Below are 56669 nucleotides of genomic sequence, written 5' to 3'. Positions count from 1 at the left end.
CGCCGGTGAGGTCACGCTCGACGCGGCCACCGCGGCGGGAGTCGTGCGGGCGCGGCACGTGCAGGGCGACGCCGGGACCGACGAGGGGCTCGTCGACCGCCAGCAGCGGGTGCTGGCGTCGGCGCTCGACGGCGCGCTGTCGACGCCGGCGCTGCTGAACCCGTTCGGCAGCACCGCGTTCGGGCAGGTGCTGGGCCGGTCGGTGGTGGCCGACGGGATGGACGTCGACCAGCTGCTGGCGGCGGCGTCGACGGTGCGGGGCACCGGCCCGCAGGCTCCGTTCGTCACGGTGCCGACTACGGGGGAGATCAACACCCGCGGCAACGCGGTGCTGCGTGACCGGGACGCGTCGGCGCTGTTCACGGCGCTGCGGACGGGCGCGCCACTTCCCGAGGTCACGCCGAGCACGGTCGACGTGCCGGCGCCGTCCGCGATCTCGGTGGACGTGCTGAACGCGTCGCAGCGCACCGGTCTGGCCCAGGACGTCGCGTCGCGGCTGCGGGCGGTGACGTTCGGGATCGGGTCGGTGGCCAACGCGTCGCGGCCCGCGGCCGACACGGTGATCCGGTTCTCCCCGGACCGGTCGGCGGAGGCGCAGGTGGTGGCGTCGGCGGTGCCGTCGGCACGGTCGGTTCCCGACGCGACGGCGAGCGGTGTCCTTCAGCTGGTCCTGGGCGACTCGTTCGACGGGACGATCCGGGCGGTCTCCACGACGCCCGCGGGTGCGCCCGCGGCGGCGGGGCCGGTCGCCGACACGTGCTCCTGAGGCCCCGCGGGCCCTCTGAGCAGGCGGAAGACCGCGATCGTTCACCGTCGGTTCACTCACGGGAGCGGACTCGGCGGACCCTTCGCCGTAGGCTTTCCGGCATGCGTGACCACTACCAGGAACAACTCGACGAGCTCGCCAACCGGCTGGCGGACATGTGCGACAGGGTGGCGGCCGCACTGGGGAAGGCGACGCACGCCCTCCTGAACGCCGACCTCCAGCTGGCGGAGGAGGTCATCTCCGAGGACGTCGGCATCGACGGTGTCAGGGACCGGGCCGAGGAGCAGGCGTTCGCGCTGCTGGCGCTGCAGGCGCCAGTGGCGACGGACCTGCGGATCGTCGTGTCGGCCATCCACGGCGCCGGCGACATCGAGCGCATGGGCGACCTGGCGCTGCACGTGGCGCAGGCGGCCCGCCGCCGGCACCCGCAGCCCGTGCTGCCCGACGAGATCGCCCCGTACTTCTCCGAGATGGGCCGCGTCGGCGTGGAGCTGGCCACGAAGGCCGCCGCCGTCATCCGCAGCCGTGACCTCGCGGCGGCGGCGGAGCTCGAGACCGACGACGACGCGATGGACGACCTGCACCGGCACATGTTCACCGTGCTGATGGACCGCGACTGGGACCACGGCGTCGCCGCGGCCGTCGACGTCACGCTGCTCGCCCGGTTCTACGAGCGCTACGCCGACCACGCGGTCGCCGTGGCCCGCCGGATCGTCTACGTGGTCACCGGACAGATGCCGGGACCGCTCACCGTCTGACCTACCCCGCCCCGGGGCCGGTCCCGCCGTTTGGCGCGGGGCTCGTTCGGGGACACATCGGTCATGTCGAGCAACGTGTATCGCGTGACCGAGATCGTCGGGACCTCCACCACGAGCGTGGACGAGGCGATCACCAACGGGGTGGCGCGCGCGTCGGAGACGTTGCGCAACCTGGACTGGTTCGAGGTCACCGAGATCCGGGGGCACCTCGCCGAGGGCGGCGTCGACTACTACCAGGTCGGGCTCAAGGTCGGCTTCCGGTTGGACGACTCGTCGTCGCAGAACCCGTGACTCCCGCAGTTCATCCCGCGTTCACCCCGAACACCGCGTCCGGCGATGTCCGTTTCCTAGATTGACGCGGTGCGTGATGCGCTGCAGGTACAGCTGACCGATCTGACGGACCGGCTGGCCGTCATGGCCCACGACGTCGCCCAGGCGATGCGCGACGCGACCACCGCATGTCTCGAGGGCAGGGTGCGGCTCGCCGAACGCGTGATCTCCGGCGACGCGGCGATCGACGCGCGTCGCGACGAGATCGAGGAGCAGGCCGTCACGATCCTGGCGTTGCAGCAGCCCGTGGCGACGGACCTGCGGCGGGCGCTGGCGGTCATCCACGTGGCCGACGACATCGAGCGGATGGGCGACCTGGCCCGGCACGTGGCGAAGGCGGTCCGCCGCCGGCACCCGGCGTCACCCGTGCCCGGCGAGGTGCACCCGTTGCTCGAACGGATGGCGGACACGGCGATCACGATGGCGCTCAAGGCGTCCGAGGTGCTGCGGACGGGCAACGTGCTGCTCGCCGCGGAGCTCGACGGTGACGACGACGAGATGGACCACCTGCACCGGGAGGTGTTCGCGGTCCTGATGGACCAGAGCTGGCCGCACGAGGTGACGGCGGCCGTGGACCTGACGTTGCTGGCCCGGTTCTACGAGCGTTACGCCGACCACGCCGTGGCGGTGGCGAAGCGCACCATCTACGCCGTGGTCGGCGGCGGGCCCGACCCCCTCCCGATCTGACCCGCCGCCTGTCGCGGTCCCCGGACGGCTCAGCCGAAGCGGCCGGAGATGTAGTCCTCGGTGGCCTGCTCGGTGGGGTTGGAGAACATCTTCGGCGTGTCGTCGATCTCGACGAGGCGGCCGGGCTCCCCCGTCGCGCGCAGGTTGAAGAAGGCCGTCTGGTCGCTGACGCGGGCGGCCTGCTGCATGTTGTGCGTGACGATGACGATCGTGTAGTCGGCCTTCAGCTCGGAGATCAGGTCCTCGATGGCGAGGGTCGAGATCGGGTCGAGCGCCGAGCACGGCTCGTCCATGAGCAGGACGTCGGGCTGCACCGCGATCGCGCGGGCGATGCAGAGACGCTGCTGCTGACCGCCGGAGAGGCCGCCGCCCGGCTTGGCGAGCCGGTCCTTGACCTCGTTCCACAGGTTCGCGCCGCGCAGGGCGCGCTCGGCGACCTCGTCGAGCTCCTTCTTACCCTTGCGGCCCTGCAGCTTCAGTCCGGCCACCACGTTGTCGCGGATCGACATCGTCGGGAACGGGTTGGGCCGCTGGAACACCATGCCGATCGTGCGGCGCACGCTCACCGGGTCGACCGACGGGCCGTAGATGTTCTCTCCGTCGAGCAGGATCTCCCCGTCGACGCGCGCGCCGGGGATGACCTCGTGCATGCGGTTCAGGGTGCGCAGCACGGTCGACTTGCCGCAGCCGGACGGGCCGATGAAGGCCGTCACGCTGCGCGGGGGGACCGCGAGGCTGACGCTGTCGACGGCGTGGAACTTGCCGTAGTAGATGTCGACGTCCTTCAGGTCCAGGCGCTTGGCCACCGGAGGCCCTCTCTCACTTGGTCTTGGGGGCGGTGACCTTGGACAGGAAGGCCGCCAGGAGCTGGAAGATCGTGATGATCAGGATCAGGGTGATGGCCGCGCCCCAGAGCCGGTCGGCGCCGGCGTCGGTGGGGTTGCTCCGCTCGACCGTCATCATCAGGGGCAGCGACGCCATGTTGCCGCCGAAGATGTCGAAGTTGATGTACGGGGCGTAGGCCACGAGGATCAGCACGGGCGCGGTCTCGCCCATGACGCGGGCGAGCGCGAGCACGATGCCGGTGAGCATCCCCGACAGCGCCGTGGGGATGACGACCTTCACGATCGTCTTCCACTTGGGCACGCCGAGCGCGTACGACGCCTCGCGCAGGTCGTCGGGGACGATGCGCAGCATCTCCTCCGTCGACCGGACGACGACGGGCAGCATCAGCAGCACGAGTGCGAGCGACACCGCGAAGGCGCTGCGGGGCAGGCCGAAGATCGAGATCCAGACCGCGTAGACGAACAGCGCGGCGACGATCGAGGGGACACCGGTGAGGATGTCGACCATGAACGTCGTGGCCCGGGCGAGCCGGGTGCCCGCGCCGTACTCGACGAGGTAGATCGCGACCATGATGCCGATCGGCGTCGCGATGATCGCGCAGACGAGGCCTTGGAGCAGGGTGCCGACGATCGCGTGGTAGGCGCCGCCGCCCTCCTGCCGGGCGAGCAGGCCGTTGAGCGACTGCGACCACCAGGTGGAGCTGACGATCGCGGCGATGCCCTGGCTGACGACGGTCCAGATGACCCACACCAGCGGCACGAGCGCGACGAGGAACGCGAGTGTCATCAGGACGGTCGCGAGGCTGTTGCGCGCCTTGCGGCCCGCGCTGATGCCGGTGAAGGTCGGCGCGGTCGCCGCCTTGTCCAGGTCGATGGTGGTGCTCATGCCTTGGCTCCCGAGCGCGCGATGACCCAGCGGGCGGCCGCGTTGACGAGGAACGTCAGCACGAACAGGACGAGACCGGCCGCGATGAACGCGCCCGCCGACAGGTTGTTGTTGAGCTCGGCGAACGACAGGGCGATCTTCGAGGCGAACGTGGCGCCGCCGTCGAAGAGGCTGCCCGTGAAGATCGCGGGCGTCGCCGCAAGGATGATCATCAGCGCGATCGTCTCGCCGAGCGCGCGGCCGAGGCCGAGCATCGAGGCGCTGACGTAGCCGGCGCGGCCGAAGGGCCACACCGTCATCCGGACGACCTCCCACTTGGTCGCGCCGAGGGCGAGCGCCGCCTCGATGTGGGCGCGCGGCGTGCGCGCGAACACCTCGCGGCTGATGGCGGTGATGATCGGGAGGATCATGACCGCGAGCACGATGCCGGCGGTGAAGACCGTCGCACCGGCGATCTGCACGTTGCCCGGGGAGAACAGGAAGAACCAGCCCAGGTTGTCCTGCAGCCACAGGGCGAACGGCTGGATCACCGGCGCCAGGACGAACAGGCCCCAGAGGCCGAAGATGATCGACGGCACGGCGGCGAGCAGGTCGACCAGGTAGCCGAAGGGCCGCGCGACCCGGGCCGGCGCGTACTGGGTGAGGAACAGGGCGATGCCCAGCCCGATCGGCATGGCCAGCACCAGCGCGAACAGCGACACCTCGACGGTGACGAGCAGCAGGTCGAGGATGCCGAAGTGCAGATTGTTCGGGTCGCCGGCCTCGAACTGCCTGCTGGTCAGGAAGTCGGCGTTGTTCTGCAGCAGCGGCGGGACGGCCTGGATCAGCAGGAACAGGCCGATGGCGCCGATGAGTGCGACGACGAAGGCACCCGAGCCCGTGGCGAGGAACCGGAAGATCCGGTCGCCGCGCTGGACGAAGGTCGCGCCGGACGTGCCCTCGTCGGGGGGCCGCGGTTCGGTGGGGATACCGGCCTCCGGAACCGGAGCGGAGACGGAACCGCCCCACCGGTCACCGGGTTCACCGGTGCCGGCGGGGCCGTCCGTCACGGATTGGTCGCTCAACGCACGCCCTCGCCGGAGCTCGGGCGGCGCTGCGCGCACGCGCTGTACAGATCGATCGCTCGCTCGCGCTCGCTCATGGCGTCTCGGTCTCCGTGATCGTGCCCGAAGGCAGATGTCAGGCGATGGCCTGGATTGCGGTCAGCAGCTTCTGCTGGAACTCGGCCGGCAGCGGCGCGTAGCCGGCGGCGGAGAGGTTGGCCTGGCCATCGGTGGCGGCAACCGTCAGGAAGGACTTGACGGCGGTCGCGGTGGCGGCGTCGTAACCCTTCGAGCAGACGATCTCGTAGGTCGCCAGGAACAGCGGGTACGAACCGGCCGGGGGCTCGGCGTAGGTCTTGGTCAGGTCGAGGACCAGGTCGTTGCCCTGGCCGGTGACCGTGACGCCGGCGATCGCCTTGCCGACGTTGGCGTCGGTCAGCTCGACCGCGCCCGCGCCACTGTCGATCTTGGCTATGCCCAGCTCGTTGTCCTGCGCGAACGACAGCTCGACGTAGCCGATGGAGCCCTCGGTCGCGGCGATGGCCTGCGCGACACCCGCGGAGCCCTGCGCGCCGGAGCCGACGCCACCGGTGAACTTCTTGCCGGCGTCCTGGGTCCAGGCGCCCTTCGAGGAGGCCTTCAGGTACTTCTGGAAGTTGTCGGTGGTGCCCGAGTCGTCGGAACGGAAGACGACGTTGATGGGCGCGGCCGGCAGGGTGACGCCGCTGTTCAGCGCAGCGATTGCCGGGTCGTTCCAGGTCGTGATCCGGCCGTTGAAGATCTTGGCGGCGGTCTCGCCGTCGAGGGTGAGCGAGTCGGCGCCGGCGACCTTGTAGGCGATCGCGACGGGGCCGAACACCAGCGGCAGGTTCCACGCCGGGTTGTTCTGGCAGCGGGTCGCGGCCGGGCCGCTCTCGGCCGAACCGAGGGCCGAGTCGGAGCCGCCGAAGTCGACGAGGCCGGCGGTGAACTGCTTGACACCCGCGCCGGAGCCCGTCGGGTTGTAGGCGATCTTGCTGTTCGCGCACTTGGCCTGGTAGGCCTGCGCGAACACGTCCATCGCGTTCTTCTGGGCCGACGAGCCCTCGGCCGTCAGACCGGCCTTGCCGTTGCAGTCGACGGCCGGCGAGTTCGCCGACGACGTCGCGCCGGCACCCGAGCCGCCGGCGTTGGGGTCGCTGCCACATGCGGCCAGCAGGATCGCGCCCGCCGCCGCCAGTGCGACCACGAGCCCGTGGCGCTGGAGCTTCACTGAATTTCCTCCGCTTGGATCACATTCGTACGGCTCGGGGCGGCCGTTCGCGGAGGACGCTAGGCAGGCCGGGTGGCCGGCCGACCCTGATCAGATGAACGAGGAATGAACACCTCACGGGGCGTGCCCGGGATCACTACCCGATCGTGGTCATGACGACGCGTCGACCTGCGTCGACACCCCCGGATCGGGGTTGCGTCACGGTGAACGACGATCAGGCCCGATACATCGAGTGGATGCGCCACGGGGTGAAACCGAGGCGGCGGTAGACGGCCACGGCGGCGTCGTTGTCGGACTCCACGTAGAGCATCACGTCGTCGAGACCCTGCGCCCGCAGGTGCTCGAGCCCGGCGATCGTCAGCGCCCCGCCGAGGCGCCTGCCCTGCGCCGCCGGGTCCACCCCCAGGACGTAGACCTCCCCGATCGCGGGGCCCTCCGGGCCGGCCGGGTGGACCTTCGTCCAGTGATAGCCCAGCAGCCGGTCCCCCTCGACGGCGAGCAGGAACCCGGCCGGGTCGAACCACGGCTCCGCCTCCCGCTGGGCGACCTGCTCGTGCGTCCAGCCGCCCTGCTCGGGATGCCAGTCGAACGCCGCATTGTTGACGCGCAGGAACTCCGCCTCGTCGCGGCCGGGCTCGTACGCGCGCAGCAGCACCCCGTCGGGGAACTCCGCGGCGGGCAGCGGCTCGCTCAGCTCGCGGCGCATCTGCCACAGCTCCCGGACCTTCGTCATGTCGTGCGTGGCGGCCAGCCGGGCCGCGCCCGGGTGCTCGCCGTGCGCCCACACCTCGACCGGGCCGCCCGCCCGGGCGACGACCTGGTCGACCAGCGCCCGGCCGATCCCCTGCCTGCGAAACCGCGGGTCGACGACGAGCTCCGCCGACGCCGCGTCCGCGCCCGACGTGTCGAGCTGCGCGTAGCCGGCGACCGCCCCCTCGGCCCGGGCCACGACGTGCACGATCCCGGTGCCGCCGTGCCGCAGGTTGATCAGGATCTGCTCCGACAGCGGGGCGATCCCGTCGCCCTCCGCGGCCGCGTCGGCGAGGGCCCGGACCGCCACGGCGTCCTCGTCGCCGATGCGGTCCGACGTGGACGGTGACGCAGCTCCGGTCATGCCCCGAACCCTACGCGGGCGTCACGACGGTCAACCGTGGTGAGACACCGGCTCGGGGGCCCGGTGGCCCTCCTCGTCGTCGTCGGCCTGCTCCTCGAGGCCACCCACCGCCACACCCATCGCACCGCGCGCGGGCCGCACGAACTTGTAGCCGACGTTGCGGACCGTGCCGATCATCTGCTCGTGCTCGGTGCCGAGCTTCGCGCGCAACCGCCGCACGTGCACGTCGACGGTGCGGGTGCCGCCGAAGAAGTCGTAGCCCCACACCTCCTGCAACAGCTGGGCGCGGGTGAACACCCGGCCCGCGTGCTGCGCGAGGTACTTCAACAGCTCGAACTCCTTGTACGTGAGCTCGAGCAGGCGACCGCGCAGCCGCGCCGAGTACGTCGCCTCGTCGATCACCAGCTCGCCCAGGACGAGGGCGCCACCCGTGGTCGTGGCGTCGCCACCGGGACGGGCCCGCAGCAGCCGCAGCCGGGCGTCGACCTCCGCCGGGCCCGCGCCGGGCAGCAGGATCTCGTCGACGGCCCACTCCGAGGACACGGCGACCAACCCGCCCTCGGTGAGGATCGCGACGACGGGGACATCGGTCCCCGTGCTGCCCAGCAACCGGCACAGGCTGCGCGCGGCGACGAGATCGGTGCGGGCATCGACCAGCACAGCGTCGTGGGGACCCGCGTCGAGCAGGGCGGCCACCTCGGGGGCGGCCGTGCGCACCCCGTGGGGCAACAGCGTCAACGCGGGCAGGACAGACCCCGGATCAGGGTCCGCAGTGAGCAGCAGGAGTTCCACCGCCGGCTCCTCTCCGCCGGGGGCGCGACCAGGCCGACCGGCATGTCACGCACGGCGCTCGACCCGCGGCGACAGGAGCCGGTCCGCCCGGTGCCCGCCTCCGCGCGACCCGGTCGGGCCCCACGCGGAACGCTCGGACCATATCGGTTCAGTTGCGCGGTGTCCGAGGATCGCGGCGCACCTCACGGGCCTCCCCCACCCTCCGGACGGGGTCGGCAGGGGCCGTGTCGGGCACGCCCACTACCGTCGACGGGTTGGTTCGCCCGTGTCGGAGGTCGGAGTGAAACGCCTGCTCGTCGCGCTGGTCGTGCTGGTCGGCGTGCTGCTCGCCCTCGACTACGGCACGGCCGCCCTCGCCGAGTCCGCGGTCTCGCGGCAGATGCGCACGCAGCTCGCCCTCACCGACGACCCCGACGTCCGCATCAACGGGTTTCCGTTCCTCACCCAGGCGATCTCGGGCGAATACCGCAGCATCGACGTCACCGCGACGCACCTGTCGGTCGGCCCGCTGCGCGAGGTCGAGGTCCGCGCCCAGCTGCGCGACGTCGGCGCCCCGCTGTCGATGCTGCTCGGCTCGGGCCCGAAGACGTTCACGGTGGCCGAGGCCGACGGGACCGTCCGAATCGACGCCGACGACCTGCAGCGGCTCATGCCCGGCGTCACCAGGATGCGCATCGACAACATCGACCGCACCACCCTCACCGACCTGGTCGACGAGGGCGCGCCGTCGTCGCTGCTCGGGGTCGACCTCGACTCGTCGGCCCGGGTCGTCGGCACCATCGACGTCCCGGTCCTCGGCGAGAAGGAGGTCTCGGTCATCGCGTCGTTCCTGCTCGACGGGCGCGACATCCTGATCGTGCCGCACGACTTCCGCATCGACGACGGCCACGGCGACCGTGTCCCGCTGCCCGCCGCGCTCGTCGCGTCGCTGAACGAGCGCTTCACCATGCGTATCAGCCCCGGCACGCTGCCGTTCGAGGTGACCCCCCGGCTGCTGCGCCCCCGCGACGGCACGATCGAGATCAGCGGCACGATCGAGAACATGACGATCGGCGGAGCGTCCCCGCTCGCGCAGTGAGCGCGGCGCGAGCCACGGCGGAATGCCTGCCGCGTCACCGATGTTGGGGCCGCACGTGAACACCACCGGGTTGTGGGTGGTCGTCGGCGTGCTCGTCGTCGCGACCGTGGCCGGGCTCGTGATGCGGGCCCGTTCCGGACGTGTCCGGACATCCGCGGCCCCGACAGCCGCCGCAGGATGGTCGCTGTCCGGCCACGACCCCGCCGCCGACGACCGCGTCCTGCTGCTCCAGGTGTCGTCCCCGGTGTGCGCCCCGTGCCGCCGGACGGCCGCGCTCCTCGACGAGCTGAGCGCCACCACACCCGGCCTCGTGCACATCGAGGTCGACGTCTCCGACCGGCCCGAGGTGGCCGCCGAGCTGGGCATCATGCGCACACCGACGACCGTCGCGTTCGACCGGTCCGGCACCGAGCTGCTGCGGGTGTCCGGGGTGCCGCGCCGACCCGATCTCGTCGACGCGATCACCCCGTCCCTGGGAACGTGACGCACACCATGGATCCCGGCCCTCGGGCCTGGGATTCCCGCTTTGCGGGATCCTCGGCTACCCTCGGCACCGTGAACTGGCCGCTGACCAAACGCCGCGCAGTCGATCTGTGCCGCGTCGGCAGCTGCCTGTGTCGCGCCTCCTGACGCCGGCCCACCACCGTCCACCCGTCCGACACACGGGCACGCGTGCGCGCCGGGCACGAACCTCGATCCGTTCGTATCCAGGAGAAGCCATGTCCACACCGGATGGTTCCGCCGCGCCCCCGGCGGAACCCGGTCCCGCCCCGGGCGAACCCACGCTCGACCCGCGGGGCGTCCGCTTCGCTGCGGCCCTCACTACGGTCGTGCTCGTGGTCGTGCTGCTCACGGGCAGCGGCTGGACGGCCGGGGCGCAGGCTGTCGTGTTCGCCCTCGGGGCGTTCGCCGGCATGCGCTACGCGCCCTACTCACTGCTCTACCGGGCGCTGCTCGCACGTCGCCTCGGCCCACCCACCGAACGGGAGGACGCCGCACCCGTGCGGTTCTCCCAGCTCGTGGGCTTCCTGTTCGCCACCGTCGCCGCGATCGGCTACCTCACGGGCGCGACGACCCTCGGGATCGTCGCCACCGCGTTCGCGCTCGCGGCGGCATTCCTCAACGCGGCCTTCGGCTTCTGCCTCGGCTGCGAGATGTACACCCTGATCTCCCGCACCCGGGCCCGGCTTCGGACCCGCAACCCGCACACCGCAGAAGGAGCGACCGCATGAGCCGCGAGGACGTCCTGGTCACGACGGACTGGGCCGAGAAGAACCTCGGCGCCGAGGGCGTCGTCTTCGTCGAGGTCGACGAGGACACCACGGCCTACGACGGGGGCCACATCCCCGGCGCCGTCAAGTTCAGCTGGACCACCGAGCTGACCGACCCCGTGCGCCGCGACGTCCTGAGCAAGGAGGACTTCGCGGCCGTGCTGTCGGCCAAGGGCATCTCCAACGACGACACCGTCGTCCTCTACGGCGGCAACAACAACTGGTTCGCCGCCTACGCGTACTGGGAGTTCAAGCTCTACGGCCACCAGAACGTCAAGCTCATCGACGGCGGCCGCAAGAAGTGGGAGCTCGACGGCCGCACCCTCACCACCGAGGTCGCCGAGCGTCCGGCCACCACCTACACCGCCAAGGACGCCGACCTGTCGATCCGCGCGTTCCGCGACGAGGTCGTCGCCTCCATCGGCGTGAAGAACCTCGTCGACGTGCGCTCGCCCGACGAGTACTCCGGCAAGATCTTCGCCCCCGCGCACCTCCCGCAGGAGGTGTCGCAGCGCCGCGGCCACGTCAAGGGCGCCATCAACGTGCCGTGGAGCAAGGCGGCCAACGAGGACGGCACCTTCAAGTCCGACGAGGAGCTCACCGCCCTCTACGGCGAGGCCGGCCTCGACGGCGGCAAGGCCGTCATCGCCTACTGCCGCATCGGCGAGCGCAGCTCCCACACCTGGTTCGTGCTGCGCGAGCTGCTCGGGCACTCCGACGTCAAGAACTACGACGGCAGCTGGGTCGAGTACGGCTCGCTCGTCGGTGTGCCGATCGAGCTCGGGGCGGGCAACTGATGTGCGGCGCACCTGACCAGGCCGTCGCGCTGCCCCCGGGTACCGACCTGGAGAAGCAGACCGTCCTCGCCGGCCGTGTCGTCGCCGAGGGTTCGCCCGTCGGTGGCGCGTTCGTCCGGCTGCTCGACGGCACCGGCGAGTTCACCGCCGAGGTCGTGTCCTCGGCGTCGGGCGACTTCCGGTTCTTCGCCGCGCCCGGCACCTGGACCGTCCGCGCGCTGTCGCGCTCCGGCAACGGCGAGGCGGTCCTGACCGCCGACGGGCCCGGCCTGCACCAGACGCAGGTCGCGGTCGCCTGACACGCACCACGCAGTACCCCGAACGCCGCTCCGGACCTCGCGTCCGGGGCGGCGTTCGGCGTAGCGGGCTGCGCACGCGACTATGCTCCGCGGCCGTGCACTGGATGTTCACCGGACTGTTGATCGCGGTCAGCGTGGGGATCGCCGGTTACACCGGCCTCCTGCTGCGCAGGCTGTTCACCACCACCCCCCACCACGACGAGGCACAGTGAGCTCCCCCTCCGACCCCCCCTCGGAATCCGCCGAGCCCGAGCTGAGCACGACGATCCAGGGCCCCGCCCACGCCGCGCCCGACTCGCCGCAGCGCAACCGGCCGCGCTGGGAGGACCTGCCGGTCCCCGACGACACCGCCAACCTCCGCGAGGGTCCCGACCTCAACGAGGCCTGCCTCGGCCTGCTCCCGCTCATCGGGGTGTGGCGCGGCACCGGCGAGGTCGTCTACCCGACGATCGACGGCCCGTACCACTACGGCCAGCAGCTCGTCTTCGCCCACGACGGCCGGCCCTTCGTCAGCTACGAGGCCCGCGCCTGGCTCCTCGACGAGGACGGCAAGGTCATCCGGCAGGCCGCCCGCGAGACCGGTTTCTGGCGCCCCCAGCCCGACGGCACCCTCGAGGTGCTGATCGCGCACGCCACCGGGGTCCTCGAGATCTTCTACGGCAAGGCCCGCACGCTGACGTCGTGGGAGATCGAGACCGACGCCGTCGCCCGCACCGCGACGGCCAAGGAGGTCACCGGCTCCCACCGGCTCTACGGCCTCGTCGAGGGCGGCGACCTCGCCTACGTCGACGAACGCGCCATGATGGGCCAGCCCATGCAGCCGCACCTCTCGGCACTGCTGCACCGCATCGCGGGCTAGCTCCTGTGAGTGGCGATAGTCGCCATGGCGACTATCGCCACTCACGACCCCCGGGTGGGCTTCAGCTCTCCGCGGCCCGCAGCGTCGCCACCTCGCCCACCGGGATACCGGCCAGGCGGGCGATCTGCGCGTCGTCGAGACCTGCCGACGCCAACCTCTCGACCAGCCCCGCCAGCGCATCCTGCTCGTGCCGGACCGCCTCGACAAGCCGGTCGAGCTGACCGCGCACCCGGTCCAGCTCGACCGTGGCCCCGACAGCGCGGTCCGGGTCCTCGAGCAGGACCGCGAGGAGCCGGTCGCGGGCGACACCGTCGGGCGCGGCCCTGTCGGGACCAGCCCTGTCAGGACCGGCACTGTCGGGACCGGCATCGGCAGGCGTCCCGCCCCCCGGCTGCGGGCGGCGCGTCCGGTCGGCCGCCGCCCGGTTCGCCAGCGCGTTCGCGACGGCGTCGGCCAGCGTGCGCCCGGCACCGGCAGGCTCGTCAGCGGCGTCGGGGGCCGGCGACGGAACCGCGCGCAACACGGCGCCCGCCGTGCTCTCCGGCTGCGCCGCAACAGGTCGGGGCTCGCCCTGACGCCCGTGGGGCCCGGCGCCGGGGGCACCGGCGCCGGGCCCGTCCCCGGCGGACACCGTCGCGTCCCCGGTGGTCGACCGTCCGGCCTCGGGGCCGGCGGCGGCGTCGTCGGCGAGCGTCAGGTCGACGCGCAGCCACGGCGCCGCGACGTTCGTGTCGTCGGCAGGCTCCTCCGCGGCAGCCGTCGCCGCCACGCCGCGGTCGGGCACCCGGACCCCCACCGACGTCGATGCCCGCCGAGCCGACGCCCGCTGCAACAGGATGTCGGAGCTGACGGGCAGCGGCGTCGTATCGGGGTCACGCCCCTCGCTCCTCACGACGACCGGCCGGCCCCCACGCAACGCCGCGAGATCACCGACCGTCGTCACCGACGGCGCCACCGAGACGTTCCCGGAGACCATCGCAGGCTCTTCCGGCGTCGCGGCCTCCTCCGGCGCAGCCCCGGCCTCGGAGCCGGCGGTCACAGGCTCACCGAGCGTGCGCGCCGGCTCCCCGGGGACGACCGGTTCGCCCGGCACCGGCTCCTCGGCGGGCGCGGTCAGCGCAGCGGTGGTCCCCTCCGCGATCCGCCGGCGCCGCCGACGCAGCACCACCACGACGCACACGACCGCGACGACGAGCACAACACCCGCGACCACCAGCCAGCCGATGGGCACACCCAGTGGCGCAAGAGCTTCGGCCGAGAACGGCGACACCATGGGCGCGCACGGTACGCGAGGTCACATCACCGAGCGCAACCGTTGTCACCCGGAGCGTGACCCCGACGTCGAGCGGTCCGACCGGCTGCCCTTCGCGTCCTTCGCCTCGTCCGACGACGCACCGCCACCCTTGCCGTCGCGGCCACCCTCGGAGCCGCGTCCGGCCGACGACGGCCCCTGTGACGTGCGGTTGTCCGCGTCCTTCGTCCCGTTCGTCGACGACGACGCAGACTTCCCGGCGCCGTTCCCCGCCGGTTTTCCGGAGCTCACGGACCCGCTGCCGTTCGTGCCGGACGACGACGCGGCGCCCCCGGCGACCTTCCGGGATTCAGCCGATCCGGTGGTGCCGGCGCCCTTGTCCCGAGTGGTGTCGGCGGCCTTCGGCGCGGACTGCGCGGCGCCTGTGGGCGTCCGGGTGGTCGGCGCGGCCGGGCGAGCGACCTTCTCCGACGCGGGCCGGAAGAGGTCGCCCGGCTGGCCTGTGTCGCCGTTGGGGCGCATCGACACCGTGGCGCCGTCCCCGGCGCTCTGCCGTCCCTGACCGACCCGCGCGGCCGGCATGTCGGCGGGCGACGGATGGGCGCTCTTCTGCGGTCCGGCGCCCTCCTGCGAGCCCTTCGGTGCGCCGGCCTGCGACGACTTCTGACCTTGCGCCGGCTTCTGGGCCCGCGACAGCGGCTCCTGGGCCGGGGGTTTCTGGGCGGGCGGTTTCTGGGCGGGGGGTTTCTGGGACGGCGCCTTCTGCTGCACCGTCGGGGCCGAGCCGGACGCGACCGCCGGGGGCTTCGGGCCGCCCGGGGTCCGCGCGGCGGGCGGGGGCGAGTAGCCCCACGACCCGGGGGCGGCCGGTCCCGACGACACCGGACGCGACCCAGCCGGCTTCTGCTCGGGCGGCTGCGGCGGCCCGGCAGGCTTCGCCGCAGGCGGCTTCGCGGGTGGCCCGGCCGCCCCGGCCGCCGGGGGCTTCTGGCCACCGGCCGCCGCCAGGGGCGTCTGCGCCGAGGGGTTCTGCGTCGCAGGCTTCTGGGCCGGGGGCTTCCGCATCGCAGGCTTCTGGGCCGAGGGGTTCTGCGCCGAGGGGTTCTGCGCCGAGGGGTTCTGCGCCGAGGGGTTCTGCGCCGAGGGGTTCTGCATCGCAGGCTTCTGCATCGCAGGCTTCTGCATCGCATCCGCTGCAGACGTCGGGCCGGACGGAGCTGCGGGCTTCGGAGCGCCCGCGAGCGCAGCCCCGGGCTGCGACGACCCGGGCTGCGACGACCCGCCGCGGGCCGCCCCGGGCTGGGCCGGGCCGGGGGCTGTAGGACGTCCCCCGGCCGCCGCGGGACGTTGCGGCGTGCCAGGAGGCGTGGGCGCACCACCCGCCGCCGGCGGCTTCGCAGGTGCCGGACCCGGGGCGGCCGTGGGACCTGCGGGAACGGGTGGGGCGGAGACGATCGTCGGCATGGACCCGGCAGGCTGGGACGCGGCGGGCTGGGCTGCGGCGGGCTGGGCTGCGGCGGGAGCGGCGCCCGGGCGGCCCGCGTCGAGCTCGCTGCGCATCCGGGCCACGTCGCGGGCCAGTGCGTCGCGCCGGCGCGTGAGCTCGTCGACCTCGCGACGGGCGCGGCCGCGGATCTCCTCGGCCTCCTGCTCGGCGTGGGCGAGGATGGACTGCATCCGGTCGGACATGCCGTCGATGGGGTCGACCGGGCGCGGCGCCGGCGAGGGCCCGGGCCGCGGCGGGGGGGCGTTCACGGGGCGGGTGGCGTGGGCGGCGTCGAGGTCCGCGCGCATCCGGGCCAGGACCCGGTGCAGCCGCTGGATGTGGTCGTCGACCTGGCGGCGCGAGTAGCCGCGGAAGACGACGTCGAAGTGCGTGGCACCGGGGGACCGGTCGCCGGCGTCGGCCGACATCGCGTTACCTCCTGACCCGGGCGTCCAGACCGCCGAGCCTACCGTCAGCGAGGCACCACGTTCACCCTGTCGGAGCAGAGATCAGCCGGTCGGTGTGATCCCGGCCGCCGTCGTGGCGTCGTGCGTGGGCGGTTTCGGGCACGGGCAGGGCGGGGTGTGGTTCGCCTACGATCTGGTCGTGGACACCTCGCTGCGGCAGACGCTGCACCGGCGTGGCCTGCGCATGACACCTCAGCGTCAGCTCGTCGTCGACGCGGTCCGCGAGCTGGGCCACGCGACGCCGGAGCAGATCTGCACGCGTGTCCAGCAGACCGCGCCGGCCGTCAACATCACGACGATCTACCGCACGCTGGAGCTGTTGGAGCGCATCGGGCTCGTCCGCCACACACATCTGGGGCACGGCGCCCCGACCTATTCCGAGGAGGACCACCAGCACGTCCATCTGGTGTGTCATCTGTGCGGGACGGTCGCGGAGGCGCCGACGGACCTGATGGACGCGCTGGCGGAACGGTTGCGCGAGGAGTCCGGGTTCACGTTGGACGCGACGCACGTCGCCCTGTCGGGCCGGTGCGCCGACTGCACGGAGGACGCGGACGCCTCGCCGGAGGCCGGTGAGGCCGCGGCGAGCCACCAGCACCACACGCACGACCACACCGAGGGGAGCGCGCGGTGACGGAGCCGCAGACGGACGTCGACACCACCGGGCAGGGGGCACCGGCCGATCCCGACGAGGCGGTCCCGGCCCACCGCGGCGACCCGTTGGCCGAGCAGCGGGCGATGGCCCGGGGCGCGGCCGTCGTCGACCGGGGGCATCGCGAGGTGATCGCGGTGCCGGGCGAGGACCGGCTGAGCTGGCTGCACCTGCTGCTCACCCAGCACGTGAGCGAGCTGCCGGAGGGCACGGCCACCGAGGCGCTCGTCCTGGACCTCAACGGCCGGGTGCTGCACCACATGAACGTCGCGCACGTCGACGACGTGGTGTGGCTCGACACGGACCCGGGCGACTCCGCCGAGCTGCTCGACTACCTGACGAAGATGGTCTTCTGGTCGAAGGTCGAGCCGCGGGACGCGACGGCGGAGCTCGCCGTGCTGAGCGTGGTCGGGCCCGACACGGCCGCCGTGCTGGCCGCGGCCGGCGTCCCGGTCCCCGGCGTTCCGTCGGGTGCGGCGGCGCTGCCCGGTGGCGGGTTCGTGCGGCGCATGCCGTGGCCGGGCAAGGACGCAGCCGATGTCGTCGTGCCGCGCGCCGAGCGTGAGGCCTGGTTCGCGCGGCTGACCGCGGCGGGTGCCCGCGCGGCGGGGGCGATGGCGTTCGAGGCGTTGCGGGTGGAGGCGTTGCGGCCGCGGCTGCGCGTCGACACCGACGAGCGGACGATCCCGCACGAGGTGGGCTGGATCGGCGCTGCCGTGCACCTGACCAAGGGCTGCTACCGGGGTCAGGAGACGGTGGCGCGCGTCGCGAACATGGGCAGGCCGCCGCGCAAGCTGGTGCTGCTGCACCTCGACGCGGGCGACGAGGAGCTGCCGCGGCCCGGTGACGCGGTGTTCAAGGACGGGCGCGCGGTCGGCCGTGTCGGCACGGTGACGTTGCACCACGAGCTGGGCGCGGTGGCGCTGGCGTTGGTGAAGCGGTCGGTCCCGGTCGACGCGGAGCTGGTCGCGGGTGTCGACGAGCGTGCCGCGCCTGCGCGGATCGACCCGGACTCGATGCCGCCGGAGGAGTCCACGCCGCCGCCGGGGCGGGCGGCCCAGTCGGGTCTGCGGGGCTGAGCGGGCTCGGGCGTCAGCCGTTGCCGCGGTGTGCGGCGACGGCGCCCCAGAAGTCGCGCAGCTCCTCGTAGCAGGCCTGCGCGACGTCTGCGTCGCCGTCCTGGAGGGCTTGCAGGGCGTCCTGGACGAGCTCGGCGGAGGTGTCGGCGCGCAGGGCGTCGTCGTCGACGAACGTGACGAGGCCGCCGTAGTCGAGCTCGACGACCGACGTGCGGTCGAAGCGGGCCAGCCAGCTCGCGGTTTCGGCGAGGACCTCGGCGGGACCGTCGTCGCCGATGCCGGAGTGGACGATCTTCTCGGCGCGTTCTGCCCGGGCGAGCGCGGTGCCGATGGGGACCTGCCAGTGCACGCGCCGGGTGCCGTGGAGGGTCAGCCGGCGCGCGTCGGGGTCGACGAGGGAGAACCAGGGCAGCGGGACGGTCCAGGCGGACGAGACGACGTGGGCGGCGCCGGCGCCGATCTCGGCGAGCGCGGCCTCGGCGTCGCGACGGGCGACGGACTCGGGGCCGCCCAGGACGGCGGCGCGCAGCACGGGCGGTTCCTCGGTGAGGAAGGCGAGCAGCGCCGCGGCGGCCCGGGGGCGGGTGTCGAGCGGGCAGACGAGCGTGTCGCCCGTCTCCGATGTCGTGACGAGGACGTCGACGGCGTCGGTGGGCAGCTGCCCGGAGCCGAGTCCCACGCGGAGGCAGCGGTCGCGGTCGCGGGTACCGGCGTCACCGGCGGCGAGGGGGCCGCGGCGGAGGGCGTCGCGGACCGGCGCGCCGGTGGGGCCGTCGAACGCCCGGAGGGGTTCGTAGACCCGCAGGTACGACAGGAACGGCTCCGGCATGGACGGGATGATTCCAGGCGCGGGGCGGTTCCGGGTCACACCATCGATGCCACGTCGCACGGTGGCGGGTCAGCAATGTACGGTGGACCCCAGGATATTGATGACATGAATGGGGCCGCCGAGACATCCGGCCGCCCCTTCCCTGTTGTAAGGGGGACCAGCCATGGGGCGCGGACGAGCCAAGGCCAAGCAGACGAAGGTGGCCCGCGAGCTCAAGTACAGCTCCCCCACGATGGATCTCGATGCGCTGCAACGCGAGATCGGTAGTGGGACGGCTCCTTCTGACGACGAGGAGTACGACGAGTACGACTCGTACTACTCCTCCTACGCCTCCAAGGACGACGAGGCGGACGAGGACGCACCCCGCCGCTAGGGGCGTCTGACGACTCCGGCCGTAGCACGGTGGGCCCGAGTTGTTCGGTGCGCTCCTGGGGCTGGTTCGTCCCGTCGTCGTGAACCGGGCGCTTCGGCGCCCGGTTCGGCGTGTCCACGTGGTGCCGACGTTCGGCTGGGGTGGTCACCTTCCCCTCTGCTTGTTATAGTTGCGCTATAACAAGCAGAGGGGTGATGCGACGATGGGACGGACGGCCAGAGCCCTCCTCACGGGGGCCCCGCACCTGGTGGCGGTGACGCCCGCACTCGTGACCGCGCTGGTCGCGGCCGATCGGATGCCCGCCGAGCCCGCCACACGGTTCACCTTCGACGGCACCGCGGTCTCGACCATGCCGCACGCCGCACTGGTGGCGACGATCGTCGCGCTCGGCGTGGTGCTGGCGTTCGTCTTCGGCGCGATGGGCGCCCGGCCGACCGCGGCGCGGGTGTCGTCGTTCGACACGGCGCGGTTCTTCGGCGCGGTCTCGTGGGCGACGGCAGGCCTGCTGGGCGGGGTGCTGTACGAGGCGACGGCGGCCAACGTCGACGTGGCATCCGCCGCCGAGGCGCACCTGACTGCCGACCGGTTGCTGATCGCCGTCGGCGTCGCGGTCGTGGCGGGCGTCGTCGGGTACCTGGTGACGCCGTCGGCGCCCCCGGCTCCCGAGGAGCCCCCCGGCGCGCCGGTGCCGATCGGGGCCACGGAGCGGGTGAGCTGGTCGCGCCGCATCGAGTCGCGGATGTCGCTGGCCCTGGGGGCGGTGGTCCTCGTCGGTGGCCTGGTCCTGGGCTGGCTCGCCGGGTGGCTGCCGGGCGCGCTCCTCATCGTGGTCGGGCTGGCGGTGCTGCTGCTCGGCTCGTCGGCGTTGGTGACCGTCGACCGCCGCGGGCTCGTCGTCGCGCTCGGTGCGCTGGGGTGGCCGCGGCTGCGCGTCCCCGTCGACGACATCGCGTCGGTGACCGCGGGGGACGTCTCCCCCGCGCAGTTCGGCGGCTGGGGCTACCGGCTGACGCCGGGCGGCTCGGGTGTGGTGCTGCGCAGCGGTCCGGCAGTGATCGTGACGCGACGGTCGGGGCGGCGCTTCACCGTCACCGTCGACGACGCGCGCACGGCCGCGGGCCTGCTGACCAGCCTGGTCCACGAGGTGTCCTGACGTGTTGTTCCGGATCGACCCGTCCCGGCCGGTCCTCCTCGCCGACCAGATCGCCGCGAACGTGCGTCGTGGCATCGCCGAGGGGACGGTCGCGCCGGGCGAGCGGCTGCCTCCGGCGCGGGAGCTGGCGGCGTCGCTGGACGTGAGCATCCACACCGTGCTGGCGGGCTACCAGCAGCTGCGCGACGAGCAGCTGATCGAGCTGCGGCGTGGGCGCGGCGCGACGGTCCGGGAGGGGTTGCGACCCGACCGCGCAGCCCTGTTGGGGCTGGTGCACGATCTCGTGGCGGCCGCGCGCCGCATCGACCTCGACGACGAGGAGCTGGTCGATCTCGTCCGGTCGGCGGCCGCGGGTTCGTGATCCACACGCCCGTCGGGGTGGCAGGCTCCGACCGGGGTAACGCGGCTCCTGCGCGCGGCGATCGACTCGGCAGAGGCTCGTCCTGGACGGGCGCGGGCGACACGTCGTGCCGCGTGACGTGGATCATCGCGGTAGTGTCAGCCTGACGAGAATTTCGAACGTCAGGAACGGATCACGATGCGTGGCAACCTGTTCGCCGTCGGCGTGGACCTGGTGGTCCTCACCGTCCGCGACGACGAGCTGTGCGTGCTGCTGGTACGCCGCACCGAGAAGCCCTTCGAGGACACGTGGGGCCTGCCCGGCGGGTTCGTCGCGCCCGACGAGGACCTGCCCGACACCGCGGCCCGCGAGCTGGCCGCCCAGACCGGCGCCGGCACCGCCGGGCGCGTGTCCGGGCACCTGGAGCAGATCGCGGGCTACGCCGCGCCCGACCGCGACCCCCGCGGACGCGTACTGTCCGTCGCGTTCCTGGCCCTGCTGCCCGACATGCCCGACCCCGACCAGCCCGACGTCGTCAGCGGCTGGCACCCGGTGGCCGACGTCACCGATCTCGCGTTCGACCACGCCCAGATCCTCGCCGACGGCGTCGAGCGCGCCCGCGAGACGCTCGAGTACACGACGCTCGCCGCTGCCTTCTGCCCGCCCGAGTTCACGGTCACCGACCTGCGCCGCGTCTACGAGGCCGTGTGGCGCACCGAGATCGACCCGCGGAACTTCTCCCGCAAGGTCACCTCGACCCCCGGTTTCCTTGTGCCGACGAACCGGCACGTCACGGGCGGCCCCGGCCGGCCGGCGCAGCTGTTCCGCCGTGGCCCGGCCACCCGGCTGCACCCGGCGATGCTGCGGGAGCCCGCCGTCCGCGTGGGCTGAGCGGCACGCCCGAGAACGGGGCGCAACCTCACGGTCGTCCCGACGCCGGAACACAGCAGTGAGGTTGCGCGCGGTTCTTCGCGCGCAACCTCACGGTCGTTGCGCGTGCGGATCGCGACAGTGAGGTTGCGCGCGGGTCGGCGGGCCCGGGTCGGCGGGCCCGTCAGAAGCGCGGGTGCTCGCCCTGCAACTGCACGCGCGCGCCGACGCCCGTCGGCTCGTCGCCCGTGCCACGGCGCACCTCGCCCAGCACCCACGACGGCACGTGCCGCGCGGTGAGCACAGCCAGGGCACGGTCCACGTCGTCGGGCGGGAGCACGGCGACCATTCCGACGCCCATGTTGAACGTCTTCTCCATCTCGGCCCGCTCGACGCGGCCCCGGGAAGCGATCAGCTTGAACACCGGCGCGGGCGTCCAGCTGCTCCGGTCGGCGACGGCGACGAGGCCGTGCGGCAGGACCCGCTCCAGGTTGCGGGCCAGCCCGCCGCCGGTGATGTGGGAGAACGTCCGCACCCCGGTCTCGGCGGCCAGTGCGAGGCAGTCGCGGGCGTAGATGCGCGTCGGGATCAGCAGCTCCTCGCCGAGCGTCGTCCCGAACTCCTCGACGTGCCCGTCGAGCGGGATCCGCGCGATGTCGAGCAGGACGTGGCGGGCCAGCGAGTACCCGTTGGAGTGCAGGCCCGACGAACCCATGGCCAGCAGGACGTCGCCTGGGCGGACGCGCTCGGGGCGCAGCATGGCCTCGGCGTCGACGATGCCGACACCGGTCGCGGAGATGTCGTACCCGCCGGCCTCCATGAGGCCGGGGTGCTCGGCGGTCTCGCCGCCCAGCAGGGCGCAGCCGGCCTGCTTGCAGCCTTCCGCGATGCCCTTGACGATCGACGCCACCTGCTCGGGGACGAGCTTGCCGACGGCGATGTAGTCCTGCAGGAACAGCGGCTCGGCACCGCACACGACCAGGTCGTCGACGACCATGGCGACCAGGTCGAGGCCGATCGTGTCGTGCTTGTCCATGGCCTGGGCGACGGCGACCTTCGTGCCGACGCCGTCGGTGGACGCCGCGAGCACCGGCTCGGTGTAGCGGCTCAGCTTCGGTGCGAACAGTCCGGCGAACCCGCCGATGCCGCCGAGGACCTCGGGACGCGTCGCCATCTCGGCGTGCGGGCGGAACGCCTCGACGGCCTTCTCCCCGGCCTCGATGTCGACGCCCGCCGACGCGTAGCTGGCCCGCGGGGTGTCCTCGCGGTCCTGCACGTTGTCCTCGGGCACGGTCGGCGTGGGCGGCATGGGGTGATCGCTCCTGACGGCCGCCCTGGTGGGCGCCCTGTCTGTCACGGCCGCGGGTGCGGCCTGTCGTCTGGCGGCCGCGGGGCGCGGCCGTGGGTCGTCGGCGCAGGTCGTCGGCATGGTCCCCGGCCCGTGGCCCGCACCGGGTTCCGCGCGTCGTGGACCCGACGACGGACGCCCTGGATCATCATGGCCGGTCACCGGCCGGACGGTCGAGCCCGGACCGGCGTGCGCGGCCCGGGCTCGGCATCCCGGGTCGCGGGATCCCGTCAGGGACGACGCAGGGCGTCCGCCGCACCGTAGCCGACCGAGAGTGGCGCGGCATCGCCCGACACCTCCGCGGCGACGCCGGCGAAGCTCTTCGTCGCGTCGGCGGCGGCCCGGTCGTCGCCCAGCTCGAGCAGGTGTTTGCCCAGGCGCGCCTCCTCGGGCAGCGCGATGGGGTACTCGCCGTCGAAACAGGCGCAGCAGAGCCGGCTGCGGGGCTGCTCGGTGGCCGCGACCATGTTGTCGATCGACACGTAGCCGAGGGTGTCGGCGCCGATCGAGCGGCGGACGCCGTCGACGTCGAGGCCGCTGGCGAGCAGCTCGGCGCGCGTGGCGAAGTCGATGCCGTAGAAGCAGGGCCAGCGCACGGGCGGGGACGCGATGCGCACGTGCACCTCGACGGCGCCGGCCTCGCGCAGCATCCGGACCAGGGCGCGCTGGGTGTTGCCGCGGACGATCGAGTCGTCGACGACGACCAGGCGCTTGCCGCGGATCACGTCGCGCAGCGGGTTGAGCTTGAGCCGGATACCGAGCTGGCGGATGGTCTGCGACGGCTGGATGAAGGTGCGGCCGACGTAGGAGTTCTTGACCAGCCCCTGGCCGTAGTCGATGCCGGAGCCCTGCGCGTAGCCGATCGCGGCGGGGGTTCCCGACTCGGGGACCGGGATCACCAGGTCGGCCTCGACGGGGTGCTCCTGGGCGAGCCGGCGGCCGATCTCGACACGCGTCGCGTGCACGGAGCGGCCGGAGATCGTGGTGTCGGGGCGGGCGATGTAGACGTACTCGAACACGCAGCCCTTGGGCTCGGGGTTGGCGAACCGCGAGCTGCGCATGCCGTTCTCGTCGATGGCGATGAGCTCGCCGGGCTCGACCTCGCGGACCATGGAGGCGCCCACGATGTCGAGCGCCGCGGTCTCGCTGGCGACGACCCAGCCGCGCTCCAGCCGACCGAGCACGAGCGGGCGGACGCCCTGCGGGTCGCGGGCCGCGTAGAGGGTGCTCTCGTCGGCAAAGACCAGCGAGAACGCGCCACGGGCCCGCGGCAGGACACGCATGGCGGCCTCCTCGAGGCCGGTGTCGGCGGCGTCGGCGGCCATGAGCTCGCACAGCAGGTCGGAGTCGGTGCTGGCGCGAAACGAGCCGCCGGCCAGGCCGCGGGCGGCGATCTCGTCGCGCATCTCGGCGGTGTTGACGAGGTTGCCGTTGTGGGCCAGGGCCACGCCGCTGCCGGTGGCGGTGGTCCGGAACGTCGGCTGCGCGTTCTCCCAGGTGCTGGACCCGGTCGTGGAGTAGCGGTTGTGACCGACGGCGAGGTGCCCGCGCAGCGACGACAACGTCTGCTCGTCGAACACCTGGCTCACCAGACCGAGGTCCTTGAACACCACCATGCGGTGGCCGTCGGAGACGGCGATACCTGCGGACTCCTGGCCGCGGTGCTGGATGGCGAACAGCCCGTAGTAGGCGAGCTTGGACACCTCCTCACCGGGCGCCCACACGCCGAACACACCGCACTCGTCGTGCGGGACGTCGTCGTCGGTGTCGGGATTGGGGGCGGGGTGCTCGTTCCTGCCGGAACTCAACGCACACACTCTCCTCGGCTGACGGCGGGCAACACCGTGCGCCGATTCTACGCGGCCGCTGGTCGAGAACCCATCCCACGGGACCGGCGTCACCGATCGCCGCCCACGGGAATATCGGGCCGGTCAGCGCAGGGAGCGGCGCACCAGGTCGGGCACCCATGCCGCGGGGCCGGCGTCGCCGAACCAGCGGCCCTGGCCGAGGTCGCAGCCCAGGCGTTCGAGCCGCTCGGCCTGCGTGCGCGTCTCCACCCACTCGGCGGTGACCTCGAGGTCGAGCGCGTGGGCCAGCTCGACCAGCGCGCGGACGATGCTCTCGTCCATCGGGTCGGGGGCGGGGTGGCGCAGCCCGTCGATGAACGAGCCGTCGATCTTGAGGGCGTGCACGGGGAGCCGCCGCAGCCACGCGAGGCTCGACCAGCCGGTGCCGAAGTCGTCGAGGGCCAGCCGCACGTCGGCGCCGCGCAGGGCGCCCAGCACGTCGAGGGCGAGCGCCTCGTCGCCGAGGACGGCCTGCTCGGTGATCTCCAGCTGCAGCTTGCGCGGCGGCAGCCCCGACTCGGCCAGCGCGTCGGTGACGGCGTCGAACCAGCCGGGCGCGACCAGCTGCACCGGTGAGACGTTGACGCTGACGTAGGGCGAGGCGTCGCCGAGCCGTTCGTGCCATCCGGCGGCCTGCCGGCACGACTCGCGCAGCACCCAGCGACCGAGGGACACGATCGCGCCGCTGCGTTCGGCGAGCTCGATGAACCGGCCCGGCCCGAGGACACCCTCGACGGGGTGCTGCCACCGTACGAGCGCCTCGGTGCCGAGGACGTGCTCGTCGCGCAGCCGCACGAGCGGCTGGAAGGCGAGCCGGAACTCGCCGCGGTCGACGGCCTCGGGCAGGCCCGCGAGCAGTGTGGACCGGGCGGCCTCGCCGGCGTCGCGCTCCGGGTCGAACAGCACCCGGCGCCCGCCGCCCTGCGCCTTGGCCCACGACAGTGCGACGTCGGCGGAGCGCATGAGCTCCTCGGGGACGGTCGTGGCCGTCGGCGCCTCGCTGACCCCGATGCTGGCCGTGACCGTCAACGACCGGCCCGCCAGCTGGAACGGTGGTCCCAGCGCGTCGAGGAGCCGGTCGGCGAGGGCCTTCATGTCGTCGGCGCCGGTGGTGTCGACGGCGAGCACGGCGAAGTCGTCACCGCCGGTGCGGGTGACGAGGTGGTCGCCCGCCGCCATCTGCAGCCGGCCGGCCACCGCGAACAGCAGCTCGTCGCCGACCGCGTGGCCGAGGGTGTCGTTGACGGAGCGGAACCCGTCGACGTCGACGGCGCACAGCCCGGCCCGGCGGGCGGCCCCGGGTGCGAACGCCTGCCGCAGCTGCGCCTCGGCGACGCCGCGGTTGGGCAGCTGGGTCAGCCGGTCGAGGGTGGCGGCCCGTTCGAGGCGGGACCGCAGCCGGTGCCGTTCGGAGATGTCCTGGACGACGGCGACGACCCGGTCGGGCTCACCGCGGTCGTTGCGGACGAGGGTGGCGTTGAGGCGGGCCCAGACGACGATCCGGTCGGGCCGCACCAGCCGGACGTCGATCTCGACGCTGTCGGGCCCGTCGGCGGACGCGACCCGGTGGTAGCTCTCGACGAACGTGGCCAGGTCGTCGGGGTGGACGAAGTCGGCGGCCGCGTGCGGGAGCTCGGGCGGCTGGTCGGCGCCGAAGAGCCGGTAGAGGGCGGGGTTGGCGTCGATGACGTCGCCGGCGAGACTGCCGACGGCGATGCCGACCCGCCCGCGCAGGTAGAGGGCGCGGTAGTGCAGGTCGCCGTCGGTGAGGACGCGCTGCAGGTCCTCCGGCGGCCAGCGGGTGGCGGTGAGGAGGTCCTGCCGTTCGCTCTCGGCACGCTCACGCATCGCGGCGAGGTAGCCGGCGACGAGCTGGTCGAGCGCCGTGGCCAGGCGGCGGGCGCCCTCGGGGCCCGGGGTGCCGAGCATCGCCTGCGCGTCGCTGCGCAGCAGGCCCAGCGTCGGCGGGAGGAGCTCCTCGGGCTGGGGGCCGCCCGCCCCGAGGGGGCGCTTGGCGGGTCCGCAGTGGTACAACGAGGCGCCGATCCGGCGCGCGGTGGGCGGCCAGAACGGGTCGGCGCGCAGCACCGTCGACAGTCGCCGCAGCAGCGTGCGGAGCTGGCCGATGGCGGGGCTGCCGGCGCCGGGCAGCAGATCGGCCCAGCGGTCGGCGAGCCGGCTGGCCGGATCGGGTGTCGAGGGGCCGGCGCCGACGGGCTCGACCGGCTCGACGGCGCGCAGGGCCCGGCCCGGTTCCGGGGTGGCCCGGTCGGACGGTCCGGGCAGCCGTGCCACGACCATGCCCGTCACCTCCGTCGCCCGTCGCGTGACGACCGCACGATCGCGCACTCTGCGGCGCCATCCTCGACCGCCGAAGGCTGTTTCGCCACCGGCAGGTGTTGCGGATCATCCGTGCAGGTGATGAGGACGTCACCTGCTGTCAGCGCATCGGTAGCAACGTCGCCACCTCGGGTGCACGCGATCCGGACGCCGTCAGCACGCCCGTGTGAACCGCATCACACCAGGTGAGGATACCGCGGGAGAGCGCGAGCCACGTCCTCGGATCGGTCTCGACGACGTTCGGCGGGTTCCCGCGGGTGTGCCTGGGCCCCTCGACGCACTGCACCGCGCCGAACGGCGGAACGCGCACCTCCACGGTGTGCCCGGGCGCCCGCTCGACCAGCCGCGCGAGACTCGCCTTCACCGCCGCCTTCAGCGTCGCCCGGTCGGGCTGCTCGCCGCCCGCGAGCCAGACCCCGATCGGATCGGGGCCGCACTCCGGCCCCGGGTCGGGCGCCGAAGGTCCGGGGTCGGGCGCCGAAGGTCCGGGGTCGGGCGCCGAAGGTCCGGGGTCAGACACCGAACAGCCTCGGCAGCGTGCCCTCCCACGCCTCCCGCAGCTCCTCGGCCGACAGCGGGGTGAGCGTCTCGATCCGCAGCCCGTCGCCACCCGTGGTGCCGATCCGTTCGGCGGGGACCCCCGCCGATCCGGCCCGCGCCAGGAACGCGTCGACGTCGGCGGCGGCGACCGTGACCAGCACCCGGCCCGCCGACTCGCTGAACATCGCGACGAACGGGTCGAGCCCCGCCGGCAGCGCCACCTCGGCGCCGTTGCCCCCGACGAGGACCGCCTCGACCAGCGCCTGCGCCAGGCCGCCGTCGGAAAGGTCGTGCGAGCCGCGCAGCTCACCCTCGGCCGACGCCGCGGCGAGCAGCTCCGCCAACCGCTGCTCCGCGGCCAGGTCGACCGCCGGCGGCAACCCACCCAGGTGGTCGTGGACGACGTGCGCCCACTCGCTGCCATCCAGCTCGTCGCGCGTCGCACCCAGGAGCACGACGGCGTCGCCCGCACCGGTGAACCCGCTGCGCACCCGCCGCGCGACGTCGTCGATCACGCCGAGGACGCCGATCACCGGCGTCGGCAGGATCGCGCGGTCGCCCGTCTGGTTGTAGAAGCTGACGTTGCCGCCGGTGACCGGGATGCCCAGCTGCGCGCAGCCGTCGGCCAGGCCCCGCACGGCCTGCGAGAACTGCCACATGACGTGCGGGTCCTCGGGCGAGCCGAAGTTCAGGCAGTTGGTCACCGCGGCCGGGACCGCACCGGAGACGGCCACGTTGCGGTACGCCTCGGCCAGCGCCAGCTGCGCACCCGCGTACGGGTCGAGCGCGGTGAACCGGGCATTGCAGTCGGTGGAGACGGCGATGCCGCGGCCGGTCTCCTCGTCGATGCGCACGACGCCGGTGTCGGCCGGCTGCGCAGACGCGGTGTTGCCACGGACGTAGCGGTCGTACTGCTCGGTGACCCACGCCCGGCTGCACAGGTTCGGGCTGGCCGCCATCCGCAGGATCTCCGCGCGCAGCTCCGACGGCGACGCCGGTCGCGGCAGCCGGTCGGCCACGTCGGCCTGCAGCGCGTCCTGCCCCGCCCCGCGCCCGACGGGCCGCTCGTACACCGGGCCGTCGTGGGCGACGGTGCGCGGCGGCACGTCGACGACCGTCTCGCCGCGGTGGCTGATCCGCAGCCGGTCACCGTCGGTCACCTCGCCGATGACCGTCGCGATCGTGTCCCACTTCGCGCAGACCGCCATGAACGCGTCGACGTCCTCGGGCCGCACGACCGCGCACATGCGCTCCTGCGACTCGCTGGACAGGATCTCCGCCGCCGTCATGCCCTCCGCGCGCAGCGGCACCACGTCGAGGTCGACGTGCATGCCGCCGTCGCCCGCGCTGGCCAGCTCGCTCGTCGCGCACGACAGGCCCGCGCCACCCAGGTCCTGGATGCCGACGACGAGCCCCGCGTGGAACAGCTCCAGGCAGCACTCGATGAGCACCTTCTCGGTGAACGGGTCGCCCACCTGCACGCTCGGGAGCTTCTTGCGGCCGCCGGCGTCGGCGTCGAACGTCTCGCTGGCCAGCACCGAGACGCCGCCGATCCCGTCGAGACCCGTGCGGGCGCCGAACAAGATGATCTTGTTGCCGGTGCCCGACGCGAAGGCCAGGTGCAGGTCCTCGACCCGCATCGACCCGACGCACATGGCGTTGACCAGCGGGTTCCCGGCATAGCCCGCGTCGAACACGACCTCGCCGCCGATGTTGGGCAGGCCCAGGGAGTTGCCGTAGCCACCGACGCCCGCCACGACACCGGGCAGCACCCGCGCGGTGTCCGGCGCATCGGCCGGACCGAAGCGCAGCGGGTCGGCCACCGCGATCGGCCGGGCACCCATCGCCATGATGTCGCGCACGATCCCGCCGACGCCCGTGGCCGCGCCCTGGTAGGGCTCCACGTAGGACGGGTGGTTGTGCGACTCGACCTTGAACGTCACCGCCCAGCCGTCGCCCACCTCGACGACGCCCGCGTTCTCACCGATGCCCGCCAGCATCTTCGCGCGCATCTCCTCGGTGGTGGTCTCACCGAAGTAGCGCAGGTGCACCTTCGACGACTTGTACGAGCAGTGCTCGCTCCACATCACCGAGTACATCGCCAGCTCGGCGTCGGTGGGTCGACGGCCGAGGATGTCGCGGATCCGCGCGTACTCGTCGTCCTTCAGACCCAGCTCCACATAGGGCTGCGGCTGGTCGGGGGTGGATGCGGCGCGCTCGACGGAGTCGACGGAGTCCAGCTGGCGAACGGTCCCGGTCACGACATCAGAGTAGTCGGCCACCCCGCGCGACCTGCGGTCACCGAGACGGCCCTCACCCGTGACACCCGACGCGGAGTCAGATCGCGCGCTCGCCCCCGGGCAGCTGGACGACGCTCACGAAGAAGTGGTCGATCTGCTTGATCGCCTCGATGAAGCGGTCGAAGTCCACCGGCTTGGTGACGTAGGCGTTGGCGTGCAGCTGGTAGCTGCGCAGCACGTCCTCCTCGGCCTGCGACGTCGTCAGCACGATCACCGGGATCGCCGACAGCGTCGGGTCGGCCTTCACCTCGGCCAGGACCTCCCGCCCGTCGCGACGGGGCAGGTTCAGGTCGAGCAGCACCAGGTCGGGGCGGGGCGCGTCGGCGTACTGGCCCTCGTTGCGCAGGTAGGCCAGGGCCTCCGCGCCGTCGGTGACCACGTCGAGCCGGTTGTGCAGGTACTCCTCGAACGCCTCACGCGTCATCAGCACGTCGCCCGGGTCGTCCTCGACCAGCAGGACGTTGATCACTCTCGCGTCGTCGGTCATCGTGTTCCTTCCCCGCCGGTGACGACGGTCGCCGGCTCGGTGTCGTCGGTGCTCGCCGCCCCGTCGTCGCCGCGCGAGCCGCGGGGCGGGACGAGGGTGAACCGGATCGTCGTGCCCGGTTCGGGACGCGGGTCGGTGTCGACCCAGATGCGGCCACCGTGGAACTCGACGATCTTCTTCGCGAGCGCCAGGCCGATGCCTGTTCCTGTGTAGACGTCACGGCCGTGCAGCCGCTGGAAGATCACGAACACCTTGTCCGCGTACTCGGGCTCGATCCCGATACCGTTGTCCGACACCGAGATCTCCCAGCCCTCACCGGGCTCCCCCACGGGCGCCGCCGCGATGCGCACCACCGGCGGCGCGTCGGGCCGGCGGAACTTGATCGCGTTGCCGATGAGGTTGGCGAACAGCTGCAGCAGCAGCTGCCGGTCGCCCGGCACCGACGGCAGCTCCTCGACGACGATCTCGCCGTCCGCCTCCGCGCGGGGCGTCTCCTGCTGGTCGGCGGCGGCGGAGACGACGTCGCGCAGGGCCAGCGTCGTGAACCCCGACGTCGTCCGCCCGACACGGGAGAAGGCCAGCAGGTCGTTGATCAGGCGCTGCATCCGCTGCGCGCCGTCGACGGCGAACTCGATGTACTGGTCGCCGCGCTCGTCGAGCTTGCCCCCGTAGCGGCGCTGCAGCAGCTGGCAGAAGCTCGCCACCTTGCGCAGCGGCTCCTGCAGGTCGTGGCTCGCGACGTAGGCGAACTGCTCGAGGTCGCGGTTGGAACGTTCGAGATCGCGCGTCTGCTCGTCGAGCCGCTCGGCGGTGTCACGGGCCCGGTCGAGCTCGCGGACGATGTGCGCGCGCATGGCCTCGACGTCGTCGCCGAGCATGACGATCTCGCGCGGGCCGCTGGAATCGACCCGGTGGGTGACGCTGCCCGACACCACGCCGCGGACCTGCGACGTCAACAGCGAGATCGGGCGCAGGACCGCGCGGCGCAGCACGATGCCCGTCGCGACCAGGAACAGCAGGGCGACCACCGCCACGACGATCCCGACGGCACTGACGAACGTCGCTGCCGTGTCGAGCCGCTCCCGGGCCGCGAGGCGCTGGGTATCGAGGTCGGCCTGCAGCTCGTCGACGCCGACGCGGACAGGATCGAACAGGCTGCGGCCGCCGTCGGCGGCGACGGACTCGACCGGGCGGCCCTCCCGGACCGCCGCGATCGCCGGGTCGGCGTAACCGGTGTGCCAGGCGTCGATGCCTGGTTCGATCCGGTCGAGCCACGCACCGAGCCCCGGCACCCCGTCGCGCAACGAGGTCAACGTCGCCAACGCGTCCTGCGCCGCCCTCGATCCGGAGACATACGGCGCCAACGACTCCTCGCGTCCGCTGAGCTGGAAGCCCCGCACACCGGTCTCCTGGTCGACCAGTGCGGTCGCCAGCAACTGGCCCGTCCGCACCGCGGGGCCGATCTTGTCGAGCAGGTCGGCCCGCGCGGAGTTCAGCCGATACAGCGACACGGCGCCGACGACGGCAGCGATCACCGACAGGACGAGCGCCACCGCGGCGACCGCACCGAAGATGCGCGCGAGCGGCCAGCGCCGGCCCTCGTCGGCCCGCGCCCTGCCGTCGACGGGCAGCCCGCCGCCCTTCCCGAGGCGCAACCGCGGCCTGCGGAACCGGGTGGGGGCGGCGGCCGCGTCGACCGCAGGCCGGGTCACGCCGGGCCCTCGTCGGACAGCAGCAGGATCGCGACGTCGTCGGCGAGCGGGCCGCCGTTGATCTCCTCGACGAGCTCCACCAGCTTGCCGGGCAACGTGTCCAGCGGAGTCGCCGCGTTCTCGCCGAGGAGGGTGAGCAGGCCCTCCTCCCAGAGCGGCTCGTCGCCGCCGCGGCCACGGCCCTCGATGAGGCCGTCGGTGTAGAGCAGCAGCGACCAGCCCGGGTCCAGCACGATCTCCCGCGGCGCCCACTCGGCGTTCGCATCGATCCCGAGCGGCAGACCGACCGTCGGCGGTTCGGTGCGCGGGGGCGGGCCCAGCAGAACCGGCGGCGGGTGCCCGGCGAGCCGGACGAGTCCCCGCCCGGCGCCGCCCGCCCCGTGCGGGGTGATCGCCAGCGTGCACACCGTCGTGAACAGGCGTGGGTCGTGCCGCTCGCTGACCAGCACCTCCTGCAACTTGGGCAGCAGCTGGCGCTCGGCGACACCGGCCAGCACCAGGGCCCGCCACGACACCCGCAGCAACGCGCCCAGGGCCGCCTCGTCGGGCCCGTGGCCGCACACGTCCCCGACGATTGCGTGCACCGTGCCCGACGGGTCGAGGACCGCGTCGAAGAAGTCGCCGCCGATCACCGACCGCGTACGGCCCGACCGGTAGAACGTCCGCGCCGCCACGCCCGACCCGGAGAGCAGCGGTGTGGGCATCAGGCCGCGCTCCAGACGGACCGACTCCGCCGCCGCAAGCTGCTCCTCGCGCAACCTGACCAGCCCGGCCTCGGCCCGGCGGCGTTCGATGGCGTACCGGATCGCCCTGATCAGGACGGGGCCGTCGGCCTTGCCCTTCACCAGATAGTCCTGCGCCCCGATCCCGACGGCCGCGATGCCCAGGTGCTCGTCGTCGAGGCCCGTGAGGACGCACACGGCCGCGCCCGGGTCCGCGGTGAGCAGCCGCCGCAGGCCGTCGAGCCCGCCCGTCGTCCCGGGCGTGTTGAGGTCGAGCAGGATGCAGTCGGCCGAGGCGAACAGCCGGTGTTCCAGCACGTCGACCAACGAGCCCGACACGCTCAGCTCCACCTCGGGACCGACCTCCGACAGCAGCTCCTCCACGAGGAACGCGTCGCCCGGGTCGTCCTCCACCAGCAGGACGCGGCGCCCCGGCTCGACGGGAAGGGCGCGGGTCACGTGATCGTGCTCCTCCTCCGGCCGGTGCCGCGTCCGCGGCGGTCGCGACAGCCTAGAGCCGACCGTGAACCCCCCGGCGACCCGGGACCGCGGGTCACGCCGCGGCGACCGCCCCGAGTACCGACGTGAACAGGCCGAGACCGTCGGTCGTCGGGCCGGTCAGGGGGTCGATCGCGTGCTCGGGGTGAGGCATCAGACCCACGATCCGGCCGTCGGCCGACGCGACACCGGCGATGTCGGCCGTCGCACCGTTCGGCGCCCCGCCGACGTAGCGGAACACCACCCGGCCCTCGCCCTCCAGCTCGGCCAACGTCGCGGCGTCCGCCACGTAGCGGCCCTCACCCGACTTCAGCGGGACGACGATCTCCTGGCCCGTGGTGAACCCGCCGGTCCACACCGTCGACGCCGACTCGACCCGCAACGTCTGGTCGCGGCAGATGAAGTGCAGCCCGGCGTTGCGCACCAGCGCACCCGGCAACAGCCCGGCCTCGCACAGAATCTGGAAGCCGTTGCAGATGCCCAGCACCGGCAGCCCGCGCCGCGCGGCCTCGACGACCTCACGCATGATCGGTGCCTGGCTGGCGATCGCGCCCGCCCGCAGGTAGTCGCCGTAGGAGAAGCCACCCGGGACCACGACGGCGTCGACACCGCGCAGGTCGTGGTCGCCGTGCCACAGCGCGACGGCGTCGGCGCCCGCGCGACGTGCCGCGCGGGCCGCGTCGGCGTCGTCGAGCGTGCCGGGGAACGTGATCACACCGATCCGCATGCTCATACCCGCCTCACCGTCCAGTCCTCGATCACCGGGTTGGCCAGCAGGTCGCCCGCGATGCGGTGCAGGGTCTCGTCGTCGAGCGAGTCGTCGACCTCCAGCTCGAAGTGCTTGCCCTGCCGTACGTCGGCCACCCCGTCGATCCCGATCCGCGTCAACGCACGCGTCACGGCCTGCCCCTGCGGGTCCAGGATCTCGGGCTTCGGCATCACGTCAACGACCACTCGCGCCACGCCACAAGACTACGGGGAGGATCCTCGCCGATCACGCCCACCTGCGGTGATGAACGGGCGAGCGGTTGTGACGCTGCCGACCCCCAGCCCCCGGATCAGGGCCGTTCGCTGGCAAAAGACAGGCCCCCGGAGCAGAGTGGCCGCCGTGCAGATCACCCACTTCGGCCACGCGTGTGTGCTCGTCGACACCGGAGCCGCCCGGTTGCTCATCGACCCGGGGACCTTCTCGTCGGGCTTCGAGAAGCTCGGCGGGCTCGACGCGATCCTCGTGACCCATCAGCACTTCGACCACCTCGACGAGGACCGGCTCGCGCCACTGCTGGCGGCCAACCCGGAGGCACGTCTCATCGTCGACGTCGGTACCGCGACGACGCTGTACGACTACACCCACGAGGTCGTCGCCCCGGGGGAGTCGTTCTCGGTCGCGGGTGCCTCGATCGACGTCCTGGGCGGGGACCACGCGACGATCCACCCCGACATCCCGATCGTGCCCAACAACGGCTACCTGATCGACGGCACGACCCTGCACCCCGGCGACTCCTTCACGCCACCGCCCGGGGAGCTCGACGTCCTGCTGCTGCCGACGGGTGCGCCGTGGCTGAAGCTGTCCGACGCCGTCGACTACCTGCGTGCGGTCGAGCCCCGCACGGCCGTGCCGATCCACGAGGCCGTGCTGTCGCGGCCCGCGATGCACTACGGGGTGTTCGAGACCCTCGGCCCGGCCGGCACGACCGTGCAGGTGCTGGAGCGGGAAGTCGCGACGAAGGTCTGACCCCTTCCGCGCGCAACCTGACGGTCCTGTTTCCGACGGATCACGACGGTGAGGTTGCGCCCGGTTCGTCGCGCGCAACCTGACGGTCCTGTTACCGACGGAACACGACGGTGAGGTTGCGCCCCGGTCGCTCGGGTCAGGCCGCGCCCGCGTGGACGCCGTCGGCGTAGGTGAGGGGGTGCGCGCCCGCCGCGAGGACCGCGTCGACGGCCGAGAGCGCGGCCTCGACGCGCAGCGGGCGGCGCAGGTCCTTGGCGCGCAGGCCGAGCCGGACGAGCCCGCCACGGCGGGCGACCCGGCCGGCCTCGGCGACGAGCACCCGGCAGCGCCAGCTCTCGGCCGCGTGCCGGTCCTCGGGCCGCCGCTCCCCCGACACCCGGAACCCCAGCACCCGGCTCGCGACCACGGTCCCCTGCTGCAGCGCGTGGACGGCGCCGTCGTCGGCACACAGGACGAACGCACTGGCGCGCAACGCCTGGACGGTGCCGGGCGAGGCGAGCCAACGGGGCGGGGCGAAGAGGTCGGTGTCGAGCCCGGCCGCGCGGGCCGCGCGCCGGGCGGCGACGACCCGCAGCCCGGCCTCGTGCTCCGGGAGCACCGCGAACTCGGCGCGACGCCCCAGCCGCACGGGCGAGCGCTGCCAGGCGCCGATCGGGTCGGGGGTGTGGTCGAAGCCGTGGAGCAGGACCGCGTCGCCCCCGACCCTCCGCCCCCGCAGCCAGTCGACGACGGCCGGGTCGGCGGCCTCGCGTCGCAGCCGGGGCCGGAACAGGTGCGACAGCGGGACCCCGCGCACGTCGAGCGCGTCGGCCAGCTCGCCCGCGGGGCCGAGCGAGGCGGGGTCGGCGGTGAGTCCGGACAGGGACACGACCAGTCGGCTCATACCCCCATGGGGCCACACCACCGGTGAACCGCGCATCCCGGCCCGGGCGAACGTCTCACGAACCCCAGGTGGTGCCCGTCAGCCGCTCGTAGACCTCGACGTAGCGGGCCCGCGTGGCGGCGACGACGTCGGCGGGGACCTCGGGGCCGGGCGGGGTGCGGTCCCAGTCGAGCGTCGACGACCAGTCGCGCACGTACTGCTTGTCGAACGAGAACTGCGGACGGCCGGGCTCCCACTGGTCGGCGGGCCAGTAGCGGGACGAGTCGCTGGTCAGCACCTCGTCGCCGAGGACGATCTCGCCGGCGCCGTCGAGGCCGAACTCCAGCTTCGTGTCGGCGACGATGATCCCCGCCTTCGCGGCGAGCTCCGTGCCGCGCGCGTAGACGGCCAGCGTGAGGTCGCGCAGCCGGGCCGCGGTCGCGGCGCCCACCGAGTCGACGACCTCGTCGAACGTCATGAACTCGTCGTGCTCGCCGACGGGCGCCTTCGTCGTCGGCGTGAAGATCGGCTCTGGCAGCTTCGAGCCCTCGACGAGTCCGGGCGGCAGCGCGATGCCCGAGACGGTGCCCTGCTTCTCGTACTCCTTGAGCCCCAGCCCGGTGAGGTAGCCGCGGGCGATGCACTCGACGGGCAGCATGTCGAGCTTGCGGCAGCGGATCGCGCGGCCCGCGAACTCGGCCGGGACGTCGGTTGCGGAGACGACGTGGTTGGGGACCAGGTCGGTGGTCCGGTCGAACCACCACAGCGACAGCGCGGTGAGCAGGGCGCCCTTGTCGGGGACGGTCGTCGGCAGCACGACGTCGTAGATCGAGAGCCGGTCGGACGTGACGAGCAGGAGGTCGCCGTCGAGGTCGTAGACGTCGCGGACCTTGCCCGAGTGCAGCAGCTTCACAGGATCGCTCCGGGGGTGTAGGCGGCCGCGTCGGGGTGGGCGGCGGTGATCTCCTCGACGCGGGCGACGACGGCCGCGACCTGGGCTCCGGCGGCGCCGGTGAACGACAGCGGGTCGGACAGCAGCCCGTCGAGCAGGCCCGCGGGCAGCGCGAGGCGCTCGTCGCCCTGCAGCCGGGCGATCAGGTCGTTGTCGACCTGGCCCTTCTCCCGCATGGCCAGCGCGACGCCGACGGCGTGCTCCTTGATGACCTCGTGCGCGGTCTCGCGGCCCACCCCGGCGCGGACGGCGGCCATGAGCACCTTCGTCGTCGCCAGGAAGGGGAGGTAGCGGTCGAGCTCGCGGGCGATGACGGCCGGGTAGGCGCCGAACTCGTCGAGGACGGTCAGCGCGGTCTCGAAGAGGCCGTCGAGGGCGAAGAAGGCGTCGGGCAGGGCGACCCGGCGGACGACCGAGCAGAAGACGTCGCCCTCGTTCCACTGGGCGCCGGCGAGCTCGGCGGCCATGGCGGCGTTGCCGCGGAGCACGACCATGAGGCCGTTGATGCGCTCGGCGGAGCGGGTGTTCATCTTGTGCGGCATGGCGCTGGAGCCGACCTGGCCGGGCTTGAAGCCCTCCGTCGCGAGCTCGGCGCCGGCCATCAGGCGGATCGTCGTCGCCAGGCTGGACGGGCCGGCCGCGAGCTGGACGAGCGCGGAGACGACCTCGTGGTCGAGCGAGCGGGGGTAGACCTGGCCGACACTGGTCAACGTCCTCGCGAAGCCGAGGTGCGATGCGACCCGACCTTCGAGTTCTGCAAGACGAGCGGGGTCGCCGTCGAGCAGGTCCAGCATGTCCTGCGCCGTCCCGACCGGGCCCTTGATGCCGCGCAACGGGTAGCGGCCCCGCAGGTCGGTCAGCCGGTCGTAGGCCGCGAGCAGCTCGTCCGCGGCGGAGGCGAAACGCTTGCCCATCGTCGTCGCCTGGGCGGCGACGTTGTGGCTGCGCCCGGCCATCACCAGCTCGGCGTGCTCCGCCGCGCGGCGGGCGAGCCGGGCCAGGATCGCGACGGTGCGGTCGGCCACCAGGTCCAGCGACAGCCGGATCTGCAGCTGCTCGACGTTCTCCGTCAGGTCGCGGCTGGTGAGGCCCTTGTGGACGTGCTCGTGGCCGGCGAGGGCGTTGAACTCCTCGATGCGGGCCTTCACGTCGTGGCGGGTGACGCGCTCGCGGGCGGCGATCGAGGGGAGGTCGACCTGTTCGACGACGTTCTCGTAGTCGGTGATCGCCTGCTCGGGCACGTCGACCCCGAGGTCGCGCTGGGCGCGCAGCACCGCGATCCAGAGCCGCCGCTCCAGCACGATCTTGTACTCGGGCGACCAGAGCCGGACCAGCTCGGGGCTCGCGTAGCGGGAGGCCAGCACGTTGGGGATCACGTGCAGGAATCCTATGCGCTGCGTCCTGAGTGGCGTCATCGGCCATAGCCGATGACGCCACTCACGACCGGACGTTCACAAGCGGGGGGCCAGCGCGGACGCCACCGTCGCGAGCTGCGACTCGAACGGGATGGCGCCGGAGTCACTGTCGGACACCGACGTCACCGCGACGTAGCCCCCCGACGCCGTCGGCGAACCCGCCCTGGCCCAGCCGACCGGCTGCCCGTCCTCGACGGGCTCGCCCGCCGGGGTGAAGACGACGGTCAGCAGCCCGTGCGCGGGGCCGTCGTCGACCTCGAGGTGGACCTCCCGGCCACCGCCCTGCTTGCACACCATCGGCACGGCGGCCTCGCGGGCGTTCGCGACCGCGGGAAGCGCCTCGTTCAGCAGCGCGCGCAGCCCGGGGTCCTGCATCGGCACACAGCCGGTGTCGGACGGCGCCGGCACGGTCGGTGCGGCCGCGTTCGGGGGGACGGCGGCGTCGCCGCGTTCGAGGTTCGGTGCACCGGCGCTGTCTCCGGCGACCGACGACGCCGCCGTCTCCGTGCCGCCCCCGGTCGCGGCGATCCCGACGCTCACCCCGCCCAGCACGAGCACCACCGCGGCCGCGCCACCGGCGATGGCCGACCGTCGGCGGGCGGTGGCCTTCTTCGAGGCGCGGACGACGTCGTCGACGCCGAACGCCGCGGGCGGAGGTGTCGCGCCCGTGGACCGCATCATGTCCGTGAGGTCCTGATCACTGAGTTCACCCATGTCGGCCCCTCCTCAACCGGCCGGACGCAGGTCGTCGATGCCGTCGCCCAGCGCGGCGCGCAACGCCGCCAGCCCGTGCGACGTCTGGCTCTTCACGGTGCCCTCCGAGCAGCCGAGCGCCTCGGCCGTGGCCGCGACGTCGAGATCGTCGAAGTAGCGCAGCACCAGCACGGCGCGCTGGCGCGACGGCACCGACCGCAGGGCTGCGACCAGGGTCTCCCTGGTCGCGACGCCGTCCCCCGCGTCACGGGCCGGGGCCGCGTCGGGCACCTCCGGGGTGAACCGTTCACGCCGCCACGGGCGTCGTGACTCGTCGACGACCGAGCGCATCAGGGTGCGGCGCACCCAGGCGTCGAGCACCCGGACGTCGTCGCGGCCCCGGATCCGGCGCCAGTGCCGGTGCAGCGCGACGAACGCGGCCTGGGCGTGGTCGTCGGCGCGGTGCCAGTCCCCGCACATCAGGAACGCGGTCCGCCGCACGGTGTCGCGGCGCGCGTCGAAGTACTCCGCGAACTCCTGCTCGGCGGATGTGTCCACACCGTTCCCTCTCCTGCTGCACCCGCTCCGTCACGCCCTGACGCATTCGGGACGTTCGTCGTCGCGTACACGGTTGCAGCACCACCCCGTCTTCACTCGAACAGACCAACTCCGTGACCATCTCGTGACTCAGGCGCGACCTGACCGTCGTCGAGATGCTTGAATCCGACGGGTGCGTCCCACCTCACGTGCCCGCCGCGCGAAGTCCGAGTCCGGTCCCGTCGACCTCCGATCCGACACCGTCACCCGGCCCACCAAGCAGATGCGCGCCGCGATGGCGGCCGCGGAGGTGGGCGACGACGTCCTCGACCGCGACCCGACGATGCGCGCGCTCGAGGAGCGGGTCGCCGGCCTGCTCGGCGCCGCCGACGCGATCTGGACACCGTCGGGGTCGATGGGCAACCTCATCGCGCTGATGGCGCACCTGACCCGCGGCGACGCGTTCCTCGCGCCCGCGGGCTCCCACGTCCTCGAGGCCGAGCTGGGCACCGCCGCGTGGCTGGCCGGCGGGATGCCGCGGCCCCTGGAGCACGACGGCGGCCCCGGCAAGATCACGCCCGACGCCGTGCGCCGCGCCGCCGGCGGGCCCGGGGCGTACTACACGATGCGCACCAGCCTGCTGTGCCTGGAGAACACCCACAACGCCGCGGGCGGGACCGTCACCGCGCCGGAGGAGCACGCCGCCGTCGCCGCGGCCGCCCGGGCGGCCGGGCTGTCGGTGCACCTCGACGGCGCGCGGCTGTGGCACGCCGCGGTCGCGCTGGGGGTGCCGCCGGGTGCGCTGACCGTCGGCGCCGACACCGTCCAGGTGTGCCTCAGCAAGGGCCTGGGGGCCCCGGTCGGGTCGCTCGTCGCCGGGTCGGCGGAGTTCACCGAGGAGGCGCGGCGGCTGCGCAAGATGCTCGGCGGCGGCGTCCGGCAGGGCGGCGTCCTCGCCGCGGCCGGTCTCGTCGCCCTCGACCGCGTCGACCGGCTCGTCGAGGACCACGAACGTGCCCGCGTCCTCGCCGACGGTCTGCGCGAACGCGGCTGGCAGGTCGCCGAGCCGGAGACGAACATCGTGCTGGTCAGCGTCGCCGACCTCCCGGGGACCCTCGCACGGTTCGAGGAGTCCGGGGTCCGGGTCGCGCCGATGGGCGGGAAGGTCCGCCTGATGACCCACGCCGACCTCGCCGACGACGACATCGACACCGCGCTGGACCGGATCGGGCCCGTCGAACGCGGACGCGAGATCGCCGCGGCGCACCCTAGGCCGGCCGCCTCGCCGACGGGACCCCGGTCGCTCAGGCGGGCGGCGGGCGCTGCGGGTCGCGCTCCGGCGAAACGGGCCGGGCGTTGACCGCGTGCTCCCTCCTCACAGCCAGGCCCGGAGCCGTCGCAGCGCCTCGGTGATGTCGTCGGTACCGCCGGCGAAGGAGAAGCGGACGAACCGGTTGCCGTCGACGGGGTCGAAATCCACCCCGGGCGCGACGGCGACGCCGGTCTCGGCGAGCAGCCGGTACGTCAGCGCCATCGAGTCGTCGGCCAGGTGGGAGACGTCGGCGTAGACGTAGAACGCGCCGTCGGCCGGGGCCAGCTTGTCGATGCCCAGGTCACGCAGGCCGTCGAGCAGCAGACCGCGGTTGTGGGCGTACCGCTCGACGTGCCCGTGGACCTCCACATAGGACTCCGGGCCGAACGCCGCCAGCGCCGCGTGCTGCGGCAGCGCGGGCGGGCACACCGTGAAGTTGCCCGTCAGCCTGTCCACGGCCCGGCGCAGCCGCGGCGGCACCACCAGCCAGCCCAGCCGCCAGCCCGTCATCGAGAAGTACTTCGAGAACGAGTTGACGACGATCGCCTCCCGCGACGTCGACCACGCGCACGACGTCGCGGGCGATCCGGCGTAGCCGATGCCGTGGTAGATCTCGTCGCTCACGAACTGGACGCCGTTGCCCTCGCACCAGGCGGCGAGCGCGGCGAGCTCCGTCGGGTCGAGCACCGTGCCCGTCGGGTTGGCCGGGCTGGCGACGATCAGGCCGGCGACGGGCTCGTCGAGCGCCTCCAGCATCTCGACGGTCGGCTGGAACCGCGTCTCCGGCCCGCACGGCAGCTCGACGACCTCACAGCCCAGCGCCGTGAGAATGTTGCGGTAGCAGGGGTAGCCGGGCCGGGCCAGCGCCACGCGGTCCCCGGCGTCGAACGCCGCCAGGAAGGCCAGCAGGAACCCGCCCGACGAGCCGGTCGTGATCACGACGTCGTCGGCGTCGATCGTGAGGTCGTAGGCGCGTCCGTAGTGCCCGGCGACCGCCTGCCGCAGCGGCTCGATGCCCAGCGCCACGGTGTAGCCGAGGACCTCGGTCTCCAGCGCCGCCGCGGCGGCTGCGCGGACCGCCTTCGGCGCGGGTGTCGACGGCTGGCCCGCCGAGAGGTTGACGAGGTCGCCGTGGCTGCGGGCCCGCTCGGCCGCCGCCTGCCACACGTCCATGACGTGGAAGGGCGGGATCTGCGAGCGAAGTGCTTCGGGGCGCGGACCGGTCACGTCCTGAGAGTAGGAGACGCCCCGGACCGCGCCCGACCACCCGCGCGCAACCTCACTGTCGCGATCCGCCCGCAGGACGACAGTGAGGTTGCGCGCGAACAATCGCGCGGCCGGCCGCTCAGGTCATCACGACTCCACCGTCGACCGAGACGGTCTGGCCGGTGATGTTGGCGGCGCGGTCCGAGAGCAGGAACGCGACCGTCTCGGCGATGTCCTCGGGCGTCTGCGGGCGCCCCATCGGGACCATCGCCCCGACGAAACCGGCGAACAGCTGCTCGGGCGTCGAGTCGACGTGGGCGGGGTCGTTGGCGATCAGCCACTCGCTGGTCTTGCGCCACATGTCCGTCCAGATCAGGCCGGGCATGACGGTGTTGGCGCGCAGCCCGGTCGGCGCCCCGACCCGGGCGACGACGTGGGTCAGCTCGATCACCGCGGCCTTCGACGGGCCGTAGTCGGCGAGCATCTCCATCCCGAGGCGGGCACCGATCGACGCGATGTTGACGACCGCCCCGGGCCTGCCCGCGCGGCGCCGGACGAGCTCCTGGCAGGTGAGGAACGTGCCCCGGGTGTTGACGGCGAACGTCCGGTCCCACTGCTCCTCGGTCACCTCGGTGAACGGCACGAACATACCGACGCCCGCGACATTCGCGACTGCGTCGACCTCGCCGAGCCCCAGCCCACCGGCCGCCTCGAACGCCGACTGCACCGACGCGCGGTCGCGGACGTCGCACGCCGTGTGGGCGACGGTGGCGCCGCCGGCGGCGAGCTTCGCGGCGACCTCGGCGACACCGGCCTCGTCGACGTCGGTGAGCAGCACGGGCCGGTCCTGCGCGAGCCGGGCGGCGACGGCGGCGCCCAGCCCGCCCGCAGCCCCGGTGACGAGCGCGACGCTCACGCGATCTCCCGCGCGATCTCCGGGGCGAGCAGCTCGGCGGCCCGCGCGGCGGTGATGACGTCGGCGGGGTCGGGCTTCTCGATCCGCCGGGACGCGCCGTCCTCGTAGACGTGCTCGCCGATGAGGCGGCCGCGCTCGTCGTAGGGCCAGACGAAGGCGAGGGTGCGGGTGAGCAGGTAGACGTCGCCGGGGTCCTCCCCGGCCTGGACGGACCCGAACACGCTCTCGCCGAGCATCGCGCCGGGCAGGAACTGGCAGAACTCGACCTCGCCGGAGAACCCGTGGTCGTGGACGGCGATCTCCTGCCGGTTGACCCACATCACGAGGGCGTCGGCGGCGACGAGCGACTGGTAGAAGCCCCTGACCTGCTCCATCCCGTCGAGGATCACCGTCTGGCCGCCCTCGTGGAGGCGGTAGTGCGGCTGCTCGACGGTCTTGTCCGGGGCGAGCAGCTCGTCGTAGCGCCCGGCGACCTCCAACAGGCCGTGCATCCGGTAGTTCTTCAGGATCGCGCGGTGCCGCGGGTTGTCGGTGGCGGCGATCTGCTTCTCCAGGCTCGCGAACATGTGGGTGAAGTCGTGCTCGTAGCGGCTCATCCGGGTGGCTCCTCGTGACGACGCGGGTCGGTTCGGGACCGTCACCATCGCCGCGGCCGCCGCGCCGGGTCCATGACAAAGACGCCCACATGACGTGAACCGATCGACTAACGCCGCTGGTCAGAGCTAGTCTTCGGACCGGGAGGCGTCGCCGTGGACCTCAACCTGCACCTCGTGCGCTACCTCGTCGCCGTCGTCGACGAGGGGCACTTCGGGCGCGCCGCCGCCCGGCTCTACGTGAGCGCGCCGGCGCTGAGCCAGCAGGTCCGCAAGCTGGAGCGGGCCGTCGGCGCCGAGCTCGTCGACCGGACCGCGCACCCGGTGCGCCCCACGCAGGCGGGTGCGCGGTTCCTCGCGGAGGCCCGGGAAGCCCTGGCGGCGGCCGACCGCGCGGTGGCCGCCGTCGAGTCCTACCGCCGCGAGGTGGCGACGACGCTGCGGCTCGGGTTCATGACGGCGTCGGCGGGCCCGCAGGTCCGCGCGATGGTCGACGAGCTGCGCCGTGGTGAGCCCGAGGCCGTCGTGCGGCTCGTCGAGCTGCCGTGGAACCTGCAGGCGTCCGCGGTCCGCGACGGGACCGTCGACGCCGCGCTCGTGCGGCCCCCGATCTCCGACCGGGCGGGGCTGCGGTTCGACCTCGTGCGTCACGAGCCGCGGGTCGTCGCGCTGCCGGTCACCCACCGCCTCGCCGGCCGCGACGCCGTCGGCCTGGCCGAGCTGGACGGTGAGCCGCACGTCACCGGCGACGAGCTCGACCCGGTGTGGGTGCGCTGGTGGGCGTGCGATCCGCGGCCCAGCGGCGTCCCGGTGCGGTACGGGCCGTCGGTACGGACGATGGACGAGCTGCTGGAGGTCGTCGCCGCGGGGCAGGCGATCTCCATCACCGGCGGGTTCGTGGCCGACAGCCATCGTCATCCCGCGGTGGTGTTCGTCCCGGTGGCCGACGTCGAGCCCTGCCCGGTGTCGTTGTGCACCCGGGCGGCCGACCGGTCGACGCTGGTCACGGCCCTGCGCCGGGCGCTGCGGGCGATCCGCACCCAGGACGACACCCCGCGCGCAACCTCACCGTCCTGATCAGCGGCCAGGACAGCAGTGAGGTTGCGTGCGAAGAACAGCGCGCAACCTCAGTGCTGCGATTCGCCCGCGGGACGACAGGGAGGTTGCGCGCGGGCTCGCGGCCGACCTCGCAGGGACCTCGGAAGGGCGGTCAGGCGCGGGCCGGGATGGCGATCTCGCCGCGGGCGGCGCGGGACGCGATGTCGGTGCGATGGTGCGAGCCGGGGAGGTTGACGCCCCCGAGGCGCGCGTAGGCGTCGGCCCGGGCGGCGTCGAGATCGTCGCCGGTGCCCACGACCGAGAGCACCCGCCCACCGGCGGAGACGACGGCACCGTCGTCGCGGCGGCGGGTCCCGGCGTGCAGGACACCCTCGGCCTCGGAACCGATGATGACGTCGCCCAGGCGCGGGACACCGGGGTAGCCCTCGGCGGCGACGACGACGGTGACGGCGGAGCCGTCGGCCCACTCCAGGGCGGGCGCATCGGCCAGGGTGCCGGTGGCGACGGCACGCAGCAGCCCGGCGAGCGGGGTGCGCAGCAGGGCGAGGACCACCTGGGTCTCGGGGTCGCCGAAGCGGCAGTTGAACTCGATGACCGACGGACCGTCGGACGTCATGGCCAGGCCGGCGTAGAGCAGGCCGGAGAACGGGACGTCACGGCGCGCCATCTCGTCGGCGACGGGCTGCACGACGCGGGCGACGATGTCGGCGACGCCGGCCTCGTCGAGCCAGGGCAGCGGCGCGTAGGCGCCCATGCCGCCGGTGTTGGGGCCGCAGTCGTCGTCGCCGACGCGTTTGAAGTCCTGCGCGGGCACCAGCGGGACGACCGTGGTGCCGTCGACCAGGCAGAACAGCGACGCCTCGGGCCCGTCGAGGAACGACTCGAGCAGCACGGGGTGGCCGCCGTCGAGCAGCGTGGAGGCGTGCGCGCGGGCGATCTCGCGGTCCGGGGTGACGACGACGCCCTTGCCGGCGGCGAGCCCGTCGTCCTTGACGACGTAGGGCGGGGCGAACCGGTCGAGCGCGGCGTCGAGGTGGGCGGGGCTGTCGACGATCTCGCAGCTCGCGGTGGCCACCCCGGCCGCGGTCATGACGTCCTTGGCGAAGCTCTTGGACCCCTCGATGCGGGCCGCGGCGGCACCGGGGCCGAAGCAGTCGATCCCGGCGGCGCGCACGGCGTCGGCGATGCCGGCGACGAGCGGGACCTCGGGGCCGATGACGACGAGGTCGGCCGCCCAGTCGCGGGCCAGCGCGACGACGGCCTCGGCGTCGACGACGTCGACCCCGCGCTGTTCGGCGACGGCGGCGGTGCCGGCGTTGCCGGGCGCGCACGCCAGGGCCGTGACCGCAGGGTCGGACGCCATGCTCAGGACAAGAGCGTGCTCTCGGGCTCCGGAGCCGATCACCAGGACTCGCACGGTCGGCAAGGGTAGAGGCCCGCGGCGGCCGGGTGGTCACCGCATGCGGGATCCGGACGCGTGTCACAACGCCGGCCGGCCTGCGGTGTCGTCGCGCGTTCACCGTGGCGACGTCGCCCGGACGGCTCCCGTAGCCTCGCCGGACGTGCGGCGACCCCAGACTGGCCCGATCATCGCCCGACCTGGAGGACAACCGGTGGTCGATCTCGGTTCCGGCGCCACGACACCCTTGGTGATCGCCCATCGCGGCGCGTCGGGGTACCGGCCCGAGCACACCCTGGCCGCCTACGAGCTGGGGGTTCGGCTGGGTGCGGACGCGTTCGAGCCGGACCTGGTGAGCACGGCCGACGGGGTGCTCGTGGCCCGGCACGAGCCGGAGATCGGGCGCACGACCGACATCGGGTCGCGCCCGGAGTTCGCCGACCGCCGGACGACGAAGACCGTCGACGGGGTGACGCACGAGGGCTGGTTCGTCGACGACCTGACGCTGGCGGAGCTGCGGACGCTGCGCGCGGTGGAGCGCATCCCGGACGTGCGGCGGCGCAACACGGTGCACGACGGCCGCTACGGCATCGCGACGCTCGACGAGATCCTGGAGCTGCGGGCGCGGCTGTCGGCGGAGCTGGGTCGCCCGATCGGGTTGTTCCCGGAGATCAAGCACTCCAGCTGGTTCGCGGCGCGTGGGCTGCCGATCGAGCCGGCGCTGGTCGACACGCTGGACCGGCACGGCCTGAACCGCCCGGGGTCGCCGGTGTGGGTGCAGTCGTTCGAGACGACGAACCTGGTGGCGCTGCGGGGTGCGCTGCGGACGGGCCTGGTGCAGCTGCTCGACGACCACGGGGCGCCGGCGGACCTGGCGGCGGCGGGCGACCCACGCACGTTCGCCGATCTGGCGACACCGGCCGGGTTCGCGGGGATCGCCCGCTACGCCGACGCGGTGGGGGCGGCGAAGCCGCTGGTGGATCCGCTGCTGGTGGCGGAGGCCCACGACGCCGGGCTGTCGGTGCTGGTGTTCACGCTGCGCAACGAGAACCGGTTCCTGCCCGCCGACCTGCGCCGCCCTGGTCCCGACGGTGCGTGGCACGACGACGACTTCGGCGACGCGTTCGCCGAGTGCGAGCGCTACCTGCGCCTCGGTGTGGAGGGTGTGTTCAGCGACCACCCGGACACGGCGGTCGCCGTCAGGGACGCGCTGGTCGCCCCACTCATCGGTTGACGTCGGCGACGAAGGCGCGCAACAGGGTTCGGACCTGACCGGGGCGTTCCTGGTGCGGGAAGTGCCCCGCCCGGGCGAGGACGTGCTCCGCCATCCCCGCGCCGGCCCACCGGGCCGACGCGGCGGCCGTGGCGGGCAGGACGCACGGGTCGTCGACACCGTGGATCGAGAGCACGGGCGCGGTCACGGGAGCGGCGACGGCCGCGGCGAACCGGCGGCCCTCGGCGCGCAGCTGCGAGCGCATCGCCCACCGGTAGTACTCCATCGAGGTGTGTGCGACGGCCCCGATCCGGATCGCGGACCTGTTGTGCGCCACCGCCTCGGCGAAGTCGTCGGTGGTGGTCCAGTCGTGTCCCGCCCAGCGGCGCATGATCGTCTCGACGCGGGCGCCGTCGTCGGCACGCAGTGAGCGTTCGGGCAGGCGCGGGAGCTGGAAGCCGAGCGCGTAGGAGGCGGTGGCCCGGCCCTGGCCGCGGGGGTCGCGCCACACCGCGCGCCGGAACGCGAGCGGGTGCGCGGCCCCGACGACGCCCAGCCCGGCGACGAGGCGGGGGTGCAGCGCGGCGAGCGTCCAGGCGATGACGCCGCCCCAGTCGTGCCCGACGACGGTGGCGCGTCCCTCGCCGAGCGCGCGGATCAGCCCGGCGACGTCACCGGCGAGGGTCCACAGGTCGTAGCCGCGGGGTGGCTTGTCGGAGTCGCCGTAGCCACGCAGGTCGACGGCGACGGCCCGGTACCCGGCCGCGGCGAGGTCGGTCAGCTGGTGGCGCCACGACCACCAGAACTCGGGGAAGCCGTGCAGCAGGACGACGAGCGGCCCGCTGCCGGACTCGACGACGTGCAGCCGGATCCCGTTGGCGGACACGTCCCGGTGCGCCCAGGGGCCCTCGATCCGGACGGTCGACGGGTCCGGACCGCGCGGGCGTGCGCCCACCGGTCAGGTCAGTTCGGGGGTGTCCCCGGAACGTCCGCGGCTGCCGAGCACCTGGGCGGTGTCCTTGAGCGAGCTGATCGTGCGCTCGGGCTTGCGGATCTTGCGCACGCGCAGGTAGCCGAGCAGCCCGAACAGGCCGGCGACGAGGACCATGGCGCCGAAGACGATGCCGAACGCCGCGGCCCGGTTCAGCCAGATCGCCAGGAGCTCGGCGAGGGCGAAGAACAGGAAGAACAGGCTGAACAGCACGATCGTCAGTGCGACGATGAAGAAGACGCTGCCCTGCACGCCCTTCTTGACCTCGGACGTGACCTCGGCCTTGGCCAGCTCCACCTCGGAGCGGACGAGGGAGGACAGGTGCGTCGTGACGTCCTTGACGAGCGCGCCGACCGACTGGTCCTCCGGCCTCACCGGGTCGGCGGACAGCGGGATCGAGGGCAGCACAGGCGGAACATCCGTGCCGCCGGTGTTGGTCGGGCTGGCCACCGCGGTCCCCTTCTTCTGTCCTGCTGGGAGTGTCGTGCCGGATCGCGACGGTCGCTCCGGTGCGCCGGTGACGCGTCGTGATCGGGAGTCATCGTGCCACGCCCCCGGAACCGATGCCCGTTCAGGCGCAACCGTCATCCGGTCGTGACGTGGACGGAGGCTGCGCTCCCCTGTGGACGCGCCGTCTGCGCGCCAGCATCGCCGCGGCGATCAGGGCGGCGGCGGCGCTCGCGAGCAGGATCGCGGCCTTGGCGGCCTCGGCCGTCGCCGGGAGGGCGGCGAGCGAGAGCTCGGCGATCAGCAGGCTGACGGTGAACCCGACGCCGCCGAGCATCGACACGGCGAGCATGTCGCGCCGGCCCAGCCCGGGCGGTCTACTCGCCGGGACCAGCCGCATGACCAGCGCCGTCACCCCGAAGATGCCGACGACCTTGCCGACGAGCAGGCCCACGACCACGGCTTGCGGGACGGGGTCGGTGACGACGGTCCGCAGCGCCTGGGCCCCGAGCGGCACCCCGGCGGCGAAGAGCGCGAACACGGGCACGCACAGCCCCGCCGACCAGGGCTGCAGGCGGTGTTCGAGACGTACGGCGGGCGCGTCGTCCTCGTCGGGATCGGCCTTGACGCGGGTGAGCAGCCCGAGGACCACACCGGCGATCGTCGCGTGGATCCCGGCCTCGTGGACCGCGGCCCACATGACGACGGCGAGCGGCACGTAGAGCCACCACGCCCGGACCCGTCGGCGCTGCAGGAACCAGTACGCGAACGCGCAGGCCACGGCGACGAGGAGCGCGACGAGGTGGAGGCCCGCGGAGAACACCACGGCGATGACGACGATCGCGCCGAGGTCGTCGGCGACGGCGAGACCGAGCAGGAAGATGCGGGCGGTGGCGGGCAGCGACCTGCCGGCGAGGGCGAGCACGGCGAGCGCGAAGGCGATGTCGGTGGCGACGGGGATGGCCCAGGCCTGGTCCATGCCGGGGGCGCCGCGGCCGACGAGCAGCGCGAGCCCGGCGGGGACCACCATGCCGCCCAGCGCGGCGGCGACGGGCAGCAACGCCCGCCGGGTCGACGACAGCTCCCCCACCACGAGCTCGCGCTTGAGCTCCAGCCCGACGACGAAGAAGAACACGGCGAGCAGCCCGTCGGTGGCCCACTGGCCGACCGTGAGGTCGAGCCCGAGCGCGGCCGGCCCGAACCGGGCGTCGCGCAGGGCCGTGTAGGCGTCACGCCACGGCGAGTTGGCCCAGATCAGCGCGATCGCGGTGGCGCCGAGCAGCACCATGCCGCCGACGGTCTCGGTGCGCAGGTAGCGGGCGAACTCTTGTCTCACGGGCGTCTCCGGGGCCGGGCGTGCGGATGCGACTCGCCGACCAGACTTCCCGGCACACCGGCAGCGACCCTACCGGTCCTCAGTCGGGGAACGTCGTCCAGCGCGACGCCGCCCACAGCCCGCCCAGCAGCGCGAGGACCGCGGCGACGACGAGGAAGACACCGAGCTCGACCTCGCGGCGCTGCACGTCGACGGTGCGGGGGAGGTCGGACAGGACGCTCTGCAGCCGGTCGGCGTCGGCGGCGGCGAAGTAGCGGCCGCCCGTGGTGTCGGCGACCTCCTGCAGCGCGCCGTCGTCGGCGACGAGGTAGCCGCGGCCACCGCCGGCTCCCCCGCCGCTGTAGCTGCCGTAGCCGCCGCCGAAGCGCCCGTCGCCGGTGCGGCCGAGCTGCGCGGCCGAGCACACCATCGACGTGGGCGTGTCGGTGCCGAAGCCGATCGGGTAGACGCGCACGCCTCGTTCGGCGGCGACCTTCGCCGCGTCCTGCGGGGTGACGCCGGTGGTGTTGGCACCGTCGGTGAGCAGCACGACGATCTCGGGCGCGTAGGTGCCGGGGGCGCGGGGCGGCGGCGGTGGCGCTCCGGGGGCGGGGTCGGCGGGGGCGACGTCGGGGTCGATCTCGGAGATCGCGTCCACCGACTTGAGGATGGCCGACCCGATCGTCGTGCCGCGACCCGTGGTGAGCTGGTCGAGCGCGGCGGTGACGGCGTCGTGGTCGGTCGTCGGGGGCACGGCGAGCTGCGCGAACCCCGAGAAGACGACGAGCCCGACGCGGGTCTGGGGGTCCTGTTCCTCGACGAACCGGCGGACCGCCTGCTGGGCCGCGGCGAGCCGGTTGGGGTCGACGTCGGTGGCGCACATGGACCCGGACACGTCGAGCGCCACGATGACCGCGGCCTGCGAGACGGGCACGTCGACCTGCGCCGACGGCCGCGCCGCCGCGAGCCCGAGGAAGGCGAGGCAGGCCAGGACCAGCGCGATCGCGGCGTGCCGCTTCCAGCCGGGGCGTTTCGGAGCCGCCGCGCGGACCACGGCGAGGCTGGAGAACCGGACCGCGTGCCGACGGCGTCGCCGCAGCTGCCACACGTACGCGCCGGCGAGCAGCGGGACGACGAACAGCGTCGCGAGCAGCCAGGGCCACTGGAGGTCCATCTCAGACCACCCGCCCCGTCCACGCCAGCGAGAGCGCGGCGCCGATCCCGAGCAGCAGCGCCCCGGCGACGGCGACGAGCGCGGTCAGCTCGACACGCCGGTCCTCGGTGGTCCACTCGAGCTCGACGGCGTCGTAGACCGCGGACAACGCGGCGGGGTCGGCGGCGGCGAAGTAGCGGCCGTCGGTGCGGTCGGCGATCTCGCGCAGCAGCGGCTCGTCGAGCCTGGTCGCGACCTGGAAGCCGTCGATCTGCAGCACCGTCCCGCCGGGGCTGCCGAGGCCGATCGGATACACCTTCACCCCCGCCGTCGAGGCGATGTCGGCGACCTGCAGCGGGTCGGGCTCGGCGGTGTTCTCGCCGTCGGTGAGCAGCACGACCGCAGCCGACCCGTGGTAGCCCAGGTCGGGCCCGGTGGGCTCGGGACCACCGCCCCGCCCCGAGGGGACGACGACCTGCCTGCCGACGATCGCGCCCAGCGCCGTCTGCAGGCCCCCGCCGAGTGCGGTGCCGCCCTGCGGGGCGAGCCGGTCGATCGCGGCGACGGCGCTCGCCCGGTCGGCCGTCGGTTCCTGGGTGACGACGCCGGTGGCGCCGAACGCGACGACGGCGATCCGCACCGACGCGGGCTGGCGCTCGACGAACTGCGTCGCGGCGGCCTTGGCGGCGTCGAGACGGGTCGGGGTGAGGTCGGTGGCGGCCATGCTGCCGGAGACGTCGAAGGCCAGGACGACGGTGCCTTCACGGCGGGGCTCCGGGATGGACGCCTCCGGCCGGGCCAGCCCGGCGACCAGCAACAGCAGGGCGAGCAGGAACAACCCGGCCGGGACGCGGCGCCGCCACGTCGACGGCCGCGCGGTGGCGACGAGACCCTGCGCGGCGAGCGCCGCCCGCCGCGCCGCCCGGGCCCGCAGCTGCCGGACGTACCAGACGACGACCAGCGGGACGACGACCAACGCGAGCAGCGCCCACGGCCACCCGAACGTCAGCCCCGCGCCACCCCCGTCCATCGTCCCGCCGTTCATCGTCGGCGCCTGCGCAGGTCGGCGATCCGGAACAGGGCCCGGACCAGGTCCTCGTCGGTGGCGACGGTGAACAGGTCGAGCCCAGCGGTGCCCAGGTCGGCGGCGAGCGCGGCCTGCCGGGCGTCGGCGGCCTCGCGCAGCCGGGCGCGGAACGCGGCGTCGCCGGAGTCGACGAGGATGACCTCCCCGGTCTCGGCGTCCTCGACGTAGACGAGCCCGGCGTCGGGCAGGTCGAACTCGCGAGGATCGACGACCTGCACGGCGACGACGTCGTGGCGGCGAGCGAGCAGGCCGAGGGGACGTTGCCAGCCGTCGTCGGCGAGGAAGTCGGACACCACGACCACCAGCGACCGGCGCCGCAGGATGCCGATCGCGGCCCGCAGCGCGCCTTCGAGGTCGGTCCCGGTTTGTCCGCCGGCCCGCTCCCTCAGCAGCCGCGAGAGAATCCGCAGCACCTGGTTGCGCCCACCGCCGGGCGGGATCGTCTCGCGCAGCTCGGAGTCGAACAGCAGCGCCCCGACCCGGTTGCCGCCGCGCGAGAGCAGCTGCGCCAGCACCGCGGCAACCTCGACGAGCACCACGTGCTTGCGCCGCCGCACCGGCCCGAAGTCCATCGACGCCGACCCGTCCAGGACCAGCCACGCCGTGGCCTCGCGGTCCTCCAGGTACTCGCGGACGTGGGTGACGTCGGTGCGGGCGGTGACGTTCCAGTCGATGTGGCGCAGGTCGTCGCCGAGCTGGTACTCGCGCAGGTCGGCGACGTCGACGCCGCTGCCGCGGAACATCGTCCGGTGATCGCCCAGCAGCCGCCCGTCGAGGCGGCGCAGCACCCGCCACTCCAGGCGCCGCAGCACCCGCTCGGGCGTCAGAGCCTGTGAGCGGCGATGGTCGCCATAGCGACCATCGCCGCTCACGACCCCGTGGGGCGTTGCGTTCCCGGTCATCGCGCGGGTTCAGACACCTGGGGTGTGGAGACCGCACCCAGCACCCGGTCGAGCAGGTCGTCGGCGGACACGTCGTCGGCCAGCGCCTCGTAGGACAACACGATCCGATGACGCAGGACGTCGCGGGAGAGCTCGCGGACGTCGCCGGGCAGGGCGTAGTCGCGGCCACGCAGGAACGCCAACGCCTTCGCGCCCAGCACCATGTTGATCGACGCGCGGGGGCTCGCCCCGAACGAGACGTACCGCGCCAGCTCCCCCAGCCCGGCGCCGGACAGGTCACGCGTGGCGGTCGCGAGCGACACCGCGTACTCGATGATCCGGGGGTCGACATAGACGTCGTCGGTCTCGGACTGGAAGCGGCGCAACGTGTCCAGGTCCAGAACGGGCGTCGGCCGGGCGGGCGGGCTCGTCATCCGCTCGACGACGACGAACTCCTCCGTCGCGCTCGGGTAACCGACGAGGACCTTCAGCATGAAACGGTCGAGCTGCGCCTCGGGCAGCGGGTAGGTGCCCTCGGACTCGATGGGGTTCTGGGTGGCCATCACGAGGAACGGGTCGGGCGCCGGGTAGCTCTCGCGGCCGATCGTGACCTGCCGTTCCTGCATGACCTCCAGCAGCGCGCTCTGCACCTTCGCGGGGGCACGGTTGATCTCGTCGGCGAGCAGCAGGTTGGTGAACACAGGGCCGAACGACACGTCGAACCGGCCCTCCCGCTGGTTGTAGATGCGGGTGCCGGCGACGTCGGCCGGCACGAGGTCCGACGTGAACTGGATGCGCTGGAACTCCCCGCCGACCGCGCTCGCCAACGCCTTCACCGCCATCGTCTTCGCCAGGCCGGGGACGCCCTCGACGAGCAGGTGACCGCGGGCCAGCAACGCGACGAGCATCCGTTCGAGCAGGGCGTCCTGCCCGACGATGGTCTTCCTGACCTCGTAGAGCGTCTGTTCCAGAGGCCCACTCGTCGCGTCCCCCATGGATCCCCCTACTTCATCGGCCCGCCGGCACCCCCGGCGGCGGTGGCGATCGGGACCGCGAATCCGATCCCGACGAAGAAGTCCTGGTCGGCCGGGTTGGCCAACCCGGTGACGATGCCGACGACCTGCCCGGCCCGGTTCAGCAGCGGGCCGCCGCTGTTGCCGGGGTTGACCGCGGCGTCGAACTGGATGAGGTCGGACAGGGTGGTGCCGCCGGGTGCGGCGATCGAACGGCCGAGCGCCGACACGACCCCGGCGGACAGGCTGTCGCGCAGCCCGAGCGGGTTGCCGACGGCGAACACCGTGTCCCCCACGGCCGGGCCGCCGCCCAGGACCGCGGGCACGACGACCTGCGGCAGCTGGTCCACCGCGAGCACGGCGACGTCGGTCGCCGGATCCGCGTCGACGACCCGCGCGCCCGTCGTGGTCCCGTCGGCGAACCGGACCACGATCGCGCTCGCCCCGTCGACGACGTGCAGCGCCGTCAGCACCGCGCCCTTCGCCGAGACGACGACGCCGCTGCCCAGCGCGGCCTCCGTGGACCCGCCGCCGGGGCGCTGCGAGGTGACCGTGACCAACGACGGCCCGATGGCCTGGTAGGCGACGGCGGCGTCGGCGGGGGCATTGCGGACGTCCTGCTGGGCCTTGTCGATGCCGGTCTGCACGGACCGGTCGACGTCGGCCTGCGTCAGCGGCGGCGGCCCCGAGGGCAGGAGGAACCAGACGAGCAGGGCGGCCACGACTGCGACGACCGCTCCGGAGACGATCCACCACCGGCGACGGCGCGATGATCGTCGCGCCGGGGGCGCGACGGTGTCGTCGATCGGGGTCTGCTCGACCGGCGGCACTTCGCCCAGAGTACGCGGCGAATCCCCTGGTGAATGGGCTGATCGGGGGACAACAGCCCCTGTGAGCGGCAATAGTCGCTATAGCGACTATTGCCGCTCACGACCTCGATCGGAACCCGTCAGTCCTCCGGACGGCCCCGCAGCTTCTTGATCGCACCGCGGCGCGTCTTCGCGTCCATCCGCCGCCTGCGCGCACCGGCCGACGGCTTCGTCGGCCGCCGCACCGGCGGATCAGCCTTCGTCGCCTCCCGCAACGCGTTCACCAGCCGCTCCCGGGCCGCATCACGGTTGCGCAGCTGGCTGCGGTGCTCCGACGCCGCGATCGTCAGCACCCCGTCGACGAGCCGGTTGCCCAGCCGCGCCACCGCGCGGGCCCGCAGCGGCTCCGGGATACTCGGCGAACCCGCGACGTCGAACGACAGCTCGACCCGCGAGTCGGTGGTGTTCACGCCCTGCCCGCCCGGCCCCGAGGCGCGCGAGAAGCGCCACCGGAGCTCGCGCCCCGGCAGCACCACGTTGCGGCGCACCACGAGATCGTCGTCGGACACAGGTCGTGACTACACCGCGGCGGGCCTCGGGGACCACCCCAATATCGGCCCCAGACGCGTCGCCATGTCGGTGAGGATCTGGACGTAGTCCTCCGGCGCGAAGCTGAAGGGCAGCGCGAACACCACCTCGGTCACCGCGCGGAAGGCCTCGTGGGCGTGCAGTTGCTCGGCGATCCACTCCGACGGCCCGACGATGTCGCGGGCGAACAGCATCCCGGCAGGCCCTTGCGGCGCGGCCGTGCGCGGAGTGCGTTGCGCCGCGTAGGCCTCGTACTTGGCACGCTGCTCGGGCGTCGCCGAGTCGGTCGGGACGACGACCAGCCCCTGCGACACCCGGCCCTCGGGATGCGCCGCCCGGAACTGGTCGATCTGTGCCCGCTGGATCGCCGCGAACCCCGACGCCTCGTTGCCCTCCGCCCGCACGACGGAACTGGTCAGCAGGTTCATTCGCAGCTCACCGGCCCGCCGGGCCGAGCCGAGGCTCGCCGCGCCATACCACATCCGCGACCGCAGACCGGGCGAGTGCGGCTCCACCCGCTCGGAGTAGACCTCGAAGCCCTCGGTGCCGCGGAAGGAGCTCGCGGGCTCCCCGGCGACGAGCCGCAGCAGGCGGGTGAGCCGCGAGTCGCCGAAGTCCTCGTCGGTGCCCGGGTACAGCGCGTCCCGGACCTCGTCGAGGTTGCGCGGCGGCCCCACGCTCACACCCGGGTTCAGCCGACCACCCGAGAGCACGTCGACCGTCGCCAGGTCCTCGGCCAGGCGCAACGGGTTCTCCCAGCCCAGCGGCGTCACCGCGGTGCCGAACTCGATCCGGCGCGTCCGCTGCGACGCCGCCGCCAGCACGGCGACGGGCGAGGAGATCCCGTACTGCAGGTGCCGATGCCGGAGCCAGGCGCTGTCGAACCCGAGCTGCTCGCCCAGCTCGATGGTCCGCAGCGTCGTCTCGTGCCCCGGCCCCGGATCGGCGCCGTCGAAGAGGCCGATGGTGAGGAAGCCGAGCCTCTCCAACGGCCGTGCCGACTCGCTCAGTCCTCGCCCTTTCCGTCGTTCATGCCCGACGAGATGAGGTCCATGACCGTCGAGTCGGCCAGCGTCGTCACGTCGCCGACCTCGCGGTTCTCCGCGACGTCGCGCAGCAGCCGGCGCATGATCTTGCCCGACCGCGTCTTGGGCAGCTCGTCGACCACCATGATCTGGCGCGGCTTGGCGATCGGCCCGATCTCCTTCGACACGTGGTCGCGCAGGGCCTTGATGGCGTCGGCGCCCTCCGCCTCGTCCCGGGCGACGTTGCCGCGCAGGATCACGAACGCCACGATGCCCTGGCCCGTCGTCGCGTCCGACGCCCCCACGACCGCCGCCTCCGCGACCGTCGGGTGGCTGACCAGCGCCGACTCGACCTCGGTCGTCGAGATGCGGTGGCCCGACACGTTCATGACGTCG

Annotated in this window: 60 protein-coding genes (1 of these 60 running past the window's edge); 21 read left to right on the top strand and 39 right to left on the bottom strand. The window is 73.4% G+C overall.

Annotated elements, in window-relative coordinates; translation table 11 throughout:
* From PSU4_RS13915 to phoU (PSU4_RS13900), 4 genes are all read left to right on the top strand, one after another.
* Positions 1-766, top strand: the end of a protein-coding gene (locus tag PSU4_RS13915; protein ID WP_186816934.1) for an LCP family protein. The gene continues 1220 nt to the left of window position 1, outside the view; the window shows 766 of its 1986 coding nt (coding positions 1221-1986); the start codon falls outside the window, past its left edge; it ends in the stop codon at positions 764-766.
* Between the two features lie 101 nt (positions 767-867).
* The gene (phoU, locus tag PSU4_RS13910; protein WP_147107652.1) at positions 868-1524 is read left to right on the top strand and encodes a phosphate signaling complex protein PhoU; all 657 of its coding nucleotides are present in this window, start codon (positions 868-870) and stop codon (positions 1522-1524) included.
* Between the two features lie 63 nt (positions 1525-1587).
* Positions 1588-1815 carry a dodecin gene (locus PSU4_RS13905; protein ID WP_147107649.1) on the top strand — a complete coding sequence of 76 codons (228 nt, stop codon included), beginning with the start codon at positions 1588-1590 and terminating at the stop codon, positions 1813-1815.
* A gap of 69 nt (positions 1816-1884) precedes the next feature.
* On the top strand, positions 1885-2541 hold the full coding sequence (gene phoU, locus PSU4_RS13900; protein WP_147107646.1) for a phosphate signaling complex protein PhoU: 657 nt from the start codon (positions 1885-1887) through the stop codon (positions 2539-2541).
* A 29-nt stretch (positions 2542-2570) separates the two neighbouring features.
* Here the strand turns inward: phoU (PSU4_RS13900) and pstB are convergent, their stop codons facing one another.
* The 6 genes from pstB to PSU4_RS13870 all read right to left on the bottom strand — a co-directional run bounded on the left by pstB (position 2571) and on the right by PSU4_RS13870 (position 8473).
* Positions 2571-3347, bottom strand: coding sequence for a phosphate ABC transporter ATP-binding protein PstB (gene pstB / locus PSU4_RS13895; RefSeq protein ID WP_147107643.1), 777 nt, complete (start codon positions 3345-3347; stop codon positions 2571-2573).
* Between the two features lie 13 nt (positions 3348-3360).
* Positions 3361-4272 (bottom strand): phosphate ABC transporter permease PstA, encoded by a 912-nt coding sequence (gene pstA / locus PSU4_RS13890; protein ID WP_147107640.1) that lies wholly within the window; start codon positions 4270-4272, stop codon positions 3361-3363.
* Positions 4269-5240 (bottom strand): phosphate ABC transporter permease subunit PstC, encoded by a 972-nt coding sequence (gene pstC / locus PSU4_RS13885; protein ID WP_222596255.1) that lies wholly within the window; start codon positions 5238-5240, stop codon positions 4269-4271. The genes pstA and pstC overlap by 4 nt, the downstream gene beginning before the upstream one ends.
* 211 nt (positions 5241-5451) lie before the next feature.
* Entirely contained in the window at positions 5452-6567 is a 1116-nt protein-coding gene (gene pstS / locus PSU4_RS13880) for a phosphate ABC transporter substrate-binding protein PstS (protein WP_147107636.1), read from the bottom strand.
* A 214-nt stretch (positions 6568-6781) separates the two neighbouring features.
* Positions 6782-7681 carry a mycothiol synthase gene (mshD, locus tag PSU4_RS13875; RefSeq protein ID WP_147107633.1) on the bottom strand — a complete coding sequence of 300 codons (900 nt, stop codon included), beginning with the start codon at positions 7679-7681 and terminating at the stop codon, positions 6782-6784.
* Positions 7682-7711: 30 nt separating this feature from the next.
* On the bottom strand, positions 7712-8473 hold the full coding sequence (locus tag PSU4_RS13870; RefSeq protein ID WP_147107630.1) for a winged helix-turn-helix transcriptional regulator: 762 nt from the start codon (positions 8471-8473) through the stop codon (positions 7712-7714).
* 280 nt (positions 8474-8753) lie between these two features.
* Here PSU4_RS13870 and PSU4_RS13865 point away from each other — a divergent pair, with 280 nt between their 5' ends.
* The 7 genes from PSU4_RS13865 (at position 8754) to PSU4_RS13840 (ending at position 12777) form a co-directional block, all read left to right on the top strand.
* Positions 8754-9551 carry an LmeA family phospholipid-binding protein gene (locus tag PSU4_RS13865; protein WP_147107622.1) on the top strand — a complete coding sequence of 266 codons (798 nt, stop codon included), beginning with the start codon at positions 8754-8756 and terminating at the stop codon, positions 9549-9551.
* Between the two features lie 55 nt (positions 9552-9606).
* Positions 9607-10035: a thioredoxin family protein gene (locus PSU4_RS13860; RefSeq protein ID WP_186816933.1), complete on the top strand. Its 429-nt coding sequence runs from the start codon at positions 9607-9609 to the stop codon at positions 10033-10035.
* An 8-nt stretch (positions 10036-10043) separates the two neighbouring features.
* Positions 10044-10181 (top strand): Ms5788A family Cys-rich leader peptide, encoded by a 138-nt coding sequence (locus tag PSU4_RS33015; protein WP_373866054.1) that lies wholly within the window; start codon positions 10044-10046, stop codon positions 10179-10181.
* An 89-nt stretch (positions 10182-10270) separates the two neighbouring features.
* Positions 10271-10783: a DUF4395 domain-containing protein gene (locus PSU4_RS13855; protein ID WP_147107616.1), complete on the top strand. Its 513-nt coding sequence runs from the start codon at positions 10271-10273 to the stop codon at positions 10781-10783.
* The gene (locus PSU4_RS13850) at positions 10780-11619 is read left to right on the top strand and encodes a sulfurtransferase (RefSeq protein ID WP_147107613.1); all 840 of its coding nucleotides are present in this window, start codon (positions 10780-10782) and stop codon (positions 11617-11619) included. The genes PSU4_RS13855 and PSU4_RS13850 overlap by 4 nt, the downstream gene beginning before the upstream one ends.
* Positions 11619-11918: a DUF1416 domain-containing protein gene (locus PSU4_RS13845; protein WP_147107609.1), complete on the top strand. Its 300-nt coding sequence runs from the start codon at positions 11619-11621 to the stop codon at positions 11916-11918. Before PSU4_RS13850 ends, PSU4_RS13845 begins: the two co-directional genes overlap by 1 nt.
* A gap of 253 nt (positions 11919-12171) precedes the next feature.
* Complete coding sequence (locus tag PSU4_RS13840) at positions 12172-12777, top strand: heme-binding beta-barrel domain-containing protein (RefSeq protein ID WP_147107706.1); 606 nt, start codon at positions 12172-12174, stop codon at positions 12775-12777.
* Between the two features lie 61 nt (positions 12778-12838).
* On the opposite strand, the gene PSU4_RS13835 is transcribed toward PSU4_RS13840, so the two are convergent.
* Complete coding sequence (locus PSU4_RS13835) at positions 12839-14050, bottom strand: hypothetical protein (protein WP_147107606.1); 1212 nt, start codon at positions 14048-14050, stop codon at positions 12839-12841.
* Between the two features lie 45 nt (positions 14051-14095).
* The gene (locus PSU4_RS13830; RefSeq protein ID WP_147107602.1) at positions 14096-15943 is read right to left on the bottom strand and encodes a hypothetical protein; all 1848 of its coding nucleotides are present in this window, start codon (positions 15941-15943) and stop codon (positions 14096-14098) included.
* A 223-nt stretch (positions 15944-16166) separates the two neighbouring features.
* On the opposite strand from PSU4_RS13830, the gene PSU4_RS13825 reads away from it, so the two are divergent.
* Both PSU4_RS13825 and ygfZ read left to right on the top strand, forming a co-directional pair.
* Entirely contained in the window at positions 16167-16616 is a 450-nt protein-coding gene (locus PSU4_RS13825) for a Fur family transcriptional regulator (RefSeq protein ID WP_147107704.1), read from the top strand.
* Complete coding sequence (ygfZ, locus tag PSU4_RS13820) at positions 16613-17713, top strand: CAF17-like 4Fe-4S cluster assembly/insertion protein YgfZ (protein ID WP_147107599.1); 1101 nt, start codon at positions 16613-16615, stop codon at positions 17711-17713. Before PSU4_RS13825 ends, ygfZ begins: the two co-directional genes overlap by 4 nt.
* A gap of 13 nt (positions 17714-17726) precedes the next feature.
* Here the strand turns inward: ygfZ and PSU4_RS13815 are convergent, their stop codons facing one another.
* Positions 17727-18542 (bottom strand): DUF8083 family protein, encoded by an 816-nt coding sequence (locus PSU4_RS13815; protein WP_147107596.1) that lies wholly within the window; start codon positions 18540-18542, stop codon positions 17727-17729.
* A gap of 163 nt (positions 18543-18705) precedes the next feature.
* Here PSU4_RS13815 and PSU4_RS13810 point away from each other — a divergent pair, with 163 nt between their 5' ends.
* The 4 genes from PSU4_RS13810 (at position 18706) to PSU4_RS13795 (ending at position 21299) form a co-directional block, all read left to right on the top strand.
* The gene (locus PSU4_RS13810; protein WP_147107593.1) at positions 18706-18915 is read left to right on the top strand and encodes a DUF3073 domain-containing protein; all 210 of its coding nucleotides are present in this window, start codon (positions 18706-18708) and stop codon (positions 18913-18915) included.
* Between the two features lie 202 nt (positions 18916-19117).
* Positions 19118-20068 carry a hypothetical protein gene (locus PSU4_RS13805; RefSeq protein ID WP_147107590.1) on the top strand — a complete coding sequence of 317 codons (951 nt, stop codon included), beginning with the start codon at positions 19118-19120 and terminating at the stop codon, positions 20066-20068.
* Position 20069: 1 nt separating this feature from the next.
* The gene (locus tag PSU4_RS13800) at positions 20070-20429 is read left to right on the top strand and encodes a GntR family transcriptional regulator (RefSeq protein WP_147107588.1); all 360 of its coding nucleotides are present in this window, start codon (positions 20070-20072) and stop codon (positions 20427-20429) included.
* Between the two features lie 177 nt (positions 20430-20606).
* On the top strand, positions 20607-21299 hold the full coding sequence (locus PSU4_RS13795; RefSeq protein WP_147107584.1) for an NUDIX hydrolase: 693 nt from the start codon (positions 20607-20609) through the stop codon (positions 21297-21299).
* A gap of 163 nt (positions 21300-21462) precedes the next feature.
* Here the strand turns inward: PSU4_RS13795 and purM are convergent, their stop codons facing one another.
* From purM to purS, 10 genes are all read right to left on the bottom strand, one after another.
* Positions 21463-22587 carry a phosphoribosylformylglycinamidine cyclo-ligase gene (gene purM / locus PSU4_RS13790; protein WP_147107581.1) on the bottom strand — a complete coding sequence of 375 codons (1125 nt, stop codon included), beginning with the start codon at positions 22585-22587 and terminating at the stop codon, positions 21463-21465.
* Positions 22588-22856: 269 nt separating this feature from the next.
* Positions 22857-24434, bottom strand: a complete 1578-nt coding sequence (purF, locus tag PSU4_RS13785) for an amidophosphoribosyltransferase (RefSeq protein WP_147107578.1) — start codon at positions 24432-24434, stop codon at positions 22857-22859.
* A 123-nt stretch (positions 24435-24557) separates the two neighbouring features.
* Complete coding sequence (locus PSU4_RS13780; protein ID WP_147107575.1) at positions 24558-26774, bottom strand: putative bifunctional diguanylate cyclase/phosphodiesterase; 2217 nt, start codon at positions 26772-26774, stop codon at positions 24558-24560.
* Positions 26775-26913: 139 nt separating this feature from the next.
* Positions 26914-27333 (bottom strand): sterol carrier family protein, encoded by a 420-nt coding sequence (locus PSU4_RS13775; protein ID WP_373866051.1) that lies wholly within the window; start codon positions 27331-27333, stop codon positions 26914-26916.
* Entirely contained in the window at positions 27326-29614 is a 2289-nt protein-coding gene (gene purL / locus PSU4_RS13770; protein WP_222596251.1) for a phosphoribosylformylglycinamidine synthase subunit PurL, read from the bottom strand. Before purL ends, PSU4_RS13775 begins: the two co-directional genes overlap by 8 nt.
* Before the next feature lie 76 nt (positions 29615-29690).
* Positions 29691-30140, bottom strand: a complete 450-nt coding sequence (locus PSU4_RS13765) for a response regulator (protein ID WP_147107572.1) — start codon at positions 30138-30140, stop codon at positions 29691-29693.
* Positions 30137-31852, bottom strand: a complete 1716-nt coding sequence (locus PSU4_RS13760; RefSeq protein ID WP_147107570.1) for a sensor histidine kinase — start codon at positions 31850-31852, stop codon at positions 30137-30139. Before PSU4_RS13760 ends, PSU4_RS13765 begins: the two co-directional genes overlap by 4 nt.
* On the bottom strand, positions 31849-33033 hold the full coding sequence (locus tag PSU4_RS13755; protein WP_147107566.1) for a PP2C family protein-serine/threonine phosphatase: 1185 nt from the start codon (positions 33031-33033) through the stop codon (positions 31849-31851). The genes PSU4_RS13760 and PSU4_RS13755 overlap by 4 nt, the downstream gene beginning before the upstream one ends.
* 94 nt (positions 33034-33127) lie before the next feature.
* A complete protein-coding gene (purQ, locus tag PSU4_RS13750; RefSeq protein WP_147107562.1) occupies positions 33128-33805 on the bottom strand; it encodes a phosphoribosylformylglycinamidine synthase subunit PurQ in 678 nt (225 codons plus the stop codon).
* Positions 33802-34035, bottom strand: a complete 234-nt coding sequence (gene purS, locus PSU4_RS13745; RefSeq protein WP_147107559.1) for a phosphoribosylformylglycinamidine synthase subunit PurS — start codon at positions 34033-34035, stop codon at positions 33802-33804. Before purS ends, purQ begins: the two co-directional genes overlap by 4 nt.
* A 145-nt stretch (positions 34036-34180) precedes the next feature.
* Here purS and PSU4_RS13740 point away from each other — a divergent pair, with 145 nt between their 5' ends.
* The gene (locus PSU4_RS13740; RefSeq protein WP_147107557.1) at positions 34181-34807 is read left to right on the top strand and encodes an MBL fold metallo-hydrolase; all 627 of its coding nucleotides are present in this window, start codon (positions 34181-34183) and stop codon (positions 34805-34807) included.
* 136 nt (positions 34808-34943) lie between these two features.
* Here the strand turns inward: PSU4_RS13740 and PSU4_RS13735 are convergent, their stop codons facing one another.
* Genes PSU4_RS13735 through PSU4_RS13715 form a run of 5 tightly spaced genes read right to left on the bottom strand, consistent with a single transcriptional unit; the run spans position 34944 to position 39287 of the window.
* Positions 34944-35690: a DUF2334 domain-containing protein gene (locus tag PSU4_RS13735; protein ID WP_186816932.1), complete on the bottom strand. Its 747-nt coding sequence runs from the start codon at positions 35688-35690 to the stop codon at positions 34944-34946.
* A 55-nt stretch (positions 35691-35745) separates the two neighbouring features.
* On the bottom strand, positions 35746-36582 hold the full coding sequence (locus PSU4_RS13730) for a phosphoribosylaminoimidazolesuccinocarboxamide synthase (RefSeq protein WP_147107551.1): 837 nt from the start codon (positions 36580-36582) through the stop codon (positions 35746-35748).
* Positions 36579-38036, bottom strand: coding sequence for an adenylosuccinate lyase (purB, locus tag PSU4_RS13725; protein ID WP_147107548.1), 1458 nt, complete (start codon positions 38034-38036; stop codon positions 36579-36581). Before purB ends, PSU4_RS13730 begins: the two co-directional genes overlap by 4 nt.
* 36 nt (positions 38037-38072) lie before the next feature.
* Entirely contained in the window at positions 38073-38750 is a 678-nt protein-coding gene (locus PSU4_RS13720; protein ID WP_147107545.1) for a hypothetical protein, read from the bottom strand.
* Between the two features lie 12 nt (positions 38751-38762).
* Positions 38763-39287 (bottom strand): SigE family RNA polymerase sigma factor, encoded by a 525-nt coding sequence (locus PSU4_RS13715; RefSeq protein ID WP_147107540.1) that lies wholly within the window; start codon positions 39285-39287, stop codon positions 38763-38765.
* Positions 39288-39459: 172 nt separating this feature from the next.
* On the opposite strand from PSU4_RS13715, the gene PSU4_RS13710 reads away from it, so the two are divergent.
* Positions 39460-40626, top strand: a complete 1167-nt coding sequence (locus PSU4_RS13710) for a threonine aldolase family protein (RefSeq protein WP_147107537.1) — start codon at positions 39460-39462, stop codon at positions 40624-40626.
* Positions 40627-40641: 15 nt separating this feature from the next.
* Here PSU4_RS13710 and PSU4_RS13705 read toward each other — a convergent pair whose 3' ends face one another.
* The 3 genes from PSU4_RS13705 to PSU4_RS13695 form a co-directional block, all read right to left on the bottom strand.
* Positions 40642-41805 (bottom strand): pyridoxal phosphate-dependent aminotransferase, encoded by a 1164-nt coding sequence (locus PSU4_RS13705; protein WP_147107534.1) that lies wholly within the window; start codon positions 41803-41805, stop codon positions 40642-40644.
* Positions 41806-41923: 118 nt separating this feature from the next.
* Complete coding sequence (locus PSU4_RS13700) at positions 41924-42700, bottom strand: SDR family NAD(P)-dependent oxidoreductase (RefSeq protein WP_147107531.1); 777 nt, start codon at positions 42698-42700, stop codon at positions 41924-41926.
* Positions 42697-43296, bottom strand: coding sequence for a hypothetical protein (locus PSU4_RS13695; RefSeq protein WP_147107528.1), 600 nt, complete (start codon positions 43294-43296; stop codon positions 42697-42699). Before PSU4_RS13695 ends, PSU4_RS13700 begins: the two co-directional genes overlap by 4 nt.
* 153 nt (positions 43297-43449) lie before the next feature.
* On the opposite strand from PSU4_RS13695, the gene PSU4_RS13690 reads away from it, so the two are divergent.
* The gene (locus PSU4_RS13690) at positions 43450-44370 is read left to right on the top strand and encodes a LysR family transcriptional regulator (protein WP_147107525.1); all 921 of its coding nucleotides are present in this window, start codon (positions 43450-43452) and stop codon (positions 44368-44370) included.
* A 133-nt stretch (positions 44371-44503) separates the two neighbouring features.
* Here the strand turns inward: PSU4_RS13690 and purD are convergent, their stop codons facing one another.
* Positions 44504-45769 carry a phosphoribosylamine--glycine ligase gene (gene purD, locus PSU4_RS13685; RefSeq protein WP_147107523.1) on the bottom strand — a complete coding sequence of 422 codons (1266 nt, stop codon included), beginning with the start codon at positions 45767-45769 and terminating at the stop codon, positions 44504-44506.
* A 196-nt stretch (positions 45770-45965) separates the two neighbouring features.
* Here purD and PSU4_RS13680 point away from each other — a divergent pair, with 196 nt between their 5' ends.
* Positions 45966-46985 carry a glycerophosphodiester phosphodiesterase family protein gene (locus PSU4_RS13680; RefSeq protein WP_246115104.1) on the top strand — a complete coding sequence of 340 codons (1020 nt, stop codon included), beginning with the start codon at positions 45966-45968 and terminating at the stop codon, positions 46983-46985.
* On the opposite strand, the gene PSU4_RS13675 is transcribed toward PSU4_RS13680, so the two are convergent.
* The 11 genes from PSU4_RS13675 to PSU4_RS13625 form a co-directional block, all read right to left on the bottom strand.
* Positions 46975-47850, bottom strand: a complete 876-nt coding sequence (locus tag PSU4_RS13675; protein WP_246115103.1) for an alpha/beta fold hydrolase — start codon at positions 47848-47850, stop codon at positions 46975-46977. The two genes, PSU4_RS13680 and PSU4_RS13675, sit on opposite strands and share 11 nt — an antisense overlap.
* A 72-nt stretch (positions 47851-47922) precedes the next feature.
* Entirely contained in the window at positions 47923-48405 is a 483-nt protein-coding gene (locus PSU4_RS13670) for a phage holin family protein (RefSeq protein WP_147107514.1), read from the bottom strand.
* 121 nt (positions 48406-48526) lie between these two features.
* A complete protein-coding gene (gene nhaA, locus PSU4_RS13665) occupies positions 48527-49738 on the bottom strand; it encodes a Na+/H+ antiporter NhaA (RefSeq protein ID WP_147107512.1) in 1212 nt (403 codons plus the stop codon).
* Between the two features lie 79 nt (positions 49739-49817).
* The gene (locus PSU4_RS13660; RefSeq protein ID WP_147107509.1) at positions 49818-50891 is read right to left on the bottom strand and encodes a VWA domain-containing protein; all 1074 of its coding nucleotides are present in this window, start codon (positions 50889-50891) and stop codon (positions 49818-49820) included.
* A 1-nt stretch (position 50892) separates the two neighbouring features.
* Positions 50893-51915, bottom strand: a complete 1023-nt coding sequence (locus tag PSU4_RS13655; protein ID WP_246115102.1) for a vWA domain-containing protein — start codon at positions 51913-51915, stop codon at positions 50893-50895.
* Entirely contained in the window at positions 51912-52859 is a 948-nt protein-coding gene (locus PSU4_RS13650) for a DUF58 domain-containing protein (RefSeq protein WP_147107506.1), read from the bottom strand. The genes PSU4_RS13655 and PSU4_RS13650 overlap by 4 nt, the downstream gene beginning before the upstream one ends.
* Positions 52856-53833, bottom strand: a complete 978-nt coding sequence (locus PSU4_RS13645) for an AAA family ATPase (protein WP_147107503.1) — start codon at positions 53831-53833, stop codon at positions 52856-52858. Before PSU4_RS13645 ends, PSU4_RS13650 begins: the two co-directional genes overlap by 4 nt.
* An 8-nt stretch (positions 53834-53841) precedes the next feature.
* Positions 53842-54681: a S1C family serine protease gene (locus tag PSU4_RS13640; protein ID WP_246115101.1), complete on the bottom strand. Its 840-nt coding sequence runs from the start codon at positions 54679-54681 to the stop codon at positions 53842-53844.
* A gap of 119 nt (positions 54682-54800) precedes the next feature.
* A complete protein-coding gene (gene arfB, locus PSU4_RS13635; RefSeq protein WP_147107500.1) occupies positions 54801-55229 on the bottom strand; it encodes an alternative ribosome rescue aminoacyl-tRNA hydrolase ArfB in 429 nt (142 codons plus the stop codon).
* Positions 55230-55238: 9 nt separating this feature from the next.
* A complete protein-coding gene (locus PSU4_RS13630) occupies positions 55239-56237 on the bottom strand; it encodes an LLM class flavin-dependent oxidoreductase (RefSeq protein WP_246115100.1) in 999 nt (332 codons plus the stop codon).
* 17 nt (positions 56238-56254) lie between these two features.
* Positions 56255-56669, bottom strand: a 415-nt coding sequence (locus tag PSU4_RS13625; protein WP_445009148.1) for an AMP-binding enzyme, incomplete at its 5' end; no start/stop codon positions are given.

Source organism: Pseudonocardia sulfidoxydans NBRC 16205, from assembly GCF_007989085.1.
GTDB classification, from domain to species: Bacteria; Actinomycetota; Actinomycetes; order Mycobacteriales; family Pseudonocardiaceae; genus Pseudonocardia; species Pseudonocardia sulfidoxydans.
This window is presented reverse-complemented; position numbering and strand designations above follow the sequence as displayed.

Coding starts and splice junctions, on each gene's coding strand:
- phoU (WP_147107652.1), top strand. CDS start 868: ATGCGTGACCACTACCAGGAACAACTCGACGAGCTCGCCAACCGGCTG.
- PSU4_RS13905 (WP_147107649.1), top strand. CDS start 1,588: ATGTCGAGCAACGTGTATCGCGTGACCGAGATCGTCGGGACCTCCACC.
- pstA (WP_147107640.1), bottom strand. CDS start 4,272: ATGAGCACCACCATCGACCTGGACAAGGCGGCGACCGCGCCGACCTTC.
- mshD (WP_147107633.1), bottom strand. CDS start 7,681: ATGACCGGAGCTGCGTCACCGTCCACGTCGGACCGCATCGGCGACGAG.
- PSU4_RS33015 (WP_373866054.1), top strand. CDS start 10,044: ATGGATCCCGGCCCTCGGGCCTGGGATTCCCGCTTTGCGGGATCCTCG.
- PSU4_RS13855 (WP_147107616.1), top strand. CDS start 10,271: ATGTCCACACCGGATGGTTCCGCCGCGCCCCCGGCGGAACCCGGTCCC.
- PSU4_RS13850 (WP_147107613.1), top strand. CDS start 10,780: ATGAGCCGCGAGGACGTCCTGGTCACGACGGACTGGGCCGAGAAGAAC.
- PSU4_RS13845 (WP_147107609.1), top strand. CDS start 11,619: ATGTGCGGCGCACCTGACCAGGCCGTCGCGCTGCCCCCGGGTACCGAC.
- PSU4_RS13835 (WP_147107606.1), bottom strand. CDS start 14,050: ATGGTGTCGCCGTTCTCGGCCGAAGCTCTTGCGCCACTGGGTGTGCCC.
- PSU4_RS13830 (WP_147107602.1), bottom strand. CDS start 15,943: ATGTCGGCCGACGCCGGCGACCGGTCCCCCGGTGCCACGCACTTCGAC.
- PSU4_RS13825 (WP_147107704.1), top strand. CDS start 16,167: ATGACACCTCAGCGTCAGCTCGTCGTCGACGCGGTCCGCGAGCTGGGC.
- PSU4_RS13815 (WP_147107596.1), bottom strand. CDS start 18,542: ATGCCGGAGCCGTTCCTGTCGTACCTGCGGGTCTACGAACCCCTCCGG.
- PSU4_RS13810 (WP_147107593.1), top strand. CDS start 18,706: ATGGGGCGCGGACGAGCCAAGGCCAAGCAGACGAAGGTGGCCCGCGAG.
- PSU4_RS13805 (WP_147107590.1), top strand. CDS start 19,118: ATGGGACGGACGGCCAGAGCCCTCCTCACGGGGGCCCCGCACCTGGTG.
- PSU4_RS13795 (WP_147107584.1), top strand. CDS start 20,607: ATGCGTGGCAACCTGTTCGCCGTCGGCGTGGACCTGGTGGTCCTCACC.
- purM (WP_147107581.1), bottom strand. CDS start 22,587: ATGCCGCCCACGCCGACCGTGCCCGAGGACAACGTGCAGGACCGCGAG.
- PSU4_RS13780 (WP_147107575.1), bottom strand. CDS start 26,774: ATGGTCGTGGCACGGCTGCCCGGACCGTCCGACCGGGCCACCCCGGAA.
- PSU4_RS13765 (WP_147107572.1), bottom strand. CDS start 30,140: ATGACCGACGACGCGAGAGTGATCAACGTCCTGCTGGTCGAGGACGAC.
- purQ (WP_147107562.1), bottom strand. CDS start 33,805: ATGAGCATGCGGATCGGTGTGATCACGTTCCCCGGCACGCTCGACGAC.
- PSU4_RS13735 (WP_186816932.1), bottom strand. CDS start 35,690: ATGAGCCGACTGGTCGTGTCCCTGTCCGGACTCACCGCCGACCCCGCC.
- purB (WP_147107548.1), bottom strand. CDS start 38,036: ATGACGCCACTCAGGACGCAGCGCATAGGATTCCTGCACGTGATCCCC.
- PSU4_RS13720 (WP_147107545.1), bottom strand. CDS start 38,750: ATGGGTGAACTCAGTGATCAGGACCTCACGGACATGATGCGGTCCACG.
- PSU4_RS13695 (WP_147107528.1), bottom strand. CDS start 43,296: ATGAGCCGCTACGAGCACGACTTCACCCACATGTTCGCGAGCCTGGAG.
- PSU4_RS13660 (WP_147107509.1), bottom strand. CDS start 50,891: ATGGACCTCCAGTGGCCCTGGCTGCTCGCGACGCTGTTCGTCGTCCCG.
- PSU4_RS13655 (WP_246115102.1), bottom strand. CDS start 51,915: ATGAACGGCGGGACGATGGACGGGGGTGGCGCGGGGCTGACGTTCGGG.
- PSU4_RS13650 (WP_147107506.1), bottom strand. CDS start 52,859: ATGACCGGGAACGCAACGCCCCACGGGGTCGTGAGCGGCGATGGTCGC.
- PSU4_RS13645 (WP_147107503.1), bottom strand. CDS start 53,833: ATGGGGGACGCGACGAGTGGGCCTCTGGAACAGACGCTCTACGAGGTC.